The sequence below is a fragment of the Marinobacter sp. genome, from assembly GCF_039977835.1.
Lineage (GTDB): Bacteria > Pseudomonadota > Gammaproteobacteria > Pseudomonadales > Oleiphilaceae > Marinobacter.
In genome coordinates this window covers 1-57671 of record NZ_JBDWCL010000037.1, presented here as the reverse complement: position 1 = coordinate 57671, position 57671 = coordinate 1, and the positions used below count along the sequence as shown (strand labels likewise).

46 protein-coding genes and 6 pseudogenes (1 of these 52 running past the window's edge) are annotated in these 57671 nt (G+C 56.2%); 39 read left to right on the top strand and 13 right to left on the bottom strand.

The window, feature by feature from the left end:
• The 3 genes in view from ABJM11_RS10750 to ABJM11_RS10740 are tightly spaced (at most 21 nt apart) and all read right to left on the bottom strand, a layout consistent with a single transcriptional unit that may run on beyond the window.
• Positions 1 to 245, bottom strand: partial view of a CusA/CzcA family heavy metal efflux RND transporter gene (locus ABJM11_RS10750; protein ID WP_348292728.1) — the beginning only. Its footprint begins 2953 nt before the window's first position; 245 of the gene's 3198 nt are visible here — the first part of the coding sequence; its start codon is at positions 243 to 245; the stop codon falls past the left edge of the window.
• Positions 246 to 259: 14 nt separating this feature from the next.
• Positions 260 to 1543 (bottom strand): efflux RND transporter periplasmic adaptor subunit, encoded by a 1284-nt coding sequence (locus tag ABJM11_RS10745; RefSeq protein ID WP_239286573.1) that lies wholly within the window; start codon positions 1541 to 1543, stop codon positions 260 to 262.
• Positions 1544 to 1564: 21 nt separating this feature from the next.
• On the bottom strand, positions 1565 to 2704 hold the full coding sequence (locus ABJM11_RS10740) for a TolC family protein (RefSeq protein ID WP_227513165.1): 1140 nt from the start codon (positions 2702 to 2704) through the stop codon (positions 1565 to 1567).
• Positions 2705 to 3060: 356 nt separating this feature from the next.
• Between ABJM11_RS10740 and ABJM11_RS10735 the strand changes: the two genes are divergently transcribed.
• On the top strand, positions 3061 to 3792 hold the full coding sequence (locus ABJM11_RS10735) for a hypothetical protein (protein WP_041333833.1): 732 nt from the start codon (positions 3061 to 3063) through the stop codon (positions 3790 to 3792).
• A gap of 50 nt (positions 3793 to 3842) precedes the next feature.
• Here the strand turns inward: ABJM11_RS10735 and ABJM11_RS10730 are convergent, their stop codons facing one another.
• The 5 genes from ABJM11_RS10730 to ABJM11_RS10710 all read right to left on the bottom strand — a co-directional run bounded on the left by ABJM11_RS10730 (position 3843) and on the right by ABJM11_RS10710 (position 10890).
• The gene (locus ABJM11_RS10730; protein WP_053113976.1) at positions 3843 to 4187 is read right to left on the bottom strand and encodes a P-II family nitrogen regulator; all 345 of its coding nucleotides are present in this window, start codon (positions 4185 to 4187) and stop codon (positions 3843 to 3845) included.
• 17 nt (positions 4188 to 4204) lie between these two features.
• Entirely contained in the window at positions 4205 to 7312 is a 3108-nt protein-coding gene (locus ABJM11_RS10725; protein WP_036208660.1) for an efflux RND transporter permease subunit, read from the bottom strand.
• 14 nt (positions 7313 to 7326) lie between these two features.
• On the bottom strand, positions 7327 to 8511 hold the full coding sequence (locus ABJM11_RS10720) for an efflux RND transporter periplasmic adaptor subunit (protein ID WP_036208657.1): 1185 nt from the start codon (positions 8509 to 8511) through the stop codon (positions 7327 to 7329).
• 63 nt (positions 8512 to 8574) lie between these two features.
• Complete coding sequence (locus ABJM11_RS10715; protein WP_036208654.1) at positions 8575 to 9876, bottom strand: TolC family protein; 1302 nt, start codon at positions 9874 to 9876, stop codon at positions 8575 to 8577.
• Positions 9877 to 10161: 285 nt separating this feature from the next.
• Positions 10162 to 10890, bottom strand: a complete 729-nt coding sequence (locus tag ABJM11_RS10710) for a TorF family putative porin (RefSeq protein ID WP_062363658.1) — start codon at positions 10888 to 10890, stop codon at positions 10162 to 10164.
• 280 nt (positions 10891 to 11170) lie between these two features.
• Between ABJM11_RS10710 and ABJM11_RS10705 the strand changes: the two genes are divergently transcribed.
• From ABJM11_RS10705 to ABJM11_RS22505, 18 genes and pseudogenes are all read left to right on the top strand, one after another.
• Positions 11171 to 12256 (top strand): OprO/OprP family phosphate-selective porin, encoded by a 1086-nt coding sequence (locus ABJM11_RS10705; RefSeq protein ID WP_053113984.1) that lies wholly within the window; start codon positions 11171 to 11173, stop codon positions 12254 to 12256.
• Positions 12257 to 12711: 455 nt separating this feature from the next.
• Positions 12712 to 13956 carry an alginate export family protein gene (locus ABJM11_RS10700; protein ID WP_338355822.1) on the top strand — a complete coding sequence of 415 codons (1245 nt, stop codon included), beginning with the start codon at positions 12712 to 12714 and terminating at the stop codon, positions 13954 to 13956.
• A gap of 211 nt (positions 13957 to 14167) precedes the next feature.
• Positions 14168 to 14365, top strand: coding sequence for a hypothetical protein (locus ABJM11_RS10695; RefSeq protein WP_008171269.1), 198 nt, complete (start codon positions 14168 to 14170; stop codon positions 14363 to 14365).
• Between the two features lie 24 nt (positions 14366 to 14389).
• A pseudogene (locus ABJM11_RS10690) lies at positions 14390 to 14611 on the top strand (transposase domain-containing protein); the annotation flags it as partial.
• A gap of 784 nt (positions 14612 to 15395) precedes the next feature.
• Positions 15396 to 16118 (top strand): cytochrome c biogenesis protein CcdA, encoded by a 723-nt coding sequence (locus tag ABJM11_RS10680; RefSeq protein ID WP_348292725.1) that lies wholly within the window; start codon positions 15396 to 15398, stop codon positions 16116 to 16118.
• Between the two features lie 156 nt (positions 16119 to 16274).
• Positions 16275 to 16560, top strand: a pseudogene (locus tag ABJM11_RS10675) (mercuric reductase); the annotation flags it as partial.
• 178 nt (positions 16561 to 16738) lie between these two features.
• On the top strand, positions 16739 to 19093 hold the full coding sequence (locus ABJM11_RS10670; protein ID WP_008171261.1) for a cation-translocating P-type ATPase: 2355 nt from the start codon (positions 16739 to 16741) through the stop codon (positions 19091 to 19093).
• Positions 19094 to 19262: 169 nt separating this feature from the next.
• Positions 19263 to 19721, top strand: coding sequence for a hypothetical protein (locus ABJM11_RS10665; protein WP_008171259.1), 459 nt, complete (start codon positions 19263 to 19265; stop codon positions 19719 to 19721).
• A gap of 46 nt (positions 19722 to 19767) precedes the next feature.
• Positions 19768 to 21282: a thymidine phosphorylase family protein gene (locus ABJM11_RS10660; RefSeq protein ID WP_273165957.1), complete on the top strand. Its 1515-nt coding sequence runs from the start codon at positions 19768 to 19770 to the stop codon at positions 21280 to 21282.
• The gene (locus ABJM11_RS10655) at positions 21279 to 22199 is read left to right on the top strand and encodes a ribose-phosphate diphosphokinase (RefSeq protein ID WP_008171255.1); all 921 of its coding nucleotides are present in this window, start codon (positions 21279 to 21281) and stop codon (positions 22197 to 22199) included. The genes ABJM11_RS10660 and ABJM11_RS10655 overlap by 4 nt, the downstream gene beginning before the upstream one ends.
• Positions 22196 to 23551 (top strand): MBL fold metallo-hydrolase, encoded by a 1356-nt coding sequence (locus tag ABJM11_RS10650; RefSeq protein ID WP_348292724.1) that lies wholly within the window; start codon positions 22196 to 22198, stop codon positions 23549 to 23551. Before ABJM11_RS10655 ends, ABJM11_RS10650 begins: the two co-directional genes overlap by 4 nt.
• 97 nt (positions 23552 to 23648) lie before the next feature.
• Complete coding sequence (locus tag ABJM11_RS10645; RefSeq protein WP_348292723.1) at positions 23649 to 26024, top strand: xylulose 5-phosphate 3-epimerase; 2376 nt, start codon at positions 23649 to 23651, stop codon at positions 26022 to 26024.
• 141 nt (positions 26025 to 26165) lie between these two features.
• Positions 26166 to 26546, top strand: coding sequence for an MBL fold metallo-hydrolase RNA specificity domain-containing protein (locus tag ABJM11_RS10640; RefSeq protein WP_348300273.1), 381 nt, complete (start codon positions 26166 to 26168; stop codon positions 26544 to 26546).
• Positions 26547 to 26721: 175 nt separating this feature from the next.
• On the top strand, positions 26722 to 27684 hold the full coding sequence (locus ABJM11_RS10635; RefSeq protein ID WP_008172531.1) for an HlyD family secretion protein: 963 nt from the start codon (positions 26722 to 26724) through the stop codon (positions 27682 to 27684).
• A gap of 6 nt (positions 27685 to 27690) precedes the next feature.
• Entirely contained in the window at positions 27691 to 29421 is a 1731-nt protein-coding gene (locus tag ABJM11_RS10630; protein ID WP_273165947.1) for an ATP-binding cassette domain-containing protein, read from the top strand.
• Positions 29418 to 30512, top strand: a complete 1095-nt coding sequence (locus ABJM11_RS10625) for an ABC transporter permease (protein WP_008172528.1) — start codon at positions 29418 to 29420, stop codon at positions 30510 to 30512. The genes ABJM11_RS10630 and ABJM11_RS10625 overlap by 4 nt, the downstream gene beginning before the upstream one ends.
• Positions 30512 to 31615: an ABC transporter permease gene (locus ABJM11_RS10620; protein WP_008172526.1), complete on the top strand. Its 1104-nt coding sequence runs from the start codon at positions 30512 to 30514 to the stop codon at positions 31613 to 31615. The genes ABJM11_RS10625 and ABJM11_RS10620 overlap by 1 nt, the downstream gene beginning before the upstream one ends.
• A gap of 165 nt (positions 31616 to 31780) precedes the next feature.
• Positions 31781 to 32035 (top strand): annotated as a pseudogene (locus ABJM11_RS22505) (hypothetical protein); the annotation flags it as partial.
• Positions 32036 to 32110: 75 nt separating this feature from the next.
• Here ABJM11_RS22505 and ABJM11_RS10610 read toward each other — a convergent pair.
• A pseudogene (locus ABJM11_RS10610) lies at positions 32111 to 32678 on the bottom strand (IS630 family transposase); the annotation flags it as partial.
• On the opposite strand from ABJM11_RS10610, the gene ABJM11_RS10605 reads away from it, so the two are divergent.
• From ABJM11_RS10605 to ABJM11_RS10585, 5 genes are all read left to right on the top strand, one after another.
• Positions 32578 to 33273, top strand: a complete 696-nt coding sequence (locus ABJM11_RS10605) for an MMPL family transporter (RefSeq protein ID WP_348292755.1) — start codon at positions 32578 to 32580, stop codon at positions 33271 to 33273. The pseudogene ABJM11_RS10610 and the gene ABJM11_RS10605 overlap by 101 nt on opposite strands.
• A complete protein-coding gene (locus ABJM11_RS10600) occupies positions 33270 to 34118 on the top strand; it encodes an outer membrane lipoprotein-sorting protein (RefSeq protein WP_348292719.1) in 849 nt (282 codons plus the stop codon). Before ABJM11_RS10605 ends, ABJM11_RS10600 begins: the two co-directional genes overlap by 4 nt.
• A 31-nt stretch (positions 34119 to 34149) precedes the next feature.
• On the top strand, positions 34150 to 34788 hold the full coding sequence (locus ABJM11_RS10595; protein ID WP_348292717.1) for a hypothetical protein: 639 nt from the start codon (positions 34150 to 34152) through the stop codon (positions 34786 to 34788).
• Positions 34721 to 35560, top strand: coding sequence for a hypothetical protein (locus ABJM11_RS10590; RefSeq protein ID WP_348292716.1), 840 nt, complete (start codon positions 34721 to 34723; stop codon positions 35558 to 35560). The genes ABJM11_RS10595 and ABJM11_RS10590 overlap by 68 nt, the downstream gene beginning before the upstream one ends.
• 75 nt (positions 35561 to 35635) lie before the next feature.
• Entirely contained in the window at positions 35636 to 36022 is a 387-nt protein-coding gene (locus ABJM11_RS10585) for a DUF302 domain-containing protein (RefSeq protein WP_091854522.1), read from the top strand.
• 111 nt (positions 36023 to 36133) lie between these two features.
• On the opposite strand, the gene ABJM11_RS10580 is transcribed toward ABJM11_RS10585, so the two are convergent.
• Together ABJM11_RS10580 and ABJM11_RS10575 are read right to left on the bottom strand one after the other, a co-directional pair.
• A complete protein-coding gene (locus ABJM11_RS10580) occupies positions 36134 to 37249 on the bottom strand; it encodes a phosphatidylserine/phosphatidylglycerophosphate/cardiolipin synthase family protein (protein ID WP_091854524.1) in 1116 nt (371 codons plus the stop codon).
• 2 nt (positions 37250 to 37251) lie between these two features.
• Complete coding sequence (locus ABJM11_RS10575) at positions 37252 to 38292, bottom strand: type II glyceraldehyde-3-phosphate dehydrogenase (RefSeq protein ID WP_348292714.1); 1041 nt, start codon at positions 38290 to 38292, stop codon at positions 37252 to 37254.
• A gap of 374 nt (positions 38293 to 38666) precedes the next feature.
• On the opposite strand from ABJM11_RS10575, the gene ABJM11_RS10570 reads away from it, so the two are divergent.
• From ABJM11_RS10570 to dmeF, 4 genes and pseudogenes are all read left to right on the top strand, one after another.
• Positions 38667 to 40967, top strand: coding sequence for a copper-translocating P-type ATPase (locus ABJM11_RS10570; protein WP_273085731.1), 2301 nt, complete (start codon positions 38667 to 38669; stop codon positions 40965 to 40967).
• A gap of 100 nt (positions 40968 to 41067) precedes the next feature.
• Complete coding sequence (locus tag ABJM11_RS10565; protein ID WP_273095829.1) at positions 41068 to 42075, top strand: hydroxyacid dehydrogenase; 1008 nt, start codon at positions 41068 to 41070, stop codon at positions 42073 to 42075.
• A gap of 229 nt (positions 42076 to 42304) precedes the next feature.
• Complete coding sequence (locus tag ABJM11_RS10560; protein WP_348292713.1) at positions 42305 to 43882, top strand: BCCT family transporter; 1578 nt, start codon at positions 42305 to 42307, stop codon at positions 43880 to 43882.
• Between the two features lie 253 nt (positions 43883 to 44135).
• Positions 44136 to 44885 (top strand): annotated as a pseudogene (gene dmeF / locus ABJM11_RS10555) (CDF family Co(II)/Ni(II) efflux transporter DmeF); the annotation flags it as partial.
• Between the two features lie 18 nt (positions 44886 to 44903).
• Here the strand turns inward: dmeF and ABJM11_RS10550 are convergent.
• A pseudogene (locus tag ABJM11_RS10550) lies at positions 44904 to 45005 on the bottom strand (metal-sensing transcriptional repressor); the annotation flags it as partial.
• Between the two features lie 512 nt (positions 45006 to 45517).
• On the opposite strand from ABJM11_RS10550, the gene ABJM11_RS10545 reads away from it, so the two are divergent.
• Entirely contained in the window at positions 45518 to 46252 is a 735-nt protein-coding gene (locus ABJM11_RS10545) for a HupE/UreJ family protein (RefSeq protein ID WP_175497415.1), read from the top strand.
• A 15-nt stretch (positions 46253 to 46267) separates the two neighbouring features.
• Positions 46268 to 46963, top strand: a complete 696-nt coding sequence (locus ABJM11_RS10540; RefSeq protein ID WP_104272274.1) for a hypothetical protein — start codon at positions 46268 to 46270, stop codon at positions 46961 to 46963.
• A 156-nt stretch (positions 46964 to 47119) separates the two neighbouring features.
• On the opposite strand, the gene ABJM11_RS10535 is transcribed toward ABJM11_RS10540, so the two are convergent.
• The gene (locus ABJM11_RS10535; RefSeq protein WP_199453472.1) at positions 47120 to 48412 is read right to left on the bottom strand and encodes a hypothetical protein; all 1293 of its coding nucleotides are present in this window, start codon (positions 48410 to 48412) and stop codon (positions 47120 to 47122) included.
• Positions 48413 to 48805: 393 nt separating this feature from the next.
• Between ABJM11_RS10535 and ABJM11_RS10530 the strand changes: the two genes are divergently transcribed.
• From ABJM11_RS10530 to ABJM11_RS10490, 9 genes are all read left to right on the top strand, one after another.
• Positions 48806 to 49027: a DUF2933 domain-containing protein gene (locus ABJM11_RS10530; RefSeq protein WP_081467492.1), complete on the top strand. Its 222-nt coding sequence runs from the start codon at positions 48806 to 48808 to the stop codon at positions 49025 to 49027.
• Complete coding sequence (locus ABJM11_RS10525) at positions 49020 to 49670, top strand: isoprenylcysteine carboxylmethyltransferase family protein (protein WP_338355741.1); 651 nt, start codon at positions 49020 to 49022, stop codon at positions 49668 to 49670. Before ABJM11_RS10530 ends, ABJM11_RS10525 begins: the two co-directional genes overlap by 8 nt.
• Before the next feature lie 43 nt (positions 49671 to 49713).
• Positions 49714 to 50646, top strand: a complete 933-nt coding sequence (locus tag ABJM11_RS10520) for a DMT family transporter (RefSeq protein WP_092033484.1) — start codon at positions 49714 to 49716, stop codon at positions 50644 to 50646.
• Positions 50647 to 50664: 18 nt separating this feature from the next.
• A complete protein-coding gene (locus tag ABJM11_RS10515; RefSeq protein ID WP_348292712.1) occupies positions 50665 to 51411 on the top strand; it encodes an outer membrane lipoprotein-sorting protein in 747 nt (248 codons plus the stop codon).
• A 373-nt stretch (positions 51412 to 51784) separates the two neighbouring features.
• The gene (locus tag ABJM11_RS10510) at positions 51785 to 52162 is read left to right on the top strand and encodes a hypothetical protein (protein ID WP_348292711.1); all 378 of its coding nucleotides are present in this window, start codon (positions 51785 to 51787) and stop codon (positions 52160 to 52162) included.
• Positions 52163 to 52272: 110 nt separating this feature from the next.
• Complete coding sequence (locus ABJM11_RS10505; RefSeq protein ID WP_232902503.1) at positions 52273 to 52692, top strand: cytochrome c; 420 nt, start codon at positions 52273 to 52275, stop codon at positions 52690 to 52692.
• Between the two features lie 133 nt (positions 52693 to 52825).
• Positions 52826 to 53512, top strand: a complete 687-nt coding sequence (locus tag ABJM11_RS10500) for an ABC transporter ATP-binding protein (protein ID WP_348292709.1) — start codon at positions 52826 to 52828, stop codon at positions 53510 to 53512.
• Positions 53512 to 56022, top strand: a complete 2511-nt coding sequence (locus tag ABJM11_RS10495) for an FtsX-like permease family protein (protein WP_348292707.1) — start codon at positions 53512 to 53514, stop codon at positions 56020 to 56022. Before ABJM11_RS10500 ends, ABJM11_RS10495 begins: the two co-directional genes overlap by 1 nt.
• Positions 56015 to 57148 (top strand): hypothetical protein, encoded by a 1134-nt coding sequence (locus tag ABJM11_RS10490; RefSeq protein WP_348292706.1) that lies wholly within the window; start codon positions 56015 to 56017, stop codon positions 57146 to 57148. Before ABJM11_RS10495 ends, ABJM11_RS10490 begins: the two co-directional genes overlap by 8 nt.
• Positions 57149 to 57671: the final 523 nt, after the last annotated feature.

The window sequence follows — 57671 nt, the reverse complement described above, 5'->3', positions numbered from 1 at the left end:
ACCTCCTCGACATCGGGCAAGGCATACATCACCGCTTCGATTGGATAGGTGATCAGTTGCTCGACTTCCTCAGCCGCAAGTCCGGGCGCCTCTGTATTAACAGCGACCTGGACGTTTGTAACGTCAGGGAAAGCATCAAGATTCAATTTTGGGATCTGAAATGCGGCCGTGGAGATAAGCACAGCGAGTGCAATAAGAACCAACAGGCGGTTCTGAACCGCCCAGTCGACTACTCGGTTGAACATAATGGCTCCCGGAATCAGTGGTTGTGCGGATCAAAGCCGCCTTTGGCAATCTCAGAGGCCACAAAAAATGCGCCCCGCAAAACGACTCGTTGGCCCGCAGCCAGGCCGGAAACCTCACGGAGCCCGCCAATTGAGCGGCCCAGTTCCACTTCCACGGGTTCATACTCGCCTTCGGCCTCTTCCACATAGACCGTCCAGTCGCCGTCCGCGCCACGCATCAATGCAGTCTCCGGCACGGCAAGCACCGGCTCGCTGGTCTTAAAACGAAAATACACATCTGCGAACATTCCTGGATGAAAACGATCTTCAGGATTGTCCAGCTCAAGCCTGACAATCCGCGTGCGGGTCACAGGATCAATGGTGTGGGCTTCCTGGGACACCGTTGCCACGCCCACACGACCCGCTGCCCTGACTTCGGCTTCCGCGCCCTTCTCTAGAACAATGTCGGAGCTTGCTGGCAGATGGGCTTCTACCCAAAGCTCACTCTCATCAGCAAGAGTCACCAGCGGCTGGCCAGCCTCAACTCTTTGTCCTTGCTCAAACTCATCGGTCAGTACTGCACCATCCACGCGAGCCCTGAGCATGTATTCACCGAGACTATCCACCCCGCTGGCCTTCAACGCACCAATGTCATCATCGTTCAGCCCGTAAGCAAGCAGAGTCGCCCTTGCTGCTTCAATGTTGGCTTTCGCTGTATTGAACCGCTGATCGCCAACCACGGAACGACCCAGCCCGCTGATTCGCTTCCATTCAGGAAAAGCTTTCCTGTAATCCGCCTGCGCCTGTGCCACCGTCTCACTGAACAGGGTTACCAGCGGCTGGCCCTTGGTTACGTGCTCACCCAGTTCCACGTGACGCCGCAGCACCACTGAGGCAACCCGGGGGGACACGTGATAGCTGGTATAGCCGTTGGTCAGCAGCTCACCGGGAGCGTAGATTTCATAGTCAACGTGCTTGCTTTCGAGGGTTGCTACTTCAATGCCGGCGAGCTCTTTCTGTTTGGCATTGATGCTTGCGGTAGTTGCTTCTTCATGGCCACCGTTCTCGTCTTCGTGGCCGTGCCCCCCTTCCTCTTCATGATCACCTTCCTCCTCATGCTCACCTTCCTCCTCATGCTCACCTTCTTCACCATGATCTTCCTTATACTCGCCCTCCTCACCGGTGACTTCCTGATGATCGTCGCCACTGGCAGCATGATCATGACCGGCTTCCTGATGAGCATCTTCCTCTGCCTGTACAAAAGAAAGTGGGGCTGTAAGCAACGTCAATGCGAATACAGAAATCAGAGTTTTTTTCATAATGAATATCCAGTTTCCAGACTAGTATTGGAAGAGGGTGATCAGTTCGCCAGACTGACTCAAGAGCTCAATCAGACCCAGTTGCGCCAGCTTTTCCAGTTCAATACCGGTTTTCAGGCTCTCCGCGCGCTGGCCCAGCGCCTGGAGATACTCGGAGGTGGAGAGGTCGCCGACCTGCCACTGCTTCTCAAGCAAATCAGCACTTCGCTGTACACGCCCCTGGGAGAGTTCTGTCCATCGACGAAGTTGGGTGTCGTATCGCTTCCAGGCAGCTCGGGCGCCCGCCAGATCATACTGCTGCTTCCGATAAAGTGCCTGAAACCGAGCTTCGGCCTCTAATGATCGTCGGTTGGCAGCTTGGATTTCGGCACGGTAGTTATTACGGACATTCAGAGGGATCGAGAACGTCAGGCCAACCAGGTTCTCACCGCCATCACGCCCTCCGCTCAGCCCGACCGTGGGAGATGCCGCCGCTCTGCGACTGACCACCTCGGCTTCGCTCCGCAACACCTGCCACCTCGCGCGGGCAGCAGCAATTGACGGATGATCCAGCAAATTGTCGTTATCGACCCTGGAAGCAAGAGCCGGCCAAATGTGCCCGGGGATCCCCCCATCCTGAGGCCGCCAATCCGGCAGAAGCTCTCTGACCCGGGCTTGCGCCTGATCAACCGCAGCCTTTGCCTGGGCGAGTTCACTGAGCTGCTGAGAAAGGCTTAAAAAAAGCAGCTCTGCATCGGTACTCCCCAGGTCGCCCGCCTGCTGGCGTTGCTCAACCTGCTCCAGCAAGGCATCCAGACGGTGTTGCTGGGATTCCGCAATTTCTTCGGCACGCGTCGCCGCGCGCCACTCGACAAGCGCAAACAGCGACTCGGACGTTTGTGCCAAAACCGCCTCGTTCAAATCAGCTTCAGCGGAAAGCCTGATCAGCTTTGCCTTGTCCTTTAGCGCACCCTGTTGATCAGACCAATCGATCGTTTGTGATAGCCCTGCCTCAAAGTTGTTTTCACTGCCCGTTCTGTCTGCTCCAACAGACAGCTCCGGGTTATACAGCGGTTGTTCGCTTGCCTCAGCATCCGCATCCCGGGCTGCCGCCTGCTCTGTCGCCGCCATAACATCCGGATGTTTGCTTATCTGGCCAGTGAGCCAATTTGTCCAATTCACAGTCTCCGCTTGACCGAACAGAGGAATGGACAATAGTACTGAACACAGCAACGCTCTGGGCGAGTGCTTGCTTGCCTTCATCGACTTTCTCCCGAAGGGGTAAATAGCCACAATTCATGGGCGCGAGGCGTCCATGACAAGGTAGGAACAGGCCAGGATAGTAAGTGAAAAGGTTGAAATGAACTTGAATTCGAAGCGTCATCCACAAAAGAAACCGCCCTCCAACTCCACCAGCATTCCCGGACTGTCCTTTTGACGGACAAAATGAGTACCAAAGACTTATGTTTCTGTAGCGCTCAGATCAATAGCCTGTCATTCGATGCCCCTTACTTTCCGTCACTTCTTCAAGGTGATCTATGTCTCGAGCAACGAATAACGCAGGCGCACCGCGCCACGGATTCAAACTCAAACTGGCTTTCCTGGTTCTGTTATGGCCCCTCACGGTCAAATCAGAGCTCGCAGTCGATGAAATTTACTCCCCCCGGGTAACTGCGGGGGATCTCGAAATCGGAGTGGTTGGGGCGTTTCTGGACAGTGAGGGGAGCGAAATTGACAACCTTCGTGCCGATCAGTGGGAGGTGGGTTACGGGCTATCTGAACGCCTGAGCGCCGAACTTAACTTCAACGCAATCAAGAGACCGGGGCGAGCGTATTCACTTGAGGAATACGAAATCGAACTGATTGGAAACTTTTTTCAAGACACTGAGAGCGCTGCGGGCTTGTTCATTGAACTGTCAAAAGAACATGGCCAAAAAGCCGGTGGAGTGACCCTTGGGTCACTTTACGAGAGACAGCTATACGCGCATTACAGCATCCTGACGAACCTTCTGGTTAGCCGCTCATTTGGCGAAGACGACGAGCAGCTTGAGCCCACTGGCTCATTACAGTTCGCCTACACGAAGTCTGACACGTTTCAGCCAGGGCTGGAGTATTACGGGGCCGAAAACAACCATTTGATGGGACCTGCCATCCTGGCTGAGTTCAGAATGGGTTCCAGTATTCTGGAACTCCAGGCGGGCGTTGCATTTGGCCTCACTACGGACTCAGACGATATGATCTATCGCTGGGAACTGGAGATAGAACTGTGATGGCGGCCCGCAACCAAAAGCCGCAGAACCGCCATCCAGTTTCCAGAGCACTAGCTTGAAGCAGGCTCCAGTGCACTCTCACCGGTTTCGCTGTCCTCGATACGAACAGCCCGAACCAGGCGGGATACAAGTACCTTGCCGTCACCCGGGTGCCCATCCTGGGTTCTGCCCGTTCTGACAATGAGTTCCACAACTTCACCAGCGACATCATCGGTCGCTACGTCTACTTCCAGCTTGACCATCTTCACTTTCTCCAGAGGCGACTCATCGCCGACCAGATGACCAAATTCGCTGAGAGGCACGACAGCAATGCTTGTCACGCCCTTGACTCTGGCCAGAGCATCAACCACATGCTCTGCCATAACCTCTCTGACATAAGCCTTTATTTCATACATAAGCCTTCTCCTGCCTATCAGACTTCAACGTCACGACGTTCGGATGCAAACCACTGATACACGCTGGGCAACACTACCAACGTCAGCAACGTTGACGTGATCAGACCGCCAACCACAACCGTTGCCAGTGGCCGTTGGACATTAGAGCCAATGCCATCGGCCAGCAGCAGGGGAATCAGCCCCAGAATAGCCACAGAGGCGGTCATCAGAACCGGCCGCAAACGGCGTTGAGCACCCAACTTGACTGCTTCAATGACTTCGTAGCCTTCGTCCCGCAACTGATTGATGTAGCTCACCATCACCACACCGTTCAGTACGGCTACGCCGAACACCGCGATGAATCCCACGGCAGCGGGCACAGAGAGGTAAAGCCCCGTCACAAACAGCGCGACAATGCCACCAGTAACCGCAAAGGGCACATTCATGAAGATCAGCGCCGCATAGCGAAGACTACTGAATGCCGAAAAGAGAAGCAGGAAAATAAGCGCCAGGGTAATGGGCACAACGATCGCCAGCCGCGCCATGGCCCTTTCCTGGTTCTCAAACTGACCGCCGAACTCCACGAAATACCCCGGCGGCATGTCCACTTGCTCCTCGATCCGCTTGCGCAAATCCTGAACAACACCGCCCATATCGCGACCACGTACGTTCATCTGCACGTACTGTCGCCGACTGGCATTGGAGCGCGAAATTTTCTTGGGGCCAGCGTACATTTCAACATCGGCCACCCGTGAAAGCGGGATGAGCTCGCCACTATTACCCCGGAGGGGAAGCTTTCTGATTTCATCGATGGACCCGCGATAGGACTCTTGCAGCCGGGCGAAGATCTCAAATCGCCGGACACCGTCGAAGACCAGCCCCGCGCCTTTACCGCCAATCCCGGTTTCGACCGTACTCATCAGGTTATCAATGCTGATGCCAAACTGCGCCAGCACTTCACGGTCGGGGCGAATAACGATCTGTTTTTTACCTGCGCTCTGCTGAGCGCGCACATCCGTTGCCCCCGGCACATCATTCGCCAGGGCCGCCACTTCCTTGCCGATCCGGCCCAACTCGTCGAGGTCGTCGCCGAAAATGCTGGCAACCAGTTGCGCCTGAACGCCTGAGAGGAGTTCGTCGGTTCTGAGCTGAATCGGTTGTGACAGATTGTTGGCAAGCCCGGGAACCCGCTCATCCAAAGACTCCGCAATCCGGCTCTGAAGGTCCTCATAGCTCACATCTTCTCGCCACTGATCCAGAGGCTTCAGATTGACGAGCGTCGCGACAACGTTCACGGGTTCAGGATCACCGCCCACCTCGGCACGACCGATCCTGGCATAGGTGCCGGTGACCTCTGGAAATTCATCGACAACGGACTGAATCCGTTTGCCATACTTGATGGCGGATTCAAGACTGGCTCCAGGAGGCAGTGTCGAGCGAATCTGGAACGTGCCTTCCCTGAGCGTGGGCACGAACTCGCTCCCGAGATAGGGAAACAGCAGGAGACTGCCGGCAAAGGCAATGACGGCCACGCCCATTACAATTTTAGGGGCTTTGACGACAGTATTCACCACCGGCTTGTATAGCCGGTTCAGGAACAGAACCAGCTTCGGCTCTTTGTGTTGTCCACCCATCTTGAATGACAGCGAGGCCAGAACCGGCACCAACGTCAACGCGAGTAACAGCGCACCGATCAACGCAAAACTGATGGTGTAGGCCATGGGCGAAAACAGCTTGCCCTCAACGCCCTGCAGCGTAAACAGCGGCAGAAAAACGATAATAATGATGCCAATGGCAAACACAATCGGACGAGCCACTTCCCGGGCAGATTCACCTACAAGCCTCAGAACACTGACCTTTTCCTCTGATCGTTCTTCCAGATGTCGGAAGATGTTCTCTATCATCACAACGGCGCCGTCCACCATCATACCGATGCCGATAGCCAGCCCCCCCAGACTCATCAGATTGGCGGACAGGCCCGAAATCCGCATCGCAATGAATGCGAAAAGCACAGACAACGGCAAGGTCGCCACCACGATCAGTGTGGAACGTATATTTCCGAGGAACAGATAGAGGAACACCAGCACCAGAACCGAGCCCTCAAGTAATGCTTTCTCGACAGTGCCTATGGCCTTGCCCACCAACTCCGCCTGGGAGTAATAAGCCTCTATTTTCAGCCCTTCGGGAAGTGACTTGTTCAGATCATCGATTTTTGCGTTGACGTCCTCGAGTACCTGACTGGTGTTGGTTCCGATCAGCTTCATCACGTAGCCGCCCACGGACTCCTCGCCCGAGGACACCTCCGCGCCGCGGCGAATTGCCGGTCCAAGGCTAACCTCTGCCACATCCCTGACATAAATAGGAGACTCTCCCTCACTCTTGGACACAATGATGTTCTGGATGTCCTCGATGCCCTCGGTACCTGAATTAACCCAACCGTAGCCGCGAACTATATACTCTTCACCTCCTCGCGTAATGAAAGAGGCGCCGACGTTCCGATTATTCTGGGTGAGGGCGCCGCGAACGTCAGACACTGTCAGGTTCCTTGCCTGAAGCTTCTGCGCATCGATATTGACCTGATACTGTTTTACCTCGCCGCCGATGGACAGCACACCGGTTACACCCGGAACGGTTCTGAGCTGGGGCTTGACAATCCAGTCCTGGATCGTGCGGATTTCCTGCAGGCTGTATTGATCCTTATCCTCAGCTTCCAGGGAATACATCAGGATGCGCCCAAGACCGCTCGCTATGGGCCCGAGTTCCGGCTGCCCCATCCCTTCGGGAATCTGGCGCTTGGCCTCGGAAAGCCGTTCGTTTACCAGCCGCCTGGCGAAGTAGATATCGGTGCCATCTTCGAAATAGATGGTCACCCGCGACAACCCGAAAATCGACGTGCTCTGCACTTTTTCCAGCTTGGGAATTCCATACATGCTGATCTCAACGGGATAGGAAATCAGCGTTTCGATATCAACCGGCGACAGACCAGGACTGGTGGTAAACACCTGAACCATGGTCGGCGTCGCGTCCGGAAACGCATCCACCGGCAGTTTTTGAAATGAAAATACGCCGGCAACGATCACGGCGATAGCAAAAACAAGCGTCATCAGACGATTGTTCAGCGCATAATTCACAATTGCGTTGATCATGCTCCCCCCGGGGTTTAGTGTCCGTGAGCGGCGCTGCGGCCACTGGCGGTAATGGCCGACATCAGATCAAAAGCGCCTACTGAAACCACTTCCGTGTTTGCGCTAATGCCGGACTTGATCTCGATCCAGTCGTTTGCCTCCTTGCCAAGCGTGACGGGAACCGCCTTGTAAGCCCCTTTCTCATCGCCCGGAACAAACACAACGGAGTCATCGCCAATGGTTTGAACCGCATCATCCGGAACCAGCGGCAGTGAGGCCTCCGATTCCGTCATGATTCTGGCCGTGGCATAGGTATTCGGGCGAAGGTCGCCTCTGGGAGACTCCAGCACAACGCGAACCGGGATGGTGCGGGTCTTTTCATCGAGCATGCTCGACACCCAGGATACCTGCCCACTGTGAAACCGGTCAGAACTTGAATCCCTGGAGGAAATCTGAACCTCGTCTCCCGTTGAAATCTGGTCAATATCGGATTCGGACACCTGAAGAATGGCCCACAACACCGAGGCATCCGCCACGATGAAAGGCGTATCCGACGGACTCAGCGTTTGCCCCAGACGAACATGCATCTGCTCGACACGCCCCTCAATGGGTGAGCGGAGCGCGTATTGCGCCAGCCCCCCACTGTCACCTGACGACTCGCTGCCGTAAACCGCCAGTTGTTCCCGCACGGAATCGTACTCCGCTTTTGTTTCAAGAAAGGCAGCCTTGGCATCCAGGAACTCTTCTTCACTGGAAATACCCTGTCCCTGCAACTCCCTTTCACGATTGTAGTCAGACTCGGCCGCTTCTTTGCGGGCCTCCAGCGAGATTAACCGGGAGCGAATCCGGGCCAGCTCCACACTGTTCAGGGTTGCCAGTAACTGCCCCTTATTGACACGATCCCCCAGATCAACCGCCAACCCTGTCAGTTTTCCCTCCAGCAGCGGACCAACCTCGGCCACGCGGTCCGGCACATACTGAATCTCGGCAGGTGCCGTAACAATTGCGCCAGCGCGCCCCTTGGCAGCCGCCACAGTCTGAATCGACAGTAACTCTGTCTGCTCCGGCGTCAGATGGATCTGGCGGGACTGGTTTTCCTCTCCGGCATGCTCGGCTTCTTCATTTTCGTGCTGGTCACCCTCGGCTTCTCCGGCAGCGTATGCCTGCTGCAAGCTCAGAGCGCCGACAACTATTAACAGTATCTTCAGATTGCGAATCATTCATTCACCCTCAATATTTAGAGAACGGTACTAAGAGAACGGTCAATTTTGAGTTTCATACCCTCAGGAACCGGCTGACATCGACAGAGCACCTCCTGTGCTTATCTCCAGCGCCCGGACGGCATCGATATAATCATTCTGCGCCTGAACGTATTCCTGCCTTACCGACAGGAGATTGTCCTGTGCCGCCAGAACATCCGAGGCACCGACCTTGCCCGCCCGAAGTGCTTTCTGCATCAACTGTAATGTTTCCTCTGAACGCTCCAGGATCGACTCGTTCATCTGGCGCAGCCGAACGGCGGTGGATTCGTACCGGGCCACAGCTGACACAACCTGACGCTCTGTAGCCAGGCGCAAGGCCTCTGCCTCAAGCTCGGAGGTTTTCAGCCGCGCAGCAGCTTGTCTCTGCTCACCGGAATAATCATGAAAAACGGTCAAAGGCATCGACACCCCTGCACCGAAAAGGTTGGAGCCTTCCTCACGATCATAAAATCCGAAGACTTTCAGATTTGGAATCGTCAGGCTTTTCGCAACTTCAAGGCCAGATTCATCCGCTGCAATTCTGGCGGCCGCCGCTTTCAGGTCCGCTCTCTGACTCTGTGCCATCTCGACAAGCTGGCTGGTCGGAGGCAGGTCTTCGAGCGTCACATCAAGCTCGCCGGTCACCCCAACGGCATCGGAGGGGGACACCCCGAGCACTTCGGTAAGGTCAATTTTTGATTGCTCGAGCTTTTGTTCCGCCGAGGCTTTTTGATTCCGGGCCCTGGCAAGCCCAATGACTGCGGTATTGAGATCAATCCGGGTTTGTTTACCCTGTTTTACGGACATTTCAACCAGGTCTTTGGTGCGTTGCATAAGTTCAACGGCACGGGTTGCGGTTTCCAACTCTTTCTGAGCCAGCAGTATCCGGAAATAGGCGGCCCGCACCCGCGCCTTGGTGGCTACCTTCAGGTATTCAAGCTCCTGTTGCCGGGACGTGAGATTACTCCGGGCACGCGACTGCCCAAGGTCGCCGCGATTACCCATCCAGATCTCCTGAGTAACCCTCACCCCATATTCCAGGGACTCGTCGGCCTGATCCGGGGCCTGACGGGCCCCCAACTCAAACTCTGGATTGCTCGGCGCCCAGCGGCTGGCATGATCAAGCTGTCCCTGCTGTATCGAGACCGCGGCCCGCCTCAAAGCCAATACCGGGCTATTCTCGAAAGCCATCACCATGGCCTGGTTCAGGGAAACAGCCTGGCTGGCTTTGGCCTGCTGATATTCTTTCAGCGACACACTCTCTTTTGCCTGGGCCGACACCATAGGAGAGACGGCCAAGGCTCCCGGAACTATCATCGCGCACAACAACAATCGTTTGTTCATTCAGTATCATCCTGGCTGTTTGACTGAGGTCAGTGAGTCAGCATTTTTGCGTGGGAATCTGGAACGACCTTACAGACAAACCTTTAATACAGTTTGAAATTCAGGCACCGGATAAGAAATGAGCTTTGGCGGCAGGGGGGGGCAGAGGTAAGGGCGAGGATGTCGAGTCACCGGGCGTCAAGGCAGGCGCACGATGGTGGGTTCTTGCATGATAAATAAAAACCGGCCCGTCATTTGGGCCGGCTTTTTATTCTGGATCTGAATTGCTTGTGATCACTTGGCCGATCAGAAACTCCTGCTCCAACCCAGCCAGAACTTCGGATCATCCGAGTTGACAGAGCCAAGCGCGTCGGTTGACTCAATGTCCGCGTACTCCACGTTAACACTGAAAGAACCGAAGTTTCCCGCATCCTTTGTAACGTTGGCGGCGACGTGTGAATAACTTGCCTCGCCGACAGAAGCCTTGCCGTCATCAGCGAAGTCGTAATAGCCAAGCGTCACACCGGCACTGTAGCTGTCCTCCAGAGGCACCCCAACAGAGGCGTAGTAATAGGCATCCCCCTGCACGAACACCCCATCACCACTGGTGTCGCTGTTGATCGTGTAGGCCAGGCCGATGGCCGCAATGCCATAACTGATCTCGCCGTACAGTTCGCCGAAGTCGATGGAGTCCGGCGCGTCAGGATACGCATAATAAATGTACCCAACGTCATAACCCAGTTCTTCCACAGAGCCGGAGAATCCGGCATAAAGATCAAGCTCATAGCTGGTGCCGTCACCAAAATCGACATTGGAACCCCAACCACCGGCGTAGAAGCCCGACGCATGCTCATAATCCAACCCTCCCTGGACAGCCGCAGCCCCGTCTGTCTGGGTGACGCCCCGGAACAGATAGTTGCTGCTGGCGCTCACATTTGAGCTGACGTCAGCGCTAACAATGGCGGGCGCAGCCTGAAGTGCTGCAAGCAAAGTGATACTGATAAATCCGGATTTGGTGAAAAACTGCTTCTTCATAATGGATACCTTCGGTTGGATTTCATTGCTCCAAATATGATTTAGCAAAAGTCTTGCCACATCTTATTTATTCTTGTTTATCATTATTATAGAGACAAATCGGCACATTCTGAGCTTGCCCCCGAAAAACGACCCAACACCTAGCGCCCCAGAACCTGTCACCGGCCCGGACCAGCGCCCTGTTTTGATGCATTCTCTGTAACCATTCTGTAATCTTTGCCAAATAGACTTTAATAGCGCTTCAACACACACAAGCAAACCGAAAAAGGTGAGACAGATCATGAGCAAGAAATATTTGGGCTTGGCTTTGGCGATTTCTGCCGCTTCTGCTGCACAGGCCGGAAACGTTACGACCAGCGGCGAAGACCTTGTGATCGATACCGACAGCGGTATCAAAGTGAAAGTGTCGGATAACTCTGCGTCTTTTCAGCTCGGCGGGCGCATTCAGTGGGATTACGACGCCACGCAGTCTGACGACAACGGTGTTGACACTACCGATTTCGATGTGCGCCGGGCACGCCTCTACGCCAAGGGCCACTTTGGCGACTGGGCGTACAAGACCCAGTTCAACGTCGCTGAAAGTGATGGCGCCGACGGCGGTACTGCTGAAGACCTGTACATTCGTTACATGGGATTTGGCTCAGCTGCAACCGTGACTATCGGTAAACAGAAAGAGCCATTCGGCCTGGAAGAATTAACGAGCTCAAAAGACATCTCAGCGCTTGAGCGATCTGCCATGACCGAGCGTTATGCCCCCGGTCGCAGCGGCGGCATCCAGCTCAGCGGCAAAGGCAGCAACTGGACCTACGGTATCGGCTACTTCGAGGCAGGCGGCAATGGCAGCGACGATTTCAATAACACGGCAGTAACCGCACGGGGCACGGTTGCACCGATTCAAACGAACAATATGGTTGTTCATCTTGGTGCGGGTTATACCACGCGTGATGCCGACACTCAGGCCGATGAGGTCGATACGTTTAATCTGGAGCTCGCCGGCGCTTCCGGGCCCTTCCATGCCCAGGCCGAATATTTCGATTCCGAGGAAGGCCAGGTGGATGTTGATGGTTATTACGTACAGCTTGGCTGGATCATCACCGGCGAAAGCCGTCCTTACAAAGCCGGAGCATTCAAGCGGGTAAAACCGGCATCGCCCAAAGGGGCCTGGGAAGTTGTTGCCCGCTTTGAGGATGGTGACGGAAAATACAGTGACGTGGGGCTGGCCACGACCGACGGTGAGCAAACAACACTGGGCGTTAACTATTACGCCAACAAGAATGTTCGACTTGGAATGAGCTACATGGATGGCGAAGAAGCCAATGGCGCTAGCGGAGATGAAGTGCGTGCGAGGTTACAATATGCATTTTGACCGCATGGAGGTCGCTTGAATGAGTTTTGCGGTTTGATATAGTTCTTGAGAGTTAATGAAATACTCAGGTTTTGGGCAGATATTAATCTGCCCATGCTTTTGTCTGCCCCCCCCCCACCCCGCCCCCCGCTAATAAAGTTCATCTGAGGTTTCTGGTGTACATTGAGGTGGACCCCATCAGTTGGACAGCCTGAAGGTGCAGTTAAGCTCTGATCCGGCTGTATTCCTGAAAAAAGGAGGCCCGTATGGACGGCTTTGCGAGACGTATAAGGTGGTGGCGCGTTGTTCAGCTCTTTTTGCCTGTGAGCCTATGGAGGTACCCCTTGAGAGTCAGGTTCAATCTGACCGATATCAAGGTTGTCGCTGACATTGGCGCCCTAAACTGAATGAGCGACTTATCGATGAAATATTGACTCCATTCAACCGTTTATACGGCCGCTGAAGGTACCACTAGGATGAAAATGATGCTAACTCCGCTCACTGCCAGGAATGGCCAAAAAAACCAGAAGTCGTTGCTTGTCTTTGCCATTGGTTCGGTTCTGGCCTCTGCCGCAACGCCTGTCCTGTCCATGACCTTTACCGAAGCCTTAACCGGGGGAAAGGTTTCGCTTGATGTTCGTTACCGTTACGAATTTGTGGATCAGGACAACCCTCTTGATCAAGCCCATGCTTCTACCGTTCGAACCCGACTGGGGTACCGGACTGGTGATTTTAAGGGGTTTGAGGTGTTTGCCGAGGCGGAAGATGTGTCCGCTGTGGGGAATGAGAACTACAATAGCACCATCAATGGCATAACCGATCACTCAGTAGTCGCTGATCCGACGGAAACCGAAGTCAACCAAATTTACGTGCGTTACAAAGGTTTTTCGGATACCAGCCTGACCTACGGCCGTCAGCGCTTTGCTCTGGACAATCACCGGTTTATCGGTACGGTTGGCTGGCGCCAGAATGAGCAAACCTTCGATGCCTTTGTCGGCACCAACGAGTCGCTTCCGGACACGAAGATCACAGCGGGCTATCTTTACAATGCTAACCGGGTGTTCTCGGATGCCAGCCCTAATGGCAATTTCCCAATGCAGTCGCCGATTTTCAACGCACAGTATCATGGCTTGGCTGCCGGAACCCTGACCACTTACGGTTATCTTTTCGACTTTACCAACGAAGACGTCAACTCAACCCAGAATTTTGGTTTGCGGTTCGCAGGTGGCACCGATGTATCGGAAGACGCCAGGGTCCTGTACACCCTGGAGTACGCAATCCAGAAAGACTATGCAGACAACCCGCAAAGCTTTGAGGCCGCTTATTGGCTGGCGGAAGTGGGGCTCGCAGTCTACGGCCTGACCTTTAAGGTGGGTATGGAGACTCTGGAGTCGGACGACGGCCGGTCATTCCAGACGCCTCTGGCGACGCTTCACGCGATGAACGGTTGGGCCGACCAGTTCCTGGTCACCCCGGACGATGGCCTGCAGGATCTATACGTATCGGCGGGTGCCTCAGCAAAGGGGGTCAAGTGGCTGGCCGTTTATCATGACTACAGCAGTGACATCAATAGCCTGAGCTATGGCTCCGAGCTGGGGCTGCTGGCTGTCTACCCGATCAACAAGCACTACACGGTGGGTGCCAAGTTCGCCAGCTATGCCGCCGATGGTCGTGGCGTGGATACGGACAAGGCCTGGTTGTGGGGAGAGGTCAAGTTCTGACCTTATCACTGTTGCGGTGAACAGACATTCGCCTGATAGAGGGCGGGTCGCCCCGACCGGGGGTAGACAATCCGAAGGATAAGGGTCGCTGACGAACGCTGCGGTTGAGGAGGTCTCAGGCAGCGTTTGGCTCTTGGAAACGTCGTAAATTTACAGAAATTGATGTGTTAGCTATGCTTTGGATGGAATCTAAACAACAAGGAGAAGCACGATGGGTAAAGCTATTAATGGTAAGTTCGAGAACATGGATCAGGCACGCAATACGCGAGACGATCTTATTGGCAGCGAAATCCCACAGGATGTGATCTTTATTGATAAGGAAGAGCAGACGATCCGGGTGATGTTGCCGCAGGAGGAGGCCGGGGAAGTTTATGAGATCTTCGATCGACACGGCGTCACGTATAAGTGAAGGCTCGTGGCCCTGTGCGTTGGGCTGTTCCTGGGATCACTCCGCAGTGGTCAACGCGCGGCTGCGGTCATGACGCTGATCCAGTCGGCTATGCGGAAAGGGCATGATCCCTATGGGTATCCAAGGGATGTTCTAACCCGACTGCCGACACAGAAGAGCAGCGCCATCGGCGGGCGCTTACAACGGAATAAAATAGTGTTGGTCTTTTGGGAACGTATCGGTAGATCGTATGCCTTAATTTGTTAATGTCACAGACTGGTGCTTGAAAGCAGGATGGCCGCAAAGAATCGCCCCACTATTGTTGTGTTGCTGTCACTGCTTTTGGTGTTCAGCGGGCCTGCGTTTGCTTTGCCTTGCCGCCGGGGAACTTCACAAGTTTTACCGATACCGGTTCCCAGCTGATTTTTGCCGCACAGGCGGCCCACTACCAGGATCCCTTCCTGGCTTCTATTACACCCCCTGCAGAACATTACTCCTGAGTCTTAACCGGTTTTTGCCCATCGCGGCAAACTCATTAACGTTAGTTCTTGCAACAAAGTCTCGTCCTTCGGTTCATTCGTAACGGGGCTTTATATGGAGTGAATCAAATGCGCAATTCAAAAACCAGGCTCACCATCACAGCGATTCTTCTGGCCGGAACCATTGGATCCTTCTCTGCATTGGCCCACGAGGACGAAGGAAAAGGCATGAGGGGGATGATGAATATGATGTCTGATATGTCCCCCGAAGACCGTAAAGCCATGACTGAGGCGTGCATGAAAATGATGCAGGGGCATGGAAACGGGCCGGAAGGACGATTATCAGGTCATCGCCTTCAACGCCAACGGCCAGCAGCGTGTGTTCCGCGAACACAAGGATTACTGAGGTCAGCTCTGTGAAAGTGATGCCTTTTCGCCTGAACTCCGCCACGGTGCGGTACTGGCAAGATGCTATGGCGGGCACGGGCCATTATCAATAACGGCAGGTCCAGGGAAGGCATCAAATTCGATTTCTGGGCAATTTGACAGACTCACCGAACTTGGAGGGCTAAATGCCTGATCTTGCAACTTGGGGAATTGCCGCCGCGTTTGCCGGTGGTCTCATATCGTTTTTTTCACCCTGCACGCTACCTCTGGTTCCCGGCTACCTGTCGGTCGTGACTGGAGGTGCCCTGACCGAGGCTTCGAATCGGTTGAAGGCCCTTTGGCTGAGCCTGTGTTTTGTGATGGGGTTCAGTCTGATCTTTATTGCCCTGGGAGCAAGCGCAAGTGCTTTAGGGCAATGGTTGATGGCCTATCGTGAAGAGGCCAACCTGGTGGCCGGCGTGCTCATCGTTCTAATGGGTCTGTTTATGCTGGGTTGGTGGAGCATGCCGGCGTTGCAGCGCGAATGGCGCATTGGACAGTCACTTGAAGGCGGACGTCCCACTGCCGCCTTTCTTCTGGGGATAGCATTTGCCATCGGCTGGACACCCTGTATAGGTCCCATACTCGGGGCTATATTGGCGCTCAGCTCCACCCATGCCAATGCCGAGGCAGGTATGTTGTATCTTGCTGCCTATTCGTTAGGGCTGGCTCTTCCCTTCCTGGGAACTGCCCTATTCATTGAGCACTTTCGCCGACGAGTGCGCTGGTTCAGTCGCTGGAGTCGACTGCTGAGAGTGTTTGCAGGCCTGGTACTCGTTGTCATGGGCGTGTTGGTGCTCACCGGTCAGATGACTCTATTCGCGTCATGGATGTTGTCGACGTTTCCAGTTCTTGGAAGGCTTGGCTGATCCTCTCTAATTCTTTAATTCGTGGGGATCGTTTCAGTGGGTGCTATCCTGACGCAGCCAGTGTAGCTGAGTGTAAAAAGCCTATCCGGCCCTGGGCGCTGAGCGAGTCTGCCGGTGTTCAGGATTACGTGTTAGATGGGATATTCCTGTAAGGAAGGCGAGGCCAGGCTCGACCTCAGTGCCATGCCCGCGGTCATGTTTACCGATCCTCAAGTCGCCACCGTTGGCCTCTCTGAAGCCGAAGCAGTTGCTCGGGGTGCAGGTTGTCGCAGCGGAAGGCGGTGAAATTATCCAAACGGCGGTGATGGCGTTACGAGCAGGTTTGACCGTTCAGGAAATCGGCGATGACTTGTTCCCCTATCTGACCATGGTTGAAGGACTCAAGCTCTGTGCGCAAACGTTCACCAAGGATGTAAAACAGTTGTCATGCTGTGCCGGATAAATCATTTGAACGCGGCTCTGGGGTTTCTTGACCGAGATCACAATCTGATTCGGTTTAAGCCGGTGATTCATTTTGGATTCAGGTAGATATGCTCTGATGATCTGGATGGCGCTTATGCTGGGTGTTCGTCTGCCTGATAAAAGCTCCGGTTGGCCAATTAAGGAAAGGGGACCAAGGAATGAAAAATACCGTCGTGGAGATCCGCGGCTTGCTATCGGCACTGAGTGCTCGGGGCGTGGAGAAACAGTTGTTGAGATTGCCCGGCGTTAAGAAAGCCGAGGTCAACTATGTGGCCGGCAGCGCGACCGTCACCTATGATGAGGCGACGGTGGACCTTGAGGCTATCAAGGCCCGGATACACGAGTGCGGCTATCACTGTTCCGGAGAACAGTTGCCCAGGCACGTTTGCGACCCGGGGGACCCGCCGACCGAAGCCGGGGCTGTGTCCATGCCCGTCCACGATGGCCATGCCTCCCACACCGGCCACGACGATACCGCGCATCCTGCTGAACACGGCGAACATACTGGCGCAAAGGACGAAATGGCCCACGAGATGGGTCACGGCGGCAGCATGGACATGCAGGCAATGGTGCGCGACATGCGCAACCGTTTCTGGGTCTGCCTGATCTTCAGCCTCCCGATTTTCATTTATTCGCCCATGGGTGGGCTGTTCGAACCGCCAGCACCGCCCTTCGGGCTGCGGCTAGACCTGTGGTTGCTATTACTGGCAAGCATCGCGGTGCTCTGGCCAAGCTGGCCGTTCTTTGTTGCCGCCTGGCGCGCGCTGAAAAACGGCGTGCTCAACATGGCTGTGCTGGTCGTTCTATCGGTGGGTACTGGCTACCTGTTCAGCGTCGGTTCCACGCTCTTTTTCCCGGGTGTGCAGTTTTTCGAGGCGGTGGCGGTGCTGCTGGTGTTCATCCTGCTCGGCCATTGGCTGGAGATGCGCGCCCGTGCCGGTGCCTCGGACGCCATCCGCTCGCTGATGGATCTCGCGCCGCCCAAGGCCACTGTGTTGCGTGATGGCCAGGAACGGGAGGTTCCCACCGCTGAGGTTCTGAAGGACGACATCGTCGTGATCCGCCCCGGCAATAAGATTCCGGTGGACGGTGAGGTCTTGGAGGGCGAGTCCCTGGTGGATGAGTCCATGCTCACTGGCGAGTCCATGCCGGTGGAAAAAAAGCCCGGCGATAAGGTGATCGGGGCCACCATTAACAAGAGCGGCAGCTTCAGGTATCGCGCCACCAAGGTAGGTTCCGACACCGCGTTAGCGCAGATCGTCAAGCTGGTGCAGGAGGCGCAGAACTCCAAGGCCCCGGCGCAGCTGCTGGCGGACAAAGCGTCACAGTGGCTGGTGGTGATTGCCATCGTAATCGGCCTGCTCACCTTCGCCGTCTGGTTCTGGTGGATCGGCCAAAGCCTGCTGCTTGCCGTGACCCTGACTATCACCGTGTTCGTGATCGCCTGTCCGGATGCCCTCGGCCTTGCCACGCCCATGGCGGTGATGGTGGGCACCGGCCTCGGCGCCAGGAACGGCATCTTGTTCAAGAATGCCTCTGCACTTGAGGATGCCACCCGGCTGGATATTGTGGTCTTCGACAAGACCGGCACCCTGACCATGGGCGAGCCGCAGGTGGTCGAGGTGGTCGTGGTGGCGGGCAGCACCGAGGAGGCGGTCCTCGCACTGGCGGGGACGGTGGAGCAGGGCTCGGACCATCCTCTGGCCAAGGCGATACAAAGTAAGGCCGAAGGCTTGCAGCTCGATCCGCTGACCGGCTTCACCAACATCGAGGGCAAGGGCGCGCGGGCGGAGATTGGCAGCAAGACCGTGCTGCTCGGCAACCGCCGGCTGATGGACGAAGAGAAGGTCGACATGGCGAGCCTGAAGGACGAGGCCGCGCGTCTGCAGAGCGCGGGTCAGACCGTGGTGCACGTCGCCCAGGACGGGAAGCTGGTCGGCCTTATCGCCATTGCCGATGCGCCGCGCCCCACCGCTACTGCAATGGTCAAAAAGATGCGTGAACGCGGGGTGGAGGTGGCGATGCTCACCGGCGACAACCAGGCCACCGCCGAGCGCATCGCCCGGGAACTCGGCATTGAGATGGTGATCGCCGATGTCCTTCCGGGGCAGAAAGCAGACAAGATCAAGGAGCTCCAGGCTCAGGGCAAGAAGGTTGGCATGGTGGGCGACGGTGTCAATGACGCCCCGGCACTGACCCAGGCGGAGGTGGGTTTCGCCATCGGTGCCGGCACCGATGTGGCCATTGAGAGCGCTGACGTGGTGCTGATGAAGAGCGACCCCTACGATGTGCTGGGAGCCATCGAGCTGTCGCGCGCTACCCTGCGCAAGATGCACCAGAACCTGTTCTGGGCGGTGGGCTATAACGTCATCGCCTTTCCCGCGGCGGCAGGCGTGTTCTATCCGTTGGTGATAAGCCCAGAAGTAGCGGCGCTCGCAATGTCTGGAAGCTCCGCTCTTGTTGCGGTAAATGCACTCCTGTTAAAGCGCACCCAACTGGACGGCTTAGGGTAGACGAACACTTCCAATTGGAAAAATTGATGTTCATCAAGCCCACGCTATTGAGCGACTCTTTTTGCATCTTTTGTTGGGGTTTTTCAGTGTGAATTCAGGCTTATGAGTTTAAGTGGTAGGTAATTGCTGTTTGCTGACATGATTAATGACAACAAGGGGGAACGGGTAAATGGACATCAAAACCTTTGGAGAACTTATTAGCTGGACACGGGATTTGCATGCTCACCTTGCAAGGTGTATGTCACATTGCGCTACGAAGAATGAAGAGGAGCGAGCACGGGCGCTGCTGGACTATCTGGCGACCCATGAATCGGAAATGGAACGTATCGTGAATGAATTCAAGTCGCAGGGCGATTTCAAAGCATTGGAGACAAGGGTCTACGACTACCTGTCTCACCATCCCATTAAGACCCACAGAACCTGCGATGAGCCCTACGCACAGCTGGATTTTGAGGGCATATGCAGAGAAGTATTCGATTTCCATGATCAGATAGAGGACCTTTATCGCACCATGGCCGACAAAGCCGAGATTCCCGAGGCGAAAGAATTACTGCAATCGTTGCTAACCATGGAAGAGAACGAAGCTATGCGATTGGCCAGGCAGATAGGGCGTATGAACGACCTCTGATCAGAGCACTGAAATTATTCTTCGACGCAGAAAAGGGTGTTGATACATGGCGGGGTCTTCCGGTCAGTTGCGGGTTTTCAAGATGGGTATCAATACTCATCAGGAACCTGTTGTCTACATGCGTGATGATTGTGATGTCTGCCTTTCAGAAGGATTCTCCGCCAGTTCCAGGGTGGGAATTTCCTCGCAGGGACGTTCCATCATCGCAACTCTCAATATTTCGTCTGATGAAACGGTTCCCAAAGGGTATGCGGGGCTTTCAGATATCGCCATAGAGCGGCTCGGGGTGGCTCAGTCTGACCTGGTTTCAGTACATCATGCGCCCTATATCGAATCCTTGAGTCTGGTTCGTCGGAAAGTATTCGGACACAGCTTGCTTCCGGCTGAGATGGCCCGCATTGTCTCCGATATCTCCGCACACAAATACAGCGATGTCGAAATAGCCTGTTTCCTGAGCGCTTGTGCGGGTGGCAGATTAGGTTTCGATGAGATTGTTGCTTTGACCCAGGCGATGGTGAATTGCGGACAACAGCTCGATTGGCCAGGCGTGGATCGTGTGTTCGACAAACACTGTGTTGGAGGCCTGCCGGGCAACCGGACCACGCCGCTGGTTGTGTCGATCGTCAGCGCAGCAGGCTTAGTAATGCCTAAAACCTCCTCCCGTGCCATCACCTCACCGGCGGGAACAGCGGACACCATGGAAGCGCTGACCAATGTGAGGCTTGGGCTGAACGAGATTCGCCGTGTGGTCAGAGAAACCGGTGCCTGTCTCGCCTGGGGTGGGGCGATGAACCTCAGCCCGGCTGATGACCTGTTGATTCGCATCGAGAGAGCGCTGGACCTTGATGGTGAGGGCCAGCTCGTGGCCTCGGTGCTGTCCAAGAAGATTGCTGCCGGTTCCACCCATGCGGTGATTGATATTCCGGTGGGGGAGACGGCCAAGGTTCGAACGCCCGGCGATGCCGACCGGCTGGCCTCTCTTTTCACAAGCGTTGGGGCGGCCTGTGGGCTGAAGGTACGCTGCATCGCGACAGACGGCAGCAAGCCGGTTGGTGCAGGGATCGGGCCGACAGAGGAGGCCCGTGATGTTTTGGCCGTGTTGCAGGGAAAGCGGGGTGCGCCGGAGGATCTACGGAGCCGCGCCATCATGCTGGCTGGCCATTTGTTCGATCTGGCTGATGGTCGTGGCGTGAAAGAGGGGATGGTCAAAGCAGAACGACTACTTCAAAACGGCTCTGCCTGGGGGCAGTTCAAGCGTATAACAGAGGCTCAGGGAGGGCAGAGGAGCTTAGGTGAAGCCCGTTTTAGGCGCCCAGTTCTGTGCTCGGAATCCGGAACAATCGTGTCTATCGACAATCGTCGGCTTGCCCGTGTCGCCAAGCTGGCAGGCGCACCTGCCAGCTCTACCGCAGGGCTGCGGCTACTGGCGACCGTCGGTGATAGAGTCACTAAGGGAGAGCCTCTCTATGAATTGCTCAGTGACAGTCCGGGGCAGCAGGATTATGCGCTGGCGTTTAACGATATGGGGCCGGCAATCTTCACTGTAAAGCGAGAGGAATGATTGTGGGCATTACTGAAAAAAGTGTGTTGTTCAGCCTTGCTCCCCATCCATTACGGGAAAAACTTTGTGATCGGCTCAATCTGGAGCCGGGAAGTTTGGAGGTGCGGAGGTTCCCTGATGGTGAGTCCTACTTACGTGTGCTCACATCAGTCAAAGGTGCGAACTGCGTAATATTGGCCGACCTAACGCATCCAGACACCAAATACCTTGCTCTCCTGTTTCTCTTTGAAACTCTCCGGGAACTCGGTGCCAGGTCGATTGGGTTGGTGGCGCCCTATCTTTGCTATATGCGCCAGGATCGACGCTTCGAAGAAGGGGAGGCGGTCACTTCCAGGGTGTTTGCCCAGTCTTTGTCTTTACATATCGACTGGCTGATCACCGTTGATCCACATTTGCACAGGTACCAGTCTCTTGACGAAATCTACAGCATACCCACGCAAGTTGTTCAGGGAGCACCGGCGCTGGCGGATTGGCTACGGGGGCAAAACGGTCTGTTGCTGGTAGGTCCGGACGCGGAAAGTGAGCAATGGGTATCAAGTATCGCGCAGGCCAGTAACCATCCTTATGTCATTGGCACCAAGCAGCGTCTGGGTGACCGGCGCGTTGAAGTCACCTTGCCGGATATCTCGGCGTATAACGGCCGGAAAGCCGTCATCATTGATGACGTTATTTCCAGCGGCCGCACCATTGGCGAGTGTGTCAGGGCACTTAAGGCACAAGGCACGGAGGCCATCCTGTGTGCGGCGGTGCATGGCATTTTTGCGGAGGCCTCGGACACCTACCTTCTGGGTACCGGCCTGCAGACGCTGGTGACCACCAACACGGTTCCACACAGCAGCAATGAGATCGATGTCAGCGAGTTGCTGGTGCCGCCGGTCAGGCATTTTCTCAATCAGGTGGAGGATGAGCGCCGATGAACATTACATTTCTGGGTGGCACGGAAACCGTGACCGGCTCCAAGTTCCTGGTTGAAACCGGCCAGACACGTGTATTGGTCGATTGCGGCCTGTTTCAGGGGTACAAGTGGCTGAGAAAGCGCAACCGGCAACCGTTGCCGCTCGATATTGCCTCGCTGGATGCCGTGCTTCTGACCCATGCCCATCTGGATCATTCAGGCTACATCCCCGTGTTGTACAAGCAGGGCTTCCGGGGGGCGGTTTATACCCATCACGCCACCCGAGAGCTATGCAGCATATTGCTGGCCGATAGCGGCCATCTTCAGGAAGAGGAGGCACATTACCTCGGCCGCCATAAGCTGAGCAGGCATGAGAATCCGGAGCCCCTGTATGATCAGGAGGATGCAGAAGCCTGCATGGAGCTGTTTCAGTCGGTGGACTTTCACCAAGTGATCCAGCTCGGTGATATACGCTTTCATCTGCGACCGGTCGGGCACATTCTCGGGGCGGCCTGTGTCATCATCGAGGCGGAAGGTAAATGCGTCGGTTTTTCCGGCGATGTGGGCCGCCTCAATGATATTTTCATGAGGCCACCTGCGCCTCTGCCAGCTCTGGACATGCTGATGCTGGAGTCAACGTATGGCAATCGTCGCCACGACGATGCGGACCCGTTGTCGCAGTTGGCAGACATCGTTAATGAAACCGTCGACAAAGGGGGCAATATATTGATTCCGGCCTTTGCTGTGGGCAGGGCGCAGGTCTTGCAGCATATGCTCACCGACCTGATGAAGGCGGGACGAATTCCAAGGTTGCCAGTTTATCTGGATAGCCCCATGGCGATTGATGTTTCTGAGATTTACTGCCGCTACGAAGATCAGCATCGGTTGAGCAGTTCAGAATGCCACGAAATGTGCAGCACCGTTCATTATAGCCGCAGCGTCCAGGACTCCAAGGCGCTGGCTGATCAGGCCTACCCGCACGTAATTATTGCAGGCAGCGGTATGGCAACGGGCGGTCGCATTCTTCATCACTTCAAACGTCTCCTCGGCCAGCACCGTACAACCGTTATCTTTGCCGGTTATCAGGCAGGGGGGACACGAGGCGCCAAAATGGTTAATGGAGCGGAAAGGATCAAGATCCACGGCGACTGGATTCCGGTCAAGGCCCGGCTGGAGGTGTTGAGTGGGCTTTCCGGACATGGAGATTTCACAGAGATCGAACAGTGGCTGGCTCAAAGTGACTTAGCCCCCGAAACGCCGATCAACTTGATCCACGGTGATCCGGAGGCGCTGGAGGCCATGAAGGATCACTTGCGTCAGAACACCCGGTTTGAGGTGGATGTGGCAGGCTACCAATCCATTTTGCGTCTTTGATGTGAGACCGGGCAAATACCCGGGGTAATCCGGATATTTACGGCGAGGATTTCTAGTAGGCCACCATTAACGTCAGTAGAGTTATCAGGGAGAGATCATGAACGGCTATTCCATTGAGGATTCACATCGAATCCAGCAGCGTGCTGCCCAATACCGGCAGCGTTACCCCCAGTTTGCCAACTGGGCAAAAGGGCGCGGGGTGATCGAACATACCGATTTGACCCAGGTGCGCGTGTTCGACCTGTGCCAGGAACTCGTTTGTGCCGGGCGTTATGACTCGCTCGACGATGCCCTGATTATTTTCGAGGCTGCAGACACCCTCACCAACGCGGCCATGTGGCTGGTAGCCCACATGACTTATGCCAGCAGAGTGGACCTGTCCGGACAGCCGCTGGCGGCGGATGACTTCAAGGAAAATCCTCAGGGACATACCGGTGGTTCGCTGAACATGGTGCCTGCCTATCTTGGCTACACGGCCGCCAACGCGTTGGCGGGGCTGACCCGTAGCTGGCTGATGGGGCAGGGGCACTGTGTGGCGGCTATCGAAAGCGTCAACATACTGCTCGGCAATCTGCATCCAGAACAGCAGGCTCGGTACACGCTCGACGAGGTGGGGCTGTCCCGGCTGGTGAGTGACTTTTACAGCTACGCCGTCACTCCGGATGGCACACCGGGGGTTCCCCTGGGCAGTCACGTCAACCCCCACACTGCCGGCGGGCTGATCGAGGGCGGATATCTGGGCTTCGCTGAACTGCAATACACCCACATGCCGCTGCCGGGGGAGCGTCTGGTCGCGTTTCTCAGTGATGGGGCATTTGAGGAGCAGCGGGGCAGCGACTGGGCAAGCCGCTGGTGGCGAGCCGAGGACTGTGGCCTGGTGACCCCGGTGATGATTGCTAACGGGCGCCGCATTGATCAACGGTCAACCATTTTTCTGCAAGGGGGGGCGGACTGGTTCCGGCAGCACCTGGAGCTCAATGGCTTTTACCCCATACTCATTGATGGCCGCGATCCTGCGGCCTTTATCTGGGGCATCTTCGAGGCCGAATCGAGGCTTCAGGCGTGCAGCGAACAGGTCAGCGCCGGCCACATGAGGTACCCTGTAAAGCTCCCCTATCTGATTGCCGAGACGGTCAAAGGCTATGGTTTCTATGGTGCTGGTTCAAACGCGGCGCATGGTACCCCGCTTCCGGCAATACCGAGATTTGATGAGGTCTCGCGCAGGCACTTTAACGAATCCATTGCCCGTTTGTTTGTGCCCGAGATCGAGATTCACGGCGCCCGCGACGTGCTGGCAACTCACCGGGCAGACGATCGGCCTGCGGAAAAGGATCATCCGCTGAGTTGTCGTGACGTCAAGCTGCAAACTGTGCCCGAACCGGTCTGGTTGCAAACGGCGGTATCAGAGTCGCCCATGGTGGCGATTGATCGGCAGTTTGTTGCCCTTGTAAAGGCCAACCCGGCGCTTCGTATTCGCCTGGGGAACCCGGATGAATTGCGTAGTAATCAGATGAACCAGTCGCTTGACCTTCTGAAGCATCGCACCCTGACGCCCGAGCCCGGCCTTGCGGAATCCCTTCACGGCTCGGTAATCACAGCCCTGAATGAGGAGGCCGTTGTCAGCGCCGCTCTGGGTAATAAGGGAGGTATGAATCTGGTGGTGTCCTACGAAGCGTTTGCCATGAAAATGATTGGCGCTCTTCGGCAGGAAATTATTTTTGCGCGACACCAGAAAAGTCTCGGTCGGCCCGCCCGATGGTTATCCGTGCCGGTCATTGCGACGTCGCACCTCTGGGAAAACGGCAAGAACGAGCAGTCTCATCAGGACCCGGCCTTCGGCGAAGTCCTGATGGGAGAAATGAGTGACACTGCCCGCGTTGTCTATCCTCCCGACTGCAATAGTGCTGTGGCGTGCCTTAACGAGTGTTTTCGAACCCAGGGGCAGTTCTGGGCCATGACGGTTCCCAAGGCAAAACTGCCTGCCGTTTTTGACGGCCGTCAGGCTGTGCAATTGCTCCGGGATGGTGCCATCGCTCTTGGTGAAGCCGGTGATGTGCAGTTGATCGCTGTCGGCGCCTATCAACTCCGGGTTTGCCTTGAGGTTGCCGAAGCGCTGGCTCAGAGAGGGCTTTCGAGTGGTGTGGTCTGCCTTCTCGAGCCCGGTCGATTCCGGAGTCCCCGGGATCCAATCGAGTCAGGACATCAGTCTGGTACTTCTTACAGGGCCGAGCTGTTTCCCCACGATACAAAACTCAGAGTGTTCGTCTGCCATATGCGCCCAGAGGCATTGCTGGGAATCTGCCGTCCTCTCGATCTCGGACCTGACCGGACGCTGGCGTTTGGCTATGAAAACCATGGTGGCACCCTGGATACATCGGGGCTGCTGCAGGCCAACAAATGTGATGCCCATTCGATAGTGCAGGCGATCCTGTCAAAAAGTGGCTCCTCAGGCGCTGATAAGGCGACATTGTAGCGATAGAGCGCGAGGATCGATTTACAACAGTCTTTACGGGGAAAAGTAAAGCGTTGGTGATCACCGTGCTGATTCTCATACTAAAACAATCCGGGCGGCAACCGATTCAGCTAGCCGCCCGACATATAGGTCAATCATGCTATGAATGAATCGTTCAATCACGCTGGGGCCTGGGGCCTGGGGCATCACACTGATCGTTATCGTTCTGGTGTCCTGATTCTTTTACCGTTACAGGCAGGGGGGACACGAGGCGCCAAAATGGTTGATGGAGCGGAAAGGATCAAGATCCACGGCGACTGGATTCCGGTCAAGGCCCGGCTGGAGGTGTTGAGTGGGCTTTCCGGGCACGGGGATTTCGCAGAGATTGAACAGTGGCTTGCTCAGAGTGACCTGGCCCCCGAAACGCCGATCAACCTGATCCACGGTGATCCGGAGGCGCTGGAGGCGCTGAGGGATCACTTGCGTCAGAACACCCGGTTTGAGGTGGATGTGGCAGGCTACCAATCCATTTTGCGTCTTTGACGATGCCCTGACGGCCATCTTCGAGGGCGACCTGAATGAGCCGCTTAAGATCCGGCAACGACCTTGGTCGCGGCGGCTGCCGAGTGCTAGAATGGGCGATCTCATTGGCTGGAGTGAGAGGCAGTGGCCCTGATCCCGGCTCCAACCTGAACAGTAATGTCATAAGGAGTGTTTGGTGAAATCCCAATCCTGGCTCTGGTCTCTGATAGCGGTGTTGGTGCTCGCCGGCGGTTCTTATGGGGTTTTTGTTCTGTTTGGGGAAGAGCCCTTGCCGCAGGGAATCGTCTATGGCAATGGCCATATCGAGGGGCGGGAAGTGCGGATCGCGGCCGAAGTGGCCGGTCGGGTCATCGAGCACCATCTCGCGGAAGGCAGCAAGGTTTCGGCTGGCGACACGGTAGCCGTGATCGACCCCGCCGATGCCAGAGACCGCCTGCGCTCGGCACAGGCCGAGCTGGCCTCGGCGCGGGAAGTCCGTGACGGCTTCGACAGCCAAATCACCACCTGGCGTCATCATCTCAAGAATGCCGAGAAACAACGGCAGCGGATCCGGGACTTGCGGTCCCGCAATCTGGCCAGCTCGAGTGATCTGGATCAGGCGGAAAATGCCGTCAGTGAGGCCCGGGGCCGACTTGAGTCTCTCCAGCGGCAGAAGGATGCCGCCGAAGAGCAGGTGGCTGCAAGGGCGGCGCAGGTGGCACTGGCTGAATCGCAACTGGACAAAGCGGAGGTTGCCGCGCCGCTCTCCGGAACCATCCTGATCCGGGCGGTGGAGACGGGAGAGGTTGTCGATACCGGCCAGCCGCTGGCCACGATGGTGAATCTGCAGCAGCTCGAACTCAAGGTCTATGTCCCCGGTGATATCCTCAACCGGATCAGCTTGGGGGATCCCGCCAGAATCCGCGTGGACGGTTTGCCCGGGGACTTTTCCGCCAAAGTCGGCAGGATTGACGATTTCGCCCAGTTCACCCCCCGCGATGTCCACATGCCCGACGAGAGAGTTCGGATGGTCTATGGCGTTACCCTGGTGCTGGATAATCCGGCCGATGCTCTGAAACCGGGTATGCCGGCAGATGCCTGGATTCGCTGGGATCCGGACGCCGAGTGGCCAGCGACCCTCTCGGTTCCGGCGCGCTGAGCCGTCATGTCTTCCCCGGAACCCATCGTCGCCAAAGGCCTTGGCCGCCAATTCGGAGACAATGTTGTCATCGAGCCACTGGATGTTTCCGTTGATCGCGGCCAACGAGTGGGCATTGTCGGTGCTGATGGCGCTGGCAAGACGACGCTGTTACAGATGTTGGCTGGCATCCTGGACCCCACTGTGGGGGAATGCCGGGTCCTGGGCTTCGATACCCGTCGTGAGGCCAAGCAGGTTGCTGCCCAGATTGGCTATATGTCCCAGGGATTTACGCTTTACGATCGACTCAGCGTCAAGGAAAACCTGAGCTTTGCCGCTCGCATCCGGGATGTGCCCGACGAACTCTATCGGGAGCGTTCAGAAAGGTTGCTATCCATGTCGGGGCTTGGCCGCTTTACTGACAGGCCCGCCGCCAAACTGTCCGGTGGCATGCGGAAAAAGTTGTCGCTATGTACCAATCTGGTCCATGAACCGGAGCTGCTGATCCTTGACGAACCGGGGCTCGGCGTCGACCCCCTGTCCCGGCGCCATCTCTGGACCATGCTCGACCGCTTCCGGTCGCAGGGCCTGACCATGGTTGTGGCTACCTCCTACATGGACGAGGCGGAGCGCTGCGACAGGATACTGCTGCTGGAACAGGGCCGCGTTCTTGCGGATGGGTCGCTGGAAGAGCTGCTGAGGCCCGCCGCCGGAAGGGTGTTCACTGTAAATGCTGGAGATACCGGACGAGGCTTGCGGGAGTTGTCCGGCATCCTGGCTCAAATTGACAGCGTCCATTCAGTGCAGTGGTTGCCGGATCACCTGCGACTGGTGATGAACGCGGACATCGCTGAAAACCAGCTCGCCGAGTTATTGCCCGAGGGAACCCACCTGGCGGCGGCCGAGCCCCGGCTCGAGGATCTGTTTGTGCTGCGGACGGACAGGAGGGCCGGCGAGCAGCAGTTTCCGGAATTGGCCCGGCAAGACAGGGGAAAAGAGGAAGGGCTGGTGGCCACCGGCCTGAGCGTCCGCTTCGGACATTTCAAGGCCGTTGACCGGGTGAGTTTCGAGGCGCCATCTGGCGAACTGCTTGCGTTGCTGGGGCCCAACGGGGCGGGCAAGACAACCCTGATCAGGGCCTTGTGCGGGCTGGTGGCCATCGATGAGGGCAACGCCCGGGTGGCCGGGGTGAGCTCCGGCGGGGGTAGCACCGCATTGCGCCGGCAAATTGGTTATATGTCACAACGGTTTTCACTCTATCTGGAACTGACCCCCTGGGAGAATCTCCGCTTCTTTGCCAATGCCTACGGCCTGGCCGGAGGCGCGGCGCGGGCTGCGATCGACTGGGCCAGGGAAGTAACGGGGCTGACAGATATTCCCGACAAGCTCACCGGTGATCTTTCAAGTGCCTTGCGCCAGCGTCTGGCGCTGGCCTGCAGCCTGCTTCACCGGCCCCGGGTCTTGTTCCTTGATGAGCCCACCTCGGGTGTCGATCCCGTCGCCCGGTACCGTTTCTGGCGGGTTATCCGTGAGCTGGCCGCCAGCGGTATGACCGTGCTGGTCACTACCCACTACCTGGAGGAAGCGGCCTATTGTGATCGTTTGGCGTTAATGCTGGACGGGCGGCTGCTTGCACACGGTAGCCGATCATCGCTGAATCATTCGCTCGGCCTCGAAGCCGACGCCACGGTGGAGATGCTCTTCACGGCGGCCATAGAACAGGCGGGAACGGCCAATTCCCGGGCGTTGGGACCATGAAGGCTCATCGGCTTGGAGCCCTCATCGTCAAGGAAAGTCGCGAGCTGATTCGCGACCCGGTTACCATTGCGTTGGCCGTGATCATGCCGCTGATCATGCTTTTTCTGTTCGGCTATGCGGTCAATCTGGATGTGGAACAGGTTGCCGTGGGCATTTACGATCTGGACAACACGCCGGCAAGCCGCGACCTGTCAGCCCGTTTCGACAGCTCGCGGTATTTTCAATTAGAGCAGAAAACGACCGATCTCCGCGATCTGGAGTCGGCACTGCAAAGCTCGACCATCAGCATGGGCGTGGTGATTCCAGCCGGCTTGGCCCGGCAACTGCTCAGAGGCGACGAGGCGCCTGTCCAGGTGATCGTGGACGGCGGCTATCCTGTTCTGGGTCGATTGGCATCGGCCTATGCCGAGGCGGTAATCGCAAATTTCCCCGCCCCGCGTCAGAGCGCCGTCCGGGTCCAGGCCAGGGTCTGGTTCAATCCCTCCCTGCGCAGCGTCAATTTCGTCATCCCCGGGTTATTTGCCGTGATCCTGATGGCGTTCCCACCCCTGCTGACCGCCCTAGCGATCGTGCGTGAGAAAGAGACCGGTACGATTGAGCAGATCTATGCATCGCCGGTCACCTCAACCGAGTTTGTTGTCGGCAAGCTGGTGCCCTACGGTCTGGTGGCTTTCCTGGAGATTCTTATGGTCATGGTGGTGGGGTTTGCCTGGTTTCAGGTCCCCATTGCCGGCAGCCCGATACTGCTGCTGACGTCCGCTTTCGTTTATGTGCTGACCACGGTGGGTATCGGCCTGTTGGTCTCATCCCTGGTCCGTACCCAGTTGGCGGCCATGTTGATAACGCTGATTGTCACCTTGATGCCGTCGTTTTTGTTTTCCGGTTTTCTGTTCCCTCTGTTCACCATGCCTCTTGCCCTGCAACTGTATAGCTGGCTTTTCCCTGCCGGTTATTTTATGGAAATCTCCCGGGGCATCGTACTGAAATCAGCCGGCCTTGAAGCCGTTCTGCCAAATCTGATGATGTTGATCGTCTATACGGTCCTGGTATTTGTCTTCGCGGCCTGGCGAATGAAGCAGAAGGTGGCCTGATGGGAATTGCCTTATTTGGTTTGTTGCGCAAGGAGCTCGTGCAGTTCTTTCGTGACCGGTTGATACTGACCCTGATACTTTGGCTTTACACCATTGAAGTCGTCATTTGTGCCGTTGCGCTCAGTTTTGATGTAAGCCACCTGCCCCTGGCGGTGGTGGACGAGGATCGCAGCGCCTTGAGTCGCTCGTTGATCCAGAAATTTGCGGTGAGCGAAACCTTCGACCTGAAATTTCAGGAAACCCGTGTGGCAACCGCCACTGACCTCCTGGAGAAAGGCGATGCCACCATGGTGTTGGTCGTTCCCGCCGGGTTCGAAGGTGCTCTTCTCGCTGGCAAGAGTGCTCAGCTCCAGTTGCTCCAGGACGGCACCAATTCCAACATTGCCGCCAATGCCGTCAATGATGCTCTGCAGATCGTCCAGCGCCAGGAGCGCGAAGCGCTCCCTGCTGCCGGGAAGAAGGGGGTCGCGGTACCCCTGATCCGTATCTGGTATAACCCCGATCTGACAACATCGGGTTTTATCGTGTTATCGATGATTGCTCTGGCCGGTATGATGGTGGGCGTTATTCACCCGGCCGCCTCTATTGTCCGGGAAAAGGAGCGAGGCACTATCGAGCAGCTGCTGGTGACGCCCATTTCCACCCTGGAACTGTTCCTGGCCAAGGTCACACCCACGCTGATCATGGGCGTACTGTCCATCTTTCCGAGTTTGGTGATTGTCAGAGTCTTTGATGTGCCCCTTCAGGGCAGTCTGCTTTTATTTCTGGTGCTGACCGCCATCTTTTTGCTCAGTGCGATTGCGCTGGGCGTACTGATTGCCGCCTACAGCCGGACCCTTCAGCAGGCGTTGCTGCTCTCCTTTTTCGGACTTTTCCCGCTGATGTTCCTGTCGGGCAGTTTGACGCCGGTAGAAGCCATGCCGCCTTTCCTGCAAAGCCTCTCCCTGCTGAGTCCACTGCGTTATTACATGGATATCATCGTCGGTATTTTCCTCAAAGGCGCCGGCCTGGCGGTTCTCTGGGATGAGGCTCTCGCCTTGCTGGTAATCGGTGTCACGCTGTTTATTTTCTCCCTTTGGGTCTTTCGACGCCGGGTACAATGAGATCGGTTGGGTGAGTGCCTGACGTTTGTCGCTACACGGCCAAGAGGATACGGCGCATAGGCATCAGGATTACCGTGATTATTCATTTTCATCAGTAACCTGAATCAATGGGATGGACTCCTCCTCACCTCACCGGCATCTACGTGCCAAAATGGTGAGTGATTTGGCGAGAGTCAGTGGGGCGATTTCATCCATGAACTCAACCATCATCCCTGTGTTGATTTTGCCGAGCGCAAACCGAACAACCAGCTGCATGTCGTCTACGATGGAACCCATTGGTCTCTTGACGAGTTAATGGAACTGATCAAAACCCACGGAGGCGGGTTGCAGGCCGGGTGGTGGACCCAGCGGAAACTGGCGTGGTGTCGGTTTACAGACGACAATGTTCGGGCCAACGCAAAAAAAGTAAAGCGTTGGTGATCACCGTGCTGATTCTCACACTAAAACAATCCGGGCGGCAACCGATTCAGCTAGTGTCCCGTCTGGGTAATCCGTTTATTTATTATCAATAACACTCAGCTTTGCTCGCGTCACTGAAGTCATAATCGATTCTGCACTCTTGTGCCAGCGGAACGGCTTTGCCAGTTTCTCATTATGAGTTTGGATAAAGCGACGAATCGCCTTCTTAAGTTCGCCGACACTGGTAAAAATGCCACGGTACAAAGCGCGGCGTTCCAGTTGACCAAACCAGCCCTCCACGGCATTCAGCCAAGAGGCGCTGGTTGGTGTGAAGTGAAGCTTGAACCGGGGATGCTTTTCCAGCCAGGCCTTCACTTCTGGTGTTTTGTGAGTCGAGCTGTTGTCCAGAATCAGATGAAGGTCCTGCTCTTTCGGTGTTTCTCGATCAATTTGTCGCAGAAAATCGAGAAACTCTTTGGCGCGGTGGCGTTGTGTAATGCGCCCAATCACTTCGCCGTTCAGGATATTCAGGGCCGCGTATAAGCTGGTCGTCCCGTGCCTGGATCTGCGTTTTTTCGTCAACCGACAGCACCAGCGCGTTATCCGGCGGATTCAGGTACAGGCCAACGACATCGAAAACCTTCTCAGCAAAGCCTGCATCGCTCCAGGCACGCTGGTTCGGTCTGAACTATATCAATGTCGTCTGGCAGGAAAAAATGGTCAGCGGCATGGCCATGGCCCTGTTCGGCAGTTTCGTTGTTGTGCTCCTGTTGATGGCCCTATTGTTCCGCTCTCTGCTCTGGGGCCTGCTGTGCATGATCCCCCTGACCGTGACCATCGGGGCCATCTACGGTCTGATCGGCATTGTCGGCAAGAATTACGATATGCCGGTCGCCGTGCTGAGCGCCCTGAGTCTGGGGCTCGCCGTGGACTACGCCATCCACTTCCTGGCCCGTACCCGCGCCACTCAGGCCGAGACCGGCTCCTGGCGTCGCTCGGTGGCACCGATGTTCGGTGAGCCTGCACGAGCAATAACCCGCAACGCCATCGTGCTTGGCGTTGGTTTCCTGCCGCTGCTGGCGGCGCCGCTCGTGCCCTACCAGACGGTGGGGGTGTTTATCGCGGCCATTCTGTTGACCGCCGGCCTGAGCACACTGCTGATCCTGCCGGCGCTGATAACCCTGCTGCAACGGTGGCTGTTTCCCGGTGCCCGCAGGGCGGTCCCGAATTCGCAAAAGCAAGAGGAAGGCGTGCAATGAGTAGATACTGGCTTGTTACCCTGTTCCAAAAGCTGGCCCTGATTGCAATGGCGTTGGGCATCACGCCCATTGCCCTGGCCCAGGATGCCGGCGCTGCGCCCGAGGTGGAGCGCATTGTCAACCGTGCCAATATGGTCTCCTACTTTCAGGGGCGTGATGGCCGCGCCAGGGTCGCTATGACCATCACGGATAGCCAGGGGCGTACCCGTAGTCGCGAACTCACCATTTTGCGGAGAGACGGTCCGGAGACAGATGCCGTTGAGGGGGGCGCCTATCTCGGCGAGCAGAAGTACTATGTCTATTTCCGACGACCGGCGGATGTGAGCCAGATGACGTTGCTGGTTTGGAAACACCAGGACCGGGACGACGACCGCTGGCTGTACCTGCCGGCGCTGGATCTGGTTAAGCGAATTGCCGCTTCCGACAAACGCACCAGCTTCGTCGGCTCGGATTTCTTCTACGAGGACATCTCCGGGCGCAGTATTGATGCCGACAGCCATGAGCTGATTGAAACCACGGATAACTACTACGTAGTGCGCAACAAACCCAAGAGGCCCGGGGAGGTTGAGTTCGCCTACTACGATGTCTATATCCACAAGCAGTCGTTCCTGCCGGTTCGCACCGAGTATATCGACGACAGTGACAAACTCTACCGGCGTTACACCGCGCTGGCGGTGGAGAACATTCAGGGTTACCCCACGGTCGTCAAGGCGAGGATGGAGAATCTGCGTAACGGTGGCACTACGGAGCTGACCTACAGCGGCATTGACTATGACCTGAGCCTGCCGGAAGACGTGTTTTCGGAGCGGTATCTGCGCCGGGCACCGAGGGAGTACTTGCAGTGACCACCGGTGCACTGAGGGCAGGAGGGCGTGGATGAACACCAGAAGCCTGCTCTGGGGCATGTTGCTGGCGGGTATCGTTCTCGGTGCAGCGCCCGGGGCGCTATGGGCGGCCGCGCCCGAGCTGCCGGAGGGGCTGGGTGCGCCAGCCAGTGATATCGCAGAACCGGCCCTGCCAGCGGGCCTCGGGGGTGAGACCGGAGCAGAACAGACCACCGACCGATCGGCTGCGGCGGCGCTGCCATTTCGTCTGCGCGGCTTCTGGGAGGCCCGCGGCGGAACCCGGCTGGGCGATGATCCTCACCAGCGCGATCTCTCCATCGCCGAAACCCGGTTGCAGCTCGAGGCGGAGAAGTATTTCAAGGGAGTAACGCTGCGCCTTACCGGCGATTTTCTCTATGACGACCTGGACGATGATCGGTCGGTGGACCTGGAATCGGGTGAGGGCGCGTTCGACCTGCGCGAGGCCAGCCTGGTGTTTTCGCCGAGCGCGGATACCGATGTCAAGCTGGGGCGCCAGATACTAACCTGGGGAACCGGCGACCTGGTGTTCATCAACGATCTGTTTCCCCAAGGACTGGGTCTCGTTTTTTATCGGCCGCGATGTGGAGTACCTCAAGGCGCCCTCGGACGCGCTGAAGGTTTCGGCTTTTTCCAGCTGGGCCAATCTTGACCTTGTCTACACCCCCCGGTTTGACGCGGATCGCTTCATCGACGGTCGCCGTCTCTCTTTCTTCAACACAGGGCAAGGGCGGCTGACCGGGCGCAATGCGGTTGTACTGGCGGGCCGCCCGGCGGACGCGTTCGAAGACGACGAGTGGGCCGCCCGGCTGTACCGTAACCTTGGCGCCTACGAGGTCGCGCTCTACGGCTACGACGGCTTCTGGAAGAGCCCGGCCGGGGCTGATCCGGCCAGCGGTCGGGCCAGGTTTCCTCCGCTGTCGGTGCTCGGCGCCAGCCTGCGCGGGCCGGTGGGGCCCGGCATCGGCAACGTCGAGCTGGGCTATTACGATTCCCGCGCCGACCGCGATGGCGACGATCCCACGGTGCGCAACAGCGAGCTGCGCCTGCTGCTCGGCTATGAGCAGGAAATTGCCCGTAACCTGACCCTGGGCCTGCAATACTACCTTGAGCGCATGGGCGAGTTTGAGGCCTACCGGCGGGCCTTGCCCCCGGGTGCCCCGGTGCGGGACGAGAATCGCCACGTCCTCACCCAGCGGCTTACCTGGCTGACACACAGCCAGAATCTGGCGTGGTCGTTGTTCCTGTTCTACTCGCCCTCGGACCGGGACGCGTACCTGCGCCCCCGGGTGGGCTATCAGGTTGATGACCATCTCTCTGTTGAAGCCGGCGGAAACCTGTTTTTCGGCGCCCAGGAGGAAACCTTCTTCGGTCAGTTTGAGGACAACAATAACCTGTATCTGGGGGTACGCTATGGGTTCTGAAAAGGTTAGGTGTTGATATTGAAGGGCTGGCTACTATAGGCCTCACTCGGTTTACCCAAAGAAAAGGAAATGTATATGTCTTACACAATGAATCGCGTAATTCAGAATGTGGATTTCGAGACAGTGGATGAGCGAACCCGCAAGGCCCTGGCCGATCAGGGTTTCGGGGTTCTGACAGAAATTGATGTTAAGGCCACCATGAAAAAGAAACTGGACAAGGACATGCTCGCCTACCGAATTCTCGGTGCCTGCAATCCAGCCATGGCTTGGGAAGCCATTGGCGTGGAACCCCGGGTAGGCGCTATGTTGCCGTGCAATGTCATACTGCGCGAGACCCCGGAGGGCGTTGAAGTCAGTGCGGTTGATCCCGTGTTATCCATGACAGCGATCGAAAATGAGCAACTCAAGCATATTGCGGGTGAGGTGAGAGATAGGCTGTCTGAGATTATCAAGGCGGTCTAACTCGACTCGCACCAAAGCACTCGCTGTGTCTTTAATCATTGCCGCACCGGGTGTCTGGGACCTTGGTTCGGCATACCAAGCAAGTTGAGCCCCGATCTAAGCCGGCCCACGTCAAAGCCACTTGCGTAGCAACAGGCCAAGCGTGTCATACACGCCTTTCATGAAGCCGCGGTGTTTCCAGGCGATGCCAGTGATTTCACTGGCATCCAGCAAATCAGTTACGAACTCGTTTCTTAACTGGCCATTCAAGGCTTCGTTTGTGGAAATCAGCGTCAGTTCATAGTTAATAAACAAACTTCTGTAGTCGAAGTTCGCTGTCCCTATGCTTCCCCAGACATCGTCAACGAGCAGCACTTTGGAATGCATTAGCCGGGGCGTGTACTCGAATATGCGAACGCCGTGTTCCAACAGTTCTCCGTAAATGGCGCGGGCCGCCCATTGTGCGGGGGTCGAGTCGGTCTTTTCGGTGGTCAGGATCCGCACATCGACTCCACGGCGGGCCGCGAGAGCAAGTTGTTTGCGTAATCCCCGGTCCGGTACGAAATAGGGCGTCGCCAGCCAGATTTTGTCGGATGCTCCAGCCAGTTGGTCTTTGATGGAGCACCGCAGCTGGATGCGGCAGGCGCGTGTGGTATTGGGAGTGATCCGGCTGTCACCGATGGTATGACTCTGTGGGCTCCAGTCAGGGTGACCGCACCAGAAGGCGTCAAACAGAGCGTCAGCCTCCGCCGCCAGAGGCCCCTCGAAGCACACATGCACGTCGCGCCAACGCTTTGGGCCGTAATAGCGCCTCGAGCCTTCGCGATGAATGTTGAAGCCGCCGAGGTACGCTGTTTTGCCGTCAATGACCAGCAGCTTGCGATGGTCGCGACGGTTGTAACGCATCGGTTGCCGCCAACTCCAGCGGTGAAAGCGCTGAAGACGGATGCCGGCGGCTCTGAGCTGGCGTCGGTGCTTTCGGGTAAGAACGCTGCTTGAGCCCAGCGCATCAACGTGAATGCGCACGTCGAGGCCGTGGCGGGACTGCTTCATCAGTTCATCAAGCAGTTCAGTCCCCACCTCGTCCGCCGCGAGGATATACGAAGCAAGAAAGATACGCTGGGTGGCAGCACGGACCGAGCGAATCATCTCCGCATAGAGTTCGTCTCCCTCACCGAACAGCCTGAACACACCCTTCACGGCCCCGCCCTCGGGTTCACAGGCGACGTCGCCGGGGTTGCCGTCCATATCTATAACCCCAAAGAGCCGATACCCAGGCTGTCGTTGGTGTCTCTGATCGACGTTTCCGCATCGGGTTCGGCCCCGGTCAGTGCGCGTATGGCATCGATGGTTTCCGGAACAACAATCGCCTGGTTGTCGACCATATAGGCATAAAACAGCTCATTGCCCTGCACTTTGAGCATGTCTTCCCAAAGGGCGACTTCATACAGGCTGTCGTGAGGTCGGCCAAGGTCGGCCATCAACTCCTTGACGCTGTTGATCGCGCTTAGCCCGTCGCTGTTCCGGAGGAAAACAATGCGGGAGGAGGTGCGGAACGCATCGAGCACTTCGTCCTTGCTCGCCTCACGTGTCAGTTGAACGGACCAGTAGTGCAGGTGGGCCAGTGTCTCCGGAACCTTGACCGCCATGGTTACCACATCCAGGTCCGGGTCGACACTTTGGGCATCCGGGCCCTGGTGACTGGGAATCTCCGGCTCTGGCACGAGGGTATTCATGATCCCGCCCTGATGGCTCTCCCAGGGATCGGTGGCCCGGCGCAGAAGGGTTCCCCGTGCCCGGTCCAGCAAGCCGTGGCGTTTGAGTGCTGACAGGGTACGAATGATCGACGTTGTGTTGCACGATACGACACGGCTGCAGTCGCGGCCGACAGCGCTCGCGTAGTTGGCCTCGGCAACGAATGAATGGCCCGTGCTTTCATGTTTCTCGCCGCCATGAACGATGTACTTGATGCCAAGCCGCCGGTAGGTTTCGATATTCTTGCTGGCCAGACGTTTCGGTGTGCAGTCCACGACGATATCCGCAGCTTCAAGTAAGTCATCCAGTGTGCCGGAAACATCAAGCCCGGCTGCGCCCATGGCAACGGCGTGCTCTTCAGTCGCGCCGTACAGGGCATACCCTCTACTCAGCGCTGCTCTCACTCGCCAGTCCTGCGCGACATCAGCTACGCCAGCCACAGCCATGTCTTTTTGTACCGCAACGGCTTGCGCTACCCGTTTGCCGATAACGCCATAACCGTTGACCGCGACGCGAATAATTCTCTGACCGACCATCTTTTGTATCTCCAGCTTCTGAAAAGGGGCGAGCGAACTTTTATGTTGCTTAGTTGACCAGATTATAGGCAAAGACTGAATTTCAGCTGAAAGTCCGGTTTGACGCGTAGCTCAGGGCAATGGCTTTACCGAAAAGTTGATGGTGATCAAAAAAATGCAAAGCACAGAAATGCTTTTCAGGTTCAGTTCATCCGGGCGTAGTGGAATGGAGTGCAGTAGAGGGCAACTACATTGCTTATGACCAGGTCGAACCTTGAGAGGCTCGAATGGTATGAAACCATCGAAAGGATGATCGGAAGATGTCTGCCAAAGAAAATAGTTCTGCTATCAAAGATAGTGCTGGGAAGGAGTCGGAGGGCCAGTATACCTGCCCGATGCATCCGGAGGTCATATCTGATGAGCCTGGGAATTGCCCGAAATGCGGGATGCACCTTGTGCCTCTGGAAAACAATAAAGTGAGTTCTCATTCAGATCACTCTCACCATTGTTCTGGAGATCATGAAAAACCGTCAGGCGACGATCGAACATATGACCGTGTACCACCCGGGTATTCGGGGGTGGTTTACACTTGTCCCATGCACCCTCAAGTCCGACAGACAAAGCCCGGGGCATGTCCTCTGTGCGGTATGGGACTGGAGCAGGAATCGGCCACCGCGGAAGATGAGGGGCCCAACCCGGAGTTGGTGGACTTTTCTCATCGGCTCTGGGTTGCCCTGGCATTTTCAGTGCCCTTGCTGATTTTGACCATGACTCCCTATATCGGTGTCATGGCGGTTCGCGACTTCTTCGGTGAGCGTTTGTCACTCTGGATTGAACTGGTGCTTGCTACTCCTGTAATCCTATGGTCCGGCTGGCCCTTCTTTGCTCGCGGTTACATCTCGTTTCGGACAATGAACCTGAATATGTTCAGCCTGATCGGCATGGGAGTTGGGGCGGCCTATATCTTCAGCATCGTAGCGGTCCTTGTGCCAGGGATCTTCCCGGAAGGCTTCCGGGATTCTGAAGGAAACGTCGGCGTTTATTTTGAGGCGGCAGCCGTTATCGTCACGCTGGTTCTGCTGGGCCAGGTGATGGAGCTGAGGGCCCGTGAGGGCACAGGTAAAGCCATACGTGCGTTGCTGGACATGGCCGCGAAATCGGCGCGCCTGATCCGGCCCGATGGAACCGAGGAAGAAGTCGCTCTGGAGGATGTGAAGGTCGGTGATCACCTGCGTGTTCGGCCCGGTGATAAGGTGCCCGTTGACGGCGTGGTTGTTGAAGGTCGCTCTTCCATTGATGAGTCGATGATTTCCGGGGAGCCAGTTCCGGTAGAGAAGGTGGAAGGAGACAAGGTCACCGGGGCCACCATCAACGGTACCGGAAGCCTGGTTATGGAGGCGACCCGGGTTGGTGCGGATACTACGCTCAGTCAGATTGTCGAAATGGTTGCCAACGCCCAGCGTAGCCGCGCGCCTATCCAGAAGTTTGCCGATATGGTGGCCGGCAAGTTCGTACCGGCGGTTATTGCCATAGCCGCCCTGTCCTTTGTGGCGTGGGCCATCTGGGGACCGGCGCCAGCTTTGTCGTATGCGCTCGTGTCTGCGGTAGCGGTGCTTATCATCGCTTGCCCTTGCGCATTGGGGTTGGCTACGCCCATGTCAATCATGACGGCGACAGGGCGAGGCGCCCAGTTGGGTGTGCTGATCAAGAACGCCGAAGCCCTGGAGCGTTTTGCCAAGGTGGATACCTTGATTGTGGATAAAACCGGTACCTTGACGGAAGGCAAGCCCAGGCTCGTGGCTGTGCTGCCGGAATCGGGTCATGACGAGACCGAGGTCCTCAGGCTTGCTGCCACACTGGAGAAGGGGTCAGAGCATCCACTTGCCGAAGCCATCGTTTCCGGCGCCGAGGCGCGTAACGTAATGCTTGGAAAGGCCGATGACTTTGAAGCCGTTACAGGCAAGGGGGTTAAGGGTGTTGTGGATGGCAACCCGGTGGCATTGGGCAATGCCAAGCTGCTGGAGGAACTGGGCTTGGACGGCGGCCATCTGATGGAGGTAGCCAATGGCCGGCGCGACGAGGGCGAAACGGTCATGTTTGTGGTGCTTGAGGGCGCTGTTGCGGGCCTGGTCAGTGTTGCTGACCCAGTCAAGGAAACGACACCCGCTGCGCTGAAGGCGCTACACGCCGCTGGTTTCCGCATAATCATGGCAACTGGCGACAATGAGCGCACGGCAAAGGCGGTGGCGGGTAAACTCGGTATCGATGAGATTCGTGCCGATGTGCTGCCAGAGGACAAGGCCAGCATCATTCGCGAACTTCAGAGCCAGGGGCGCAAGGTAGCGATGGCGGGGGACGGCGTAAATGACGCACCCGCCCTGGCCCAGGCCGATGTTGGCATTGCGATGGGAACCGGCGCGGATGTCGCCATTGAGAGTGCGGGCTTTACCCTGGTTAAGGGTAACCTCGACGGCATTGTCCGCGCCAGGCGGCTGTCCCAGGCGACGATGCGGAATATCAAGCAGAATCTGTTTTTTGCCCTGGTCTATAACGGCGCGGGTGTGCCAATAGCTGCGGGCGTACTCTACCCATTTTTTGGCATTCTGATAGGACCGATCTTTGCCGCTTTTGCAATGAGTGCGTCCTCGTTGTCAGTGGTGATGAACTCCCTGCGTTTGCGTCGAGAGAAAGTCTAGGCGCGAAACGACCATATCGATGACCTCAGCACAGGTAGCCCCATCCTGTGGCTACCTGTGCTGAGGTCGGAGTAAAAATCAGTTTGGCCAGGGAAAACTAATGAAAATTGTGTTCTTTGAGGCAGAGAAGTGGGAGTGCGATATTCTGCAGCAGGCCTGCTGCAATCATGAGGTTGTTTTCACGGACGAGGAACTCGGAACAGCCAACGTTGGGCTATACAGGGACGCCGATATCATCTCCCCTTTCGTTCATTCGGTCCTGGACCACTCGGTCCTTGACTGTTTTGAGCATCTGAAGTTCATTGCTACCCGGTCGACGGGATACGACCATATCGATTTGGAGTATTGCACCAGAAATGCGATTCCAGTCAGCAATGTGCCCGTCTACGGTGACCAGACTGTTGCGGAGCATGTTTTTGCGCTGCTCCTTGCCATTAGCCACAAGATTCCAGAGGCGATCAATCGCACTCGCAAGGGGGATTTTTCTCAGAAAGGCCTGCAGGGGTTCGACCTGCAAGGCAAAACCCTGGGAGTGATCGGTACCGGGTCTATCGGAAAGCGTGTTGTAGAAATAGCGCAGGGGTTTCGCCTGAACGTTCTTGCCTGCGATCCCAGGCCGGATGACGTATTCGCCGACCGGTATGGCGTGTCTTACGTCGATTTGGATCGTCTTCTTGAGCAGTCCGATGTGGTGACGCTGCACGTACCTGGCAGCAAATCGGCCAAGCATCTTCTGTCGGACAGGGAGTTCTCCCGGATGAAGCGCGGGGTTGTCCTGATTAATACCGCTCGCGGCTCCATTGTTGACACTCAGGCGTTGCTGTACGCGCTGGCGGATGGGAAAGTGTCGGCTGCCGGTCTTGATGTGCTGCCGGATGAGCCCTCCATCAGGGAGGAGGCGGAATTGATCCGCTCCTTTTTTGACAAGAAACATGATCTGGAAACGCTGTTCGCCAACCATGTTCTTCAGCACATGAGAAACGTCATCGTCACCCCCCACAGTGCGTTCAATACGAAAGAGGCTGTCGAAAGAATCCTCACGACCACCGGCGAAAACATTGTTGGCTTCATTGAGGGTGCACCCCGCAATCTTGTGAACAAACACTGAGCCAGGATGATTTTTTATGCCGATGCTCTATACCTATTTGATCTGGGGTGTGTTGTTGGTGCTGCTGTCGGGATTGGTTCTTGTTGTTACCTGCAATAAGAAGATGCTGAGGATGAGCCTTGGTACCGCTCCCCTGGGGTCGTGAATTCAGATAATAACTGCAGCATTTTTCGTAATTTATACGAGCATCGCTATTGGCAGACCAGGACATAATAAAAGGCTAATCATCATGTGGAACGAAAAAGGCAATAGCCATCTCCAACAACCCATCTTGCCGTCACTATTCAGCATTGGCGCCATTGGTTTGACCCTCGCTGGCGCGCTGATCTGGCAGTCTGAGTTTGCGTATGCGCTTGATTATGTTTCCTCGTACGTGGATGGTCTGCTGCGCTGGTGGTATGTGGCACTGGTTGCGTTTCTGACGGCATTTGTTATTTGGCTGGGGCGTTACAAGAACGTGCGCCTTGGTAAAGACTACGAACAACCGGAATACCGGCTTTTTCCCTGGTTGGCGATGCTGTTTGCGGCCGGCACGGGTGTGGGGCTGCTGTTCTGGAGCATCGCCGAGCCAATCATGCACTTTCAGGGTAACCCTTTTACTTCGGAGGGCTTTACTCCCTCCGCTGCGTCTACTGCAATTCAATTGTCGTTTTTCCACTGGGGTCTGAACGGATGGGCTATTTTTGCGTTGGTCGCGATTGCATTCGGATACTTCAGCTATCGCCATGATCTCCCGCTCGCGCCACGATCAGCGCTGTACCCGTTTATTGGTGAAAGAATCTTTGGCTTTTGGGGGCACGTCGTTGACGCGCTCGCTGTTTTTGCGACTGTATTTGGTCTGGCGACGACGCTGGGGCTGGGAGCCCGTCAGACTGGCACGGGGCTCAAGTGGCTTTTCTCCGTGGAGGCGTCTCTTTGGGTGGAGCTGTCGGTGGTCGCCGTGGTTACTGTAATCGCGACGATTTCGGTGGTTTCTGGGGTCAGGCGGGGCGTGAAAATATTGAGTGAGGTAAATCTTTGGCTAACGCTGATTTTACTCGCCGCCTTTATGATTATTGGCCCCTTTGATTACATGGCAGGGTTGTTGGTGCAGGAAATTGGCGGTTACCTGGATAGTCTATTGATCATGACATTCTATGTTGGCGCCAATGAACCGGGAAATTGGCAATCGACCTGGACGGTGTTTTTCTGGGGCTGGTGGCTGGCCTGGTCACCTTTTGTCGGGTTGTTTATCGCCCGGATATCCCGCGGCCGAACCCTGAGAGAGTTTGTTTTCGGGGTTCTTCTCTTACCAACGCTGGTGACTTTTGTATGGATCTCGGTGATGGGGGGCGCTGCACTCCACAGCGAGCTATTCGGGGGTGGCGGAATTGTTGAGGCGGTCAATAAAGACATCGCCTATGCACTTTTCGCGACCATTGAGCACCTGCAGACGACTGACTCAATTAAATTTTTGATGGGTCTGGTGGCAACGCTCCTTATCAGCATCTACTTTATAACGTCTGCTGACTCCGGCGCATTGGTGGTCAATATCATTTTATCAGGAGGGCAGCTTGAGCCTCCCAAGGCGTCGAGAGCAGGCTGGGCCATTGGCAACGGAGTATTGACCGCGGTATTGCTAGTGGCGGGAGGTATTGCCGTCCTCCAGGATGCGGTCATCCTCGCGGCCCTGCCATTCTCGCTGGTTATCGTTGCTATGACAGCTGGCCTGTTGAAGGCGCTGCATCATGAGCCGCTGGCGGCACCCCGGGAGGGTTGTAAGCAACACCGGGCCGCTGAGCCATGGACCGGATCGGATAAGGCATGACTGCACCCCTGCAAAGCTCACAACCAGGTTCAGCGACATGACCCCTGGCCCCGTGAGCGCAGGGCTGATGAGGTCTTCCAGATCGTAAGCCATGTTGGAAAGCGATAGCACCTTGGTTTACTCGTCTTCATCGGGGGGAGGGTGAGAGTATGCCGAATCGGACACTGCCCCCTCTGTCAAGGTTGTTGAAGCCATCTGGCTACAGTAGCATTCTCATGCCATCCCCCCAGGGGGGATAGGTCAAAAGCTGGTTTTGACCCTGGACGGGATCGTTTATGGCTCAATGGCTTTGCTGGCTGATGGCCTGCACATGGGTTCGCACGCGGTGGCTCTGGGTATTGCCGCCTTCGCCTATGCGTATGCCAGGAAAAACGCGGGCAGCGCCAGGTTCTCTTTCGGGACGGGGAAGGTCAATGCGCTGGGCGGCTTTACCGGCGCGATTCTGCTGGCTGTCTTTGCGCTCTACATGGTCATCGAGAGCGTCGGGCGTTTTATTCAGCCCGTCCCCATTTCTTTCGATGGGGCTATTTTTGTGGCCATCATTGGCCTGGTGGTCAACGGGGTGTCAGCCTGGATACTGGGGGATGCAGGCCATGATCATGGTCACAGTCACGGCCATGATCACGGTCACCACCATCATCACCATGACCACAACCGCCGTGCGGCCTACCTTCATGTACTTGCGGATGCGCTGACGTCAGTCCTTGCTATTGTTGCCCTTCTGGCGGGTAAATATGCCGGGTGGAACTGGATGGACCCGATGATGGGGATTATCGGTGCGATTCTGGTAACCCGTTGGTCCTGGCATCTGCTGAAAGAGACCTCAAAGGTCCTCCTCGACGAGCAGCATCAGGACATGGAGGAAACCGTCAGACAGGCCGTCGAAGACGACGATGCCAAAGTCAGTGATCTGCATGTGTGGGCGATAGGCCCAAACATTCATGCGGCTATTGTCTCAGTCGTCTCGCATCAGCCCGAGTCGCCTACAGTCTATAAAAAGCGCATTCAGGCACACTGCCAGTCCCTGGTCAATCATGCCAATCACGCTTTCAAGATGGCCGTTTGCCCGCTTCAGACGTTTGATAATGTTCGGGTGAGATTGATGCGTGTGATCATTTACCATTTTTAATTCCTATCCCCCACGGGGGGATGGTATCCTCCGTTCTCGTTGAAATCCAACCACAGACTCGACGCAGCAGATTGATGATTTCGGCCATTCACCCGAGAAAACTGCTTCCAACGCTCGTCATACTCCTTGCATTGGCGGGCCTGTCACTATCGGTGATTGGCGAGTCATTCTCTCATGGTGTGGCCAACTTGGCAGGCGACTGGGAATCGCAGTTTGACGGCCAAGCGAGCAGTCATGGTGCGCATGGACACACCCATGATTTTGACGAAGAGCCAGAGACATCATCAGTGCATCATGATGCTGGCAATCATACCCACGAGACCGTGGACCAGCTAAGGGTTCCGTTTGTTTCCCAAAGCCTGACCGTTCTCCGGCAGCCCGTGCCCTTTGTCGGAGGTTCTCCCCGCAGTTTGCGCTATCGGCTTGAACGTCCTCCAAAAGCTCTCCTTTCCGCTTGATTCTTGCCGCTTAGGCGGCCCGAGAAAACACATTCGATTGGAGTCTTTATGTTGTCAAACTTGACAGGCCGATGCCGTGGTGTGTCCTCAACGGGCACAGGCAATCGCCTACTCTGGATATTTCTGACTTTGGGCTTGCTGGGGCTGAGTACCGACGTACTCGCCCATGCCGTGGCTCAGGGCGACAAGGGGTACATCCAGGAAATTACCGGGATAAACCTTATTTCGTTCATCTACCTGGGGGCCAAACACATGGTCACCGGCTATGACCACCTGCTGTTCCTGCTGGGTGTCATCTTCTTCCTCTACCAGATGAAGCACATCGCGATCTACGTGAGCCTGTTTGCCCTCGGGCATTCCACCACAATGTTGCTGGGGGTGTACTTCAACGTGGGCATCAACAGCTACCTCATTGATGCGATTATCGGTCTGTCCATCGTCTACAAGGCGCTGGACAACATCGGTGCCTATCAGCGGTGGTTTGGCTTCCAGCCCAACACCAAGGCCGCCACGTTGATTTTCGGGTTCTTCCATGGTTTCGGCCTGTCTACCAAGATCATCGAATACGACATCTCGCCGGACGGCCTGATTCCGAACCTCCTCGCCTTCAACGTGGGTGTGGAAATCGGACAGCTCATCGCCCTGGCCATGATCCTCATTGCTATCAGCTTCTGGCGAAAAACCGACGGCTTTTTCCGCCATGCCTACACCGCCAACGTGGCCATGATGAGTGCAGGTTTTCTGCTCTTTGGCTATCAGCTTACCGGTTACTTTGTCGCCTGATTCTGGAGATTTTTTATGTACAACACCGATATACCCAACCGTGAAGAACTGCCCAGCACTGCCAAACTGGTTCGATCCACCATCATTGCCGCTTTTGTGGCGCTGGTTCTGCTGGCTACCGTGGTCATGCCCGCCGAGTACGCCCTGGACCCAACCGGCGCAGGTCGCCTTTTGGGCCTGACTGAAATGGGCGAGATCAAAGAGCAGCTCGCCGAAGAGGCTGCTGCTGACGAGGCTGTTCAGATGGTTGCTGTTCAATCCTCAACTGAGCGACAGGCGCCGGAAGTCAATGCACCTGTCGTGGATGAAGCCGTTGAGAAGCCAGCCCCCTCACCGGAAGCAGAGGTTGCGTCTTCTGAGCCAGAATCTGCGCCTGCACCAGAAATTGCGGAACCGCAGTGGCAGGATGAAGTGCGCGTGATTCTCACACCGGGAGAAGGCACCGAATTCAAACTTACTATGGAGGAAGGTGCTACAGCCCGGTTCTCCTGGGTGTCAGAAGGTGGCCCGATCAACTTCGATACTCATGGCGATGGAGGTGGTCAGTCAATTTCCTACGAGAAAGGCCGGGGCGTGCCTGAAGACGAGGGCGAGCTGGAGGCAGCCTTTACCGGCAATCATGGCTGGTTTTTCAGAAACCGGAACGACAACGACATCACTCTGGTACTGCGTACCGGAGGAGACTACGGGCAGTTTAAAAAGATGTTGTGACGTTCACCAACGAATAAGCGCCGAGGGGTCTCCGGGCCTATGTTTTCATAGGTCCGGACCGTGCTTAAGTAACTTAATGTTCTACAGTTCGCTAAACCAAAAATCTGGAATTCTTCATTAATGCGATCAAATATTGGCTCATTGAAAAGGTAATAATCACACCTGAAAAACCGGAGCGAATCCACCTCCGGGGGTACGAAAATTGGTTGTCTGGCCTTGGTATATCCTCGCCGCAACCAGCATACTTTTGCCGGCGTAGGTATACAGCCGAATGTCGACTTTTCGGGTGACTACTGCATCGTCAATTCTCAGGGTTCGTTCTCCAGCGGGGACAAGGTCCTGGGCGATGTAGCCACCATTCAGGATGTTCTCGAAAACGCGCCGGGTTAGTTTGTCGCCCCGGTAGACGCCTTTGCTGCCATGGCCGGCAACCGGCTTGAAGAACAGATGACGTCGCGCACTCCACAACTCAGCCGCGTCGTTCCTCGAAACCTGCCTGGTTTTCGGCACGGCTCTCTCCAGGTAGCCTGCATCGGCCTCATTGAGCCCCCAGTCTCGAAGGGAGTGGGGTGCGGATAGCAGGGCCAGGTTTCGCTTGTCAGCCAGCACAGCGTGCACATGGGGATTAGGCGTTACCACCACGGCGCCATCCAGATAGGCATGCCTTAATGCCGCATGGGGCGCGGCGTCCAATGCGAAGTCCACCAGACGGTTGTAGACCATATCAATGGGCTTACCGCGGGCTGTCAGCGTACCGCCGGCATACTGAAGCTCCTGTGGATCGAGTATCAATGTATCAATTCCTTTGGCTCGGAGAATCTGTTGGGCCAACTGGAATTCGGGGAACATAAATTGTGTCTTTGGGGCATCGTCTACTATGGCCAGGCAACTGGGCCCGAAATTGTCGTGCTGGCTTTGCCACTCCTGTTTGAACATTGAGAACACCGCGTCCTCGAATCCGTCGAGCGGCTGCTGGGGTGTTGTGGGTTGTTGAGATGGGTCGCAGCAATTGCGCTGGGCTCTCGACAAGACAAGGTTCAGGAAGGCGCCACCGGCGTTGGTGTTGATTTCGATCAGCCGGGGGCCGTCGGGACCCATGTGAAAATCATAGCCCATGAACGCCCCGATGGGCCCTGGATTGAACTGTGCGATTTCCGGTGCCCAGGAAAGTACTCGTTCTCGGTACGAGGGAAGCTCTGAGGCCGCTTCAATCGACTGAACGATCCTCTCCATCTCCGCTATGTCGGCTCGGGGTACGAAAACCGGTGTGTTTGAAAAAAGGTGATCGAACTCCGGGAGCGTTGACAGTTCGCTTCCAGCATCTGAAAGCTGGTTGTGGAGGCTCTTGTTGAGGGCTATTCGGTCAAGAGTGATGCAGTAGCATTGGCGGTTGAGTTCGTTGGCCCGGCTGTTTGCTATTCGTCTGTTCTCATAAATAGGTTCCGGCATCTGGAGTCCGTCATTCGAGGTTTGCAATGGTTGAAACGGCTTACTTAATGCTCGAAGAATCTATCTTGCATTTGTGATTTGCGTCAAATAGATCCACATCTTGTGTCTGTTTTCAGGTCTGTTTTCAGGTCTGTTTCAGTTCCGCGTGTTGAACTACTGCTAGGTAAATTGGTGCTTGCCATCTATCTTCGACTCTCACAATGGGCGGCGATCTCTCCCGTCGATGGCAGCCTTTTGATCACCAGTCGGGCCGAAGCCAAGCTCTGGGTGCTTGATCCGGGCTCTCTGGAGATTATCGATGACGTTTCTTTGGACGGGATAGGTCACCAAATATCGCTAGAGGCATACTAGCCAGTAAGCCCCACTGACAAGCTTTTCCCAAAGGGAATCTATATGGATAAGCGTTTCAAGATTACGTTGGCAATTTTTGCGGTCATCGCTTTGGTTTTGCTCTGGGGCGAACATAAGGTTCACCTTCTGGGTGCTTTGCCGTGGTTAATCCTTCTGGCATGCCCGTTTATTCATATGTTTATGCATGGAGGGCATGGGAATCACGGTGGCCATAATCACCACGATCAACCGGAAGGCAAGAGTGGAGGCCAACGCGATGACTGATGCTTCGTCCGATTACGGTCTTTGGGGACTGGTGGTTCTAAACTCGGTGATCTTTATTTTCTTCGCTTTCAGTTTTTTTAAGCCACAGACCCAACGAGACTGGCGATCCTTCGGTGCGTTCAGCGCGTTTCTCGTGGCATTATTCACAGAGATGTATGGGTTCCCGCTGACACTCTATTTCCTGTCCGGTTGGCTTCAGACCCAATACCCGGATGTGAATTGGCTTGCCCACGATAGCGGGCACTTGCTTGAAATGCTCTTTGGTTGGCAGGGTTCTCCCCATTTCGGCCCCTTCCACTTGTTGAGTACGGTGTTTATTGGTGGAGGTTTTTACTTGATTGCCGCCGGGTGGCGAACCCTGTACGCGGCGCAAAAAGAGCGAAAGCTGGCTACGAGTGGGCTCTATTCGTATGTTCGGCATCCTCAGTATGTCGGCTTTGTCTTGATTATGTTTGGCTTCCTTCTGCAGTGGCCAACACTTATAACTCTGGCGATGTTTCCGGTTTTGCTCTGGATGTATGCCCGCTTATCGATCAGTGAGGAGCGGGAGGCAGAGAAAACGTTCGGGGAAGCCTGGCGGCACTATGCCAACAAAACTCCCAGGTTTTTGCCGCGGTTGCGCGGATTGGGGCGGCAAGCTTGAACAAAAGCTCTACTCATCTGCCGGGTAGACAAAGGAGCTGTTGGTGAGCCTGTCACTTTCGATACGTTCAGTCGCCGGAATGGTTCTTGTTGCCTTTCTTTGGGCGATCTGCTTTCCTTTTATTGTGGTGGGATTGCCGGACGCGCCACCCTTGCTTTTTGCCGCTTTACGCGCATTGTTGGCAGGGTTGTGTCTGATTCTGATCGCTTTTACAAAAGATGGTCGGCCCAGTTATTCGCTTCGCCAGCTTCTAATGCTGGCCGTAATTGGCCTCAGTTACACGGGTATGGGGCTTGGAGGGATGTTTCTCGGTGCTGGCAAGCTGGGACCGGGGCTTGCAACGGTTCTGGCCAATGCGCAACCACTGTTTGCGGCGGTTCTTTCGTTTTTTATCGTTCGAGAGGTGGTGACCGGGCGTGTGTTTGTGGGCCTTTTGATTGGTTTTATTGGTGTTGTGGTGCTAGCGATGCCAGAGATGGAGTTTGGTAACGCCAGATTTTCAGGGGCCGTCTATGTTCTTGGTGGAGCCATCGGAACCGCCATTGGAAATGTGCTGCTTAAATACCAGGCCGGCAGCGATGATATCTATTGGTCAATGGGCATCCAGCTTGTCATAGGCTCAGTGTTTCTGGGAATAGCATCCGTGAGCCTGGGCGAGGGCTTCGAGATTGATTGGACCTGGTCATTTACGACGGCCATGTTCGTTCTGGCCATTCCGGCAACGGCAATGATGGTTGTGCTTTGGTATGCCTTGCTCGCCAGCGCGCCCTTGAACAGCCTCAATTCGTTTACCTTTTTAACGCCTGTTTTCGGTCTCGCTATCGGAATGCTTTTGTTCGGCGAAACTTTCACATCACTGGAGATGACCGGGATAGGAATCACAATTGTTGGCTTGGTGATCGTTGTTAAAGCGCCTGGGAAAACAGATGGCGGTTCCGCTGTCGGGGAAGAGGCAAAGGTGATCCGTAGCTCATAGTAGAAAAGGGAGTAGTCAATGAGAGTCTGGATCAGCGTTATCCTTTTGTTTGCCGCATCAGGCCGTCTTGTCGCGGGCCCTCCCTCGGCAGTTTCCTTGATTGAAGGCATGGAACAGACTCTGTGGTCCGACAGCAATCACGGGCGTTTCACTATGCGGATCGAGTCTGAGTACTGGACTCGCACACTGGAACTGGAAGCCTGGATGAATCGTCCGGAGCATACGTTGATTCGCATTCACGCGCCCAAAAAAGAGGCCGGCATCGGCTCGCTGCGCATCGGCGATGCCATGTGGAATTACTTGCCCCAAGTTGATCGCACCATCAAGATCCCACCGTCGATGATGCTCCAGCCATGGATGGGCTCCAACTTCAGCAACGACGACCTGGTCAAGGAAAGCTCGTTCGTCGAGGACTACACCCACGAATTGGTCGAAACCGACGATTCCGGTGAGGTGCCTGTGTATCGGGTTGTCTCGACGCCCCGACCTGATGCCCCGGTAGTGTGGAGCCGTCTTGAATTCAATGTTCGGGAGGACTCGATCCCGGTTTCGCTTGTCTACTACGACGAGCGCGATCAGATCGTCAAACGCATGACCTATGAGCAGATCGAAACCATGGATGGGCGGCGGATACCCACCCGCTGGACGATGGTGGACGCCGATAACCCCGAGTCCCGCACGGTGATCACGATTGACTCTATTGAATTCGACCTGCCGATCGATGAAGAGGTGTTTTCATTGCGCCGGCTGCGCAACCCACAGTGAGGGGCCGGCATGAGCATCTTCCATGTCTTAAACGAATCGCGGATCTACCGTCAGGACTCAATGTCCGTCAAGGCGCTCGAAGAGGTGTAGGTCGCCATTGAGGCCGGTGAGTTCGCAACGATGGTGGGGCGGGCAAGACCACGCTGCTGAATCGAATAGCCAAAAAAATTTGATATACAGCAATCGAGATGTTGGTTTTAGTATATATTCAGTTTCGATTCAGGTGAATGGTGTTTACTGGGTATGTCGCAAATCGACCTCGTTAAGGAGCTTCGCTACGAAGAGTTTTACCAAAGTAGTCGCAATCTCGTTGATCATGGCCACACCGGCTGTCTGGGCACATGGTTCAGACAACCAGCAGGGGGCTGGTGGAATGATGATGTCCACTGAACAGATGCAGGAAATGCAGCAGAACATGTCCCGCATGCAAGATTTAGCGCCCAAGATGCGCGGAAGCTCCGGACAAAATCGGCAAAAGTTCATGCAGGAGCATATGGAACTCATGCAAGAGCAGATGCAAATGATGCGCGGCGGCATGATGGGCGATCAAGGAATGATGAATGGTCAGGGGATGATGAATGGCCAAGGAATGATGAACGGTCAAGGGATGCAGGGAAGTTCGAACCAAGGAAATCCCGTAATCAAATCAGAAAACCGCATCCAGTTTATGGAAAAGCGGATGGATCAGATGCAACTGATGATGGAGCAAATGCTGGAACATCAGCGGGAGCTTCAAGATCGCGAAAAGTAACTTTTTGACCATTGTTGGGCATACCGATGGGGAGCTCCTCAGGTCTGGTGTCTGAGGGCCTCATCGGCACAGGCCCATGGTGCTCCGTGAAGTTGAGGGACAAAAATACGATGCTCAGGGCAAAAGTCTCATTCTCCGTTCTTTTGGTTGCATTGCTCAGCGGCTGCAGCGACGGGGCCGTGGAGGGGCGCTGGTACACTCAAGCCCAGGTCGAGCGCGGTGCAACTGTATTCGACGACAACTGTGCAAGTTGTCATGGTGGCAATGCTCAGGGCTCCTTCAATTGGAAAACGCCCCTGAAGGATGGCTCCTACCCGCCACCACCGCTCAACGGAACGGGGCATGCGTGGCATCATCCTTTCGATATGCTGATGGGTACAATTAGTCAAGGTGGTGCTCCCATAGGTGGGCAAATGCCGGCCTTCGAAGGAAAACTCTCCAAGGACGACCAGAAGGCCGTTATCAGCTACTTCCAGAGCAAATGGGATAAGCGGATCTATGATGCATGGTTTGAAAGGAGTGGGCTGTAATCTCTTAGTTTTTGGTCAAGGCTCTCGCGACCTCTCAGTGCGGGTCGCCCGGACCAGATCCTTATAGAATTCATGCGCCGATGAGCGCATTTTTTCATTGCGCCTCCTGCGCAACCCACAGTGAGGGCCTGGTATGAGCATCGTCAATGTGGAAAAAGCGTCGCGGGTTTACCGTCAGGATTCCATAGCCGTCAAGGCACTCGATGAGGTGTCAGTCACCATCGATGCCGGGGAGTTCACAACCCTGGTGGGCCCATCCGGGTCGGGCAAGACCACGCTGCTGAATCAGATTGGAGTCCTGGATGAGCCGGATAGCGGGCGCATTCAGGTGGCGGGCAAGGAAATCACCGGGCTCAGCCGCAAGAAGCGGACCCTTCTGCGGTTGTGGAAGATTGGCTTTGTCTTTCAGGAATACAACCTGATCGGTGTGCTGTCGGCGCAGGAGAATGTCGAGTACGTGTTGATGCTACGGGGAGTGCCGTTCCGGGAGCGCCGCGCCGAGGCCCAGCGTATTTTGGTGGAGGTCGGTCTGCAAGGGCTGGAGCGGCGGCTGCCCCATGAACTGTCTGGCGGCCAGCAACAGCGTGTCGCGGTGGCGCGGGCGATTGTCAGCAAGCCCGCCATTGTCCTGGCCGACGAGCCCACGGCCAATCTCGATTCCAAGACCGGCGGGGCGCTGCTGGACTTGATGCGTGGGCTCAATGCCGAGCATGGCATTACCTTTGTCTTCTCCACCCACGATCCGATGGTGATGGAACGCGCGCGGCGGGTAATCCATCTCCGGGATGGCCGCGTCGAGCGTGAGGAAATACGGCCGTGATGGCGTGGCTACGGCTGGCTTTTGGCAATCTCCGGGTTAATCGCCGGCGCACCGCCATCACACTGTTGTCGGTGGCCGTCGGTGTCGGCGGACTGGTGTTTCTCTGGGCATTCATCGATGGCATCAACGCCCAGATGATCAACAACATGACTGGCTATGTGACCGGCGACCTGAAGGTACATCAGCGCGGCTTTCACGACGACCGGGAGATGAACATTGCCCTGGCCGAGCGCTGGAATCTCGCAGAGGATGTGTCGGCCGTAACCGGTGTGGCGGCGACCACTCCCCGGGTAACGGGCCATGCCCTGGCCAGCCGTGCGGACCAGTCGCGGGCATTGCAGGTGATGGGCGTCGACAGCGCGACGGAACCCCATGTAACCCGGCTTGACCGGTCGATTGTTCGCGGCCGCTATCTGACCGGCGGCAATGAGATCCTTGTGGGCGTCGACGCAGCCAGTGCCCTGGATGTCTCTCCGGGCGACGAGCTGGTACTGGTGGTACAGGCGGCGGACGGCTCCATTGGCGCCGACCGGTTCGAGCTGGTGGGCGTGTTCGAGACTGGCATCAAGCGTATCGATGGCTTCGTGGCCCAGATGCCCCTGGCTTCGGCCCAGGCGCTGTATGCCTTTCAGGGGCGGTTTACCGAGATCGCGGCCCGCGTGCAGGATGCCGACCGGCTCGACGAGGTGGTCGGCACCGTGCGGGATCGGCTGCGCGACCAAAATGTGGAAGTTCTGGGCTGGCCGGCGCTGATGCCATCGCTGGTGCAGATGGTCGCCTTTCACGACGCCGTCGCCTACATCGTGATCTTCGTGGTGTTCGTGGTGGTGGCTGCCGGCATCGTCAATACCATCCTGATGTCGGTGCTGGAGCGCAGCCGGGAGTTTGGGGTGATGATGGCGCTGGGCACGCCAAGCAGCCGCATCGTCTGGCTGGTGCTTCTGGAAACCGCGATTCTGGCCGGCCTCGGCTATCTGTTGGGGCTGGTGCTTGGATTGTCGGTGACCTTCTATTTCGGTAGCCATGGGCTGGACTTCAGTGCCTATATCAAGGCCATGGATACCATGCCGGGGCTTAGTGGCATCGTCTATCCCACCATCGAAGCCCAGCGTCTGGTGGTGATTGGTGTTGTGGTGGTGTCGGTCGCCTTGCTGGCAGCCGCCCTCCCGGCCTGGAAGGCGAGTCGTAACAGCCCGCTGGAGGCGATGGGGGCGCGGCGACAGGTGATCAACCGCATCCGCCGCATTCACTGGCAGGTGACGTCCGACCACCGGCTGCTGATTTTCGCGCAAATGGCACTCCGTTCGGTGTTCCGCAACCCGCGCCGGTCAGTGATTACCGCCTCGGCCACCGCGTTCGGGCTGGCGGCCTATCTGTTCCTGTACGCCTTCGCCGATGGTTTCTTCGAGCAGATGATCCAGAACTCGACCCAGCAGCTCAGCGGGCACGTGCAGGTGATGGCAAAGGGTCACGACGTGGATCTGTCGCCAGATTTACGTATTGCCGACAGTCGGGCTCTTCAGCGGCAGTTGCAGGAGCGTCCTGAGGTTGAGGCGGCCGCACCCCGGGTATTGCTGCGTGCCATGGTGGCAAACCCCGGGAAGAGTCTGCCGGTGGAACTGGTGGGTATTGCGCCTGAACAGGAGCGGGCGGTTACCAAACTTGCCGGCTACATGGAGCAGGGCACCTACGTTCGGCCAGGGGGCAACGGGATCGTGATTGGCCGAAAGCTGGCCGAGGAGTTAGATGCTCGTCTTGGTGACAAACTGGTTATCACGGTACAGCAGACGGGCGGCGACCTGGCCTCCAGCGCCCAGGCGATTCGCGGTATCTATCGCACTGGCAGTGACCTGTTTGACACAGAGTATGTCTTCGCCGATATCAACACAGTCCGCCGCCTGGGTGGCCTGCTGGAAGATGAAGTCTCGCGGATTGTGTTGAGGCTGTCAGACCGAGTGGAGAGTGCGGTTCTGGCGAGAACCTTGAATCAGTCGCTGCCTTTGATCAACGGCGGACTGGAGGCCCAGGGCTGGGAAACCCTGCTTCCGGTGGTCGTGCAGATGGTGGAAATGAGCCAGGTGGATTTCTATCTCATTCTGGCGGTGGTCTTTGTGGTCGTCGCCATTGGCGTCATGAACACCATGGTGATGTCGGTGATGGAGCGAACCCCGGAACTGGGCGTCATGCTGGCATTGGGTACGAGAGGGGGACAATTGCAGCTGACGATTCTGTTTGAGGCATTCTTTCTTGCGGTATTGGGTATGGTGGCAGGAACGGCGGTTGGCGGACTGCTTGTTGTCTGGCTTGGCATTACCGGCATTGATCTGTCCTCGATCAGCGGCGCTCTGGAAGCCATCCCCGGCCTTACCGATCGTATCTATCCGGTGCTGATTTTCGATCACGTCTGGCTGCCCAGCCTTCTGTTGTTCCTGTGCTCGGTGCTGGTGGCGCTGTATCCAGCCTGGCGGGCGTCACGGCTGGATCCGGTGGAGGCGATCCGGCATGGTTAAACGCATTCAACTGATGATGGTCGCGATGGCCTGGCTGATGCTGGCTTCAAACACCGAGGCTGACTTCAGCTATTCGGGGTCGCTCAAGAACCTAAGTGCCGGGTCGCGCTCGCTGGTTGATGACGAGAGTTACTTCTCCAACCTGACTCGCCTGCGTCTCGAGCCCCACTATCGATATGAAGACTGGGTTCTGGATGCGGCTTACGACCTGGAAATGGTGACAGGCAGTTTCCTGGACAGCCCGGAGTTTGCCCTGCTCAAGGGTTCTCCCGATCCACGCTACTGGGATCTCCAGGGGGACGTGCATGAATCAAGGGATGTGCTGGCGCGCCATCAGCTTTACCGTGGCACGATACAGTGGCGCCTGCCGGTCGGTGATTTCCGGTTTGGCCGCCAACAGGTGAATTGGTCCACAGCGCTCATCTGGAACCCCATGGACATTCTCAATCCTGTCAGCCCACTCCAGTTGGAGCCCGATGAACGCATGGGCGTGGACGCAGTGTTATGGGACAGCTCCTGGGGGGCAACGGGCCGAATCAGCGCAGTGCATGCACCGCAACACAGTGACGCAGACGCCAGCACGGCGGCGAGGGCCAAGCGTTTTGTTGCCGGAGTCGATGCAGGCGTGATGGTAGGCGAGTTCGCCGGTGCGACCAGGGCGGGCATCAGCGGCAGTGGCTCAGTGGCCGGCACCGGTTGGCGTACTGAGCTCGTCTGGAGCAAGCCAGATGCGGGTGATAGTTACTGGCAGGGAGTAGCGGATCTGAACTGGGCGTTTCGCAACGGGCTCAATCTGGCCGTTGAATATTTCCATAACGGTCAGCCGGTATCGCCGGGGACGACAGGTCTGGCCAATCTTGTGTCCGCGCAGCCCCTTTATGCCGGGCGTCATTATGCCGGACTACTGGTATGGCAGGATATCAACCCGTTCTGGATGTACCGGGTGGTCGCCGTCCGTAATGCCGATGATGCCAGTTGGGTGCTTTACCCGAGATCCACGTGGATACTGCCGCTGAGCCAGGAGATCTATTTCACTGCCGGAGCCCAATGGTTCGGAGGTGACGACGACAGCGAGTACGGGAGACTGGAGCCGCTTGGGCTGATGGAGATTCAGTGGTTTTTCTAAAGAATTTGTCGAAATTGCCATGGATTTACGAATAACCGCGTTCGCGTCCATTTAATCTGAAGGGAGAAGCTCCTTCGATGGGCGAGTTTTTGATTAGTTAAGTAGTCGTTTTTCGAACAGATAATTGAAATCTTTCATATATATTGTAAAAGAAAAACTGAAAATTCAGGTTCATTTCAGGGAGACGTGATTTAATTGGTACCACATTAAGGCCTGCTTCGTGCATTTGCGTTAGCTTCCTTTATGTTATCTCAGGTTTCCTCGCCGCAGAAATATCTGCGGCTTTTTTATGCTTCCCATATTAGGCCACTAATTTGTGGCTCCTTAGTTTGCAAAAATCTAGACCTCTCACACTTAATATACTATTTCAAGCTATTGACTATATCCTGAATCAGTGACTTTGCAGGCGAATATACCCCGCAAATCGCCATCGGCGCTAACGGGAGCCATCAATTGTCGAAAAATAGGTTGCGAGTGCCTGAAACGCGCAGCCTGAAGTCGACCAGAGACCAGGATTTGGCTG

Bases quoted from the DNA above. Each gene is read 5' to 3' on its own strand.
- ABJM11_RS10745 (WP_239286573.1), bottom strand. From the start codon at position 1,543: ATGAAAAAAACTCTGATTTCTGTATTCGCATTGACGTTGCTTACAGCC.
- ABJM11_RS10735 (WP_041333833.1), top strand. From the start codon at position 3,061: ATGTCTCGAGCAACGAATAACGCAGGCGCACCGCGCCACGGATTCAAA.
- ABJM11_RS10730 (WP_053113976.1), bottom strand. From the start codon at position 4,187: ATGTATGAAATAAAGGCTTATGTCAGAGAGGTTATGGCAGAGCATGTG.
- ABJM11_RS10725 (WP_036208660.1), bottom strand. From the start codon at position 7,312: ATGATCAACGCAATTGTGAATTATGCGCTGAACAATCGTCTGATGACG.
- ABJM11_RS10720 (WP_036208657.1), bottom strand. From the start codon at position 8,511: ATGATTCGCAATCTGAAGATACTGTTAATAGTTGTCGGCGCTCTGAGC.
- ABJM11_RS10715 (WP_036208654.1), bottom strand. From the start codon at position 9,876: ATGAACAAACGATTGTTGTTGTGCGCGATGATAGTTCCGGGAGCCTTG.
- ABJM11_RS10710 (WP_062363658.1), bottom strand. From the start codon at position 10,890: ATGAAGAAGCAGTTTTTCACCAAATCCGGATTTATCAGTATCACTTTG.
- ABJM11_RS10705 (WP_053113984.1), top strand. From the start codon at position 11,171: ATGAGCAAGAAATATTTGGGCTTGGCTTTGGCGATTTCTGCCGCTTCT.
- ABJM11_RS10700 (WP_338355822.1), top strand. From the start codon at position 12,712: ATGAAAATGATGCTAACTCCGCTCACTGCCAGGAATGGCCAAAAAAAC.
- ABJM11_RS10695 (WP_008171269.1), top strand. From the start codon at position 14,168: ATGGGTAAAGCTATTAATGGTAAGTTCGAGAACATGGATCAGGCACGC.
- ABJM11_RS10680 (WP_348292725.1), top strand. From the start codon at position 15,396: ATGCCTGATCTTGCAACTTGGGGAATTGCCGCCGCGTTTGCCGGTGGT.
- ABJM11_RS10670 (WP_008171261.1), top strand. From the start codon at position 16,739: ATGAAAAATACCGTCGTGGAGATCCGCGGCTTGCTATCGGCACTGAGT.
- ABJM11_RS10665 (WP_008171259.1), top strand. From the start codon at position 19,263: ATGGACATCAAAACCTTTGGAGAACTTATTAGCTGGACACGGGATTTG.
- ABJM11_RS10660 (WP_273165957.1), top strand. From the start codon at position 19,768: ATGGCGGGGTCTTCCGGTCAGTTGCGGGTTTTCAAGATGGGTATCAAT.
- ABJM11_RS10655 (WP_008171255.1), top strand. From the start codon at position 21,279: ATGATTGTGGGCATTACTGAAAAAAGTGTGTTGTTCAGCCTTGCTCCC.
- ABJM11_RS10650 (WP_348292724.1), top strand. From the start codon at position 22,196: ATGAACATTACATTTCTGGGTGGCACGGAAACCGTGACCGGCTCCAAG.
- ABJM11_RS10645 (WP_348292723.1), top strand. From the start codon at position 23,649: ATGAACGGCTATTCCATTGAGGATTCACATCGAATCCAGCAGCGTGCT.
- ABJM11_RS10640 (WP_348300273.1), top strand. From the start codon at position 26,166: ATGAATGAATCGTTCAATCACGCTGGGGCCTGGGGCCTGGGGCATCAC.
- ABJM11_RS10630 (WP_273165947.1), top strand. From the start codon at position 27,691: ATGTCTTCCCCGGAACCCATCGTCGCCAAAGGCCTTGGCCGCCAATTC.
- ABJM11_RS10625 (WP_008172528.1), top strand. From the start codon at position 29,418: ATGAAGGCTCATCGGCTTGGAGCCCTCATCGTCAAGGAAAGTCGCGAG.
- ABJM11_RS10620 (WP_008172526.1), top strand. From the start codon at position 30,512: ATGGGAATTGCCTTATTTGGTTTGTTGCGCAAGGAGCTCGTGCAGTTC.
- ABJM11_RS10600 (WP_348292719.1), top strand. From the start codon at position 33,270: ATGAGTAGATACTGGCTTGTTACCCTGTTCCAAAAGCTGGCCCTGATT.
- ABJM11_RS10595 (WP_348292717.1), top strand. From the start codon at position 34,150: ATGAACACCAGAAGCCTGCTCTGGGGCATGTTGCTGGCGGGTATCGTT.
- ABJM11_RS10585 (WP_091854522.1), top strand. From the start codon at position 35,636: ATGTCTTACACAATGAATCGCGTAATTCAGAATGTGGATTTCGAGACA.
- ABJM11_RS10580 (WP_091854524.1), bottom strand. From the start codon at position 37,249: ATGGACGGCAACCCCGGCGACGTCGCCTGTGAACCCGAGGGCGGGGCC.
- ABJM11_RS10575 (WP_348292714.1), bottom strand. From the start codon at position 38,292: ATGGTCGGTCAGAGAATTATTCGCGTCGCGGTCAACGGTTATGGCGTT.
- ABJM11_RS10570 (WP_273085731.1), top strand. From the start codon at position 38,667: ATGCATCCGGAGGTCATATCTGATGAGCCTGGGAATTGCCCGAAATGC.
- ABJM11_RS10565 (WP_273095829.1), top strand. From the start codon at position 41,068: ATGAAAATTGTGTTCTTTGAGGCAGAGAAGTGGGAGTGCGATATTCTG.
- ABJM11_RS10560 (WP_348292713.1), top strand. From the start codon at position 42,305: ATGTGGAACGAAAAAGGCAATAGCCATCTCCAACAACCCATCTTGCCG.
- ABJM11_RS10545 (WP_175497415.1), top strand. From the start codon at position 45,518: ATGTTGTCAAACTTGACAGGCCGATGCCGTGGTGTGTCCTCAACGGGC.
- ABJM11_RS10540 (WP_104272274.1), top strand. From the start codon at position 46,268: ATGTACAACACCGATATACCCAACCGTGAAGAACTGCCCAGCACTGCC.
- ABJM11_RS10535 (WP_199453472.1), bottom strand. From the start codon at position 48,412: ATGCCGGAACCTATTTATGAGAACAGACGAATAGCAAACAGCCGGGCC.
- ABJM11_RS10530 (WP_081467492.1), top strand. From the start codon at position 48,806: ATGGATAAGCGTTTCAAGATTACGTTGGCAATTTTTGCGGTCATCGCT.
- ABJM11_RS10525 (WP_338355741.1), top strand. From the start codon at position 49,020: ATGACTGATGCTTCGTCCGATTACGGTCTTTGGGGACTGGTGGTTCTA.
- ABJM11_RS10515 (WP_348292712.1), top strand. From the start codon at position 50,665: ATGAGAGTCTGGATCAGCGTTATCCTTTTGTTTGCCGCATCAGGCCGT.
- ABJM11_RS10510 (WP_348292711.1), top strand. From the start codon at position 51,785: ATGATGATGTCCACTGAACAGATGCAGGAAATGCAGCAGAACATGTCC.
- ABJM11_RS10505 (WP_232902503.1), top strand. From the start codon at position 52,273: ATGCTCAGGGCAAAAGTCTCATTCTCCGTTCTTTTGGTTGCATTGCTC.
- ABJM11_RS10500 (WP_348292709.1), top strand. From the start codon at position 52,826: ATGAGCATCGTCAATGTGGAAAAAGCGTCGCGGGTTTACCGTCAGGAT.
- ABJM11_RS10495 (WP_348292707.1), top strand. From the start codon at position 53,512: ATGGCGTGGCTACGGCTGGCTTTTGGCAATCTCCGGGTTAATCGCCGG.
- ABJM11_RS10490 (WP_348292706.1), top strand. From the start codon at position 56,015: ATGGTTAAACGCATTCAACTGATGATGGTCGCGATGGCCTGGCTGATG.